Raw genomic sequence first — 57,430 nt, forward strand, 5'->3', positions numbered from 1 at the left:
CAGGTGCTAAAAATGTAGCAGCAACTGATCCTACCTGCGGGATGGCTTCGGACAGGTTAGGTAGAAAAGATTATGAATCTGTCAGAAAAAGAGTCGACTTCGGACAAGATGAGATGGAATGACAGAAAAGTTGTCCGAAGTACGATTAACTTCAGACAGGTTTGGAGGAAAAGCAAGAAAAGTTGTCCGAAGTAGGGCCAACTTCAGACAGGTTTAGACGAAAACAGTGAAAACTTGTCCGAAGTAGAAGCAACTTCAGACAAGTTTGAAGGGAAATCAGGAAAAGTTGTCCGAAGTAAAGGCCACTTCAGACAGGTTTAGAGGGGAATCAGGAAAAGTTGTCCGAAGCAGAAGCGACTTCAGACAAGTTTGAAGGGAAACCAGGAAAAGTTGTCCGAAGTAGAGTCAACTTCAGACAGCTTAAGGGGCAATCAGCGAAAAGTTGTCCGAAGTAGAGGTAACTTCAGACAGGTTAGAAGGAAAACCAGGAAAAGTTGTCCGAAGCAGAAGCGACTTCAGACAGGTTTACAGGAAAACAACGAAAAATTGTCCGAAGTAAAGGCAACTTAAGCCAGGTTTATAGGAAAACAACAAAAACCTGTCCGAACCTAGTGCAACTTTGTACAAATGTAGAAGAAAAGCACAAAATAGCTGTCCCTCCCAGCAGCATCTTCTTCCGCATGTATGCAAAAAAACTAAATAAGTCTGCCTGAATGCCTTAAGCAACCTACTTCAGCCAGCTTAAAGATCCTTATTCGCTTCTCTTCAAAAGTATTTTATATAATAAACCAACCTTAATTGTTGTAAGACATACAAGGAAACCGTATGTCAATCATAAAATATAAAACAACTAAACTTTCGAAAATATTATTCGGAAAATTGTATACAAAAAAACGCTCCTGGCAACAATAGGTGTACGGAGGTGGAGAATTTGGGTTCGCTTTTAGCTAAGAATCAAATTGGAGAGAACTGTGTGATTTGCGAACAGACGAAAAAGGCTGGCATACACCTGTATACTTCTTTTATATGTGCAGACTGTGAGAGCATCATGATCAAGACCGATACGAGTGATCCTAAATATAAATATTACGTAGAAAAGTTAAGGAAGGTAACAAAACCTGGCATTTACAGTTAAAAGCTCATTTTGAGCTTTTATTTTTTTTGCTCAAAAACAGTGTTAGAATGGATAGGTGTGAATTTATATATATAGGTGAGAATATGGAACAATCGAAAACACCCCTGTACTCTCAATTGGTGAAGCATTCATTCGGCAATCCTCTGTCGTTCCATGTACCGGGGCATAAAAATGGGGCTTTTTTTCCTGAAGAGGGACGAGCCTACTTTGAGCAAATATTAAAATTGGATGGAACTGAAATAACGGGATTGGATGATCTTCATTCACCTGAGGGAGTTATTCTTGAAGCCGAAGAACTACTGAAGGATTTATATAGAACTGATAAAAGCTTTTTTTTAATAGGTGGATCGACTGTCGGGAATCTTGCGATGATTCTTGCCGCGGTTGAAGAAGATGATGTGGTGCTTGTCCAGCGTAACTGTCATAAGTCAATCATGAATGCTTTAAAACTCGCAAAGGGAAAGCCTGTATTCATTAGCCCGGAATATAATGAAGAGTTCGGAGTGGCTGCTGGATTAAACCGGGATAGTGTTAAATCAGCAATCAGCCAGCATCCTGATGCAAAAGCACTTATTTTAACGTACCCGAATTATTATGGCTTGGCTTATGATTTAAAGGCAATTATAGATTTGGCTCATGATCATTATATTCCTGTATTGGTAGACGAGGCTCATGGGGTCCATTTTATGGCAGGGGATTATTTTCCCGCTTCAGCTGTGGAACTTGGGGCTGATCTAGTCGTCCAGTCTGCTCATAAAACCTTGCCGGCGATGACAATGGGAGCATTTCTCCATTATCAGTCGAGTTCCGTATCGCTTAGCAAGCTTAAGTTCTACTTGCAGGCTCTGCAGTCAAGCAGCCCTTCCTATCCTTTGATGGCATCGCTGGATTTGGCTAGGAGCTATCTGGGTACCTATAATCAGGAAGACTTAATATATTTGAAATCAGAACTGAAAAAATTCAAAGAAAAACTCGAGGAAATAGAACCCCTTCGAATTTTGTCTGGGGATGATCCGTTGAAGCTAACGATTCAATCCTCATCCGGCTTCGAACTGCAAACAAGACTTGAGTCAAAAGGAATCTACACGGAATTGGCTGATCCTCATAATGTGCTGCTTGTTCTTCCATTGTTGAAGAATGGCATGAAGCATCGATTGCTGGAAGCGGCAGAAATAATTGCTGAGGCAGTAAGGACCATGCCTGAGGGGAAAAATAAACCTGGGCCCAAGGTCATCAAAAAAACGATTTCTACGTTGGAAGTCAGTTTTAGTGAGATGGAGAAACAGCAGACAGAATTTGTCTTGTTGCAGGATGCTGTGGGGAGAGTCTGTGCCGAGCAAATTATTCCTTATCCGCCGGGAATTCCGCTTAGTTTCCCTGGTGAAGTCCTGACAGAAGATGATATCAATACGATTCTATTTTTAAAGGAAAAAGAAGCGAAAATCCAGGGTGGAGAACATCTGCATGCTGGTAAAATAAATGTGTTCAAGAGTTGGAGGATTTAAATTGAAAAAGGGGATTTTTATTACAATAGAAGGCCCGGATGGCTCTGGCAAGACAACGATTCTTCAGATGCTTGCTGAAAATCTCGTAAATGAAGGATATGAAGTAGTGGCCACAAGGGAGCCTGGAGGCATCGAGATTGCTGAACAAATCAGGAAAGTCATTCTTGATCCGGAAAATACAGCGATGGACCCGCGTACGGAAGCACTTTTATATGCAGCTGCGAGAAGGCAGCATCTTGCGGAAAAAGTGAAGCCTGCTCTGGAAGAAGGGAAAATTGTCTTATGTGACCGTTTTGTCGATAGTTCACTTGCCTACCAGGGATATGCGCGAGGCCTAGGCATTGATGAAGTTTACTCAATCAACGAATTTGCGATCGAAAACATGATGCCGGAAATGACTCTATACTTTGATGTCGCACCGGAGATCGGGCTGGAAAGAATCAACAAAAACAAGGGACGTGAAGTCAATCGACTGGATCTTGAGAAACTCGAATTTCATCAAAAAGTGAGGGAAGGGTATACAATCCTTGCCGATCGATTCTCAGATCGAATCTTTAAAGTGGATGCTTCAAAAGATCTCGATACAGTTTACGGACAAGCAGAAGCTCAAATAAAAAAGCTAATCAATTCGTGATGGTTGCCAAACAAGCCTTGATTTCGATCAGGCTTGTTTTTTAGTATAGTAGGAGCAAGCAAATCCAATTGGAAGCCTATGGAATTTTACGTTTATATCATGTCTTGTCACATGAATCCTGTTATAATGAAAATACAAAAGCTACGGAATGAACCTCTGCTGTTATATCAGCAAGTCTAAAAAAATATAGGGGGAAAATGAATGAAGTTAATATTAGCTGTGGTCCAGGACCAGGATAGCAACCGTCTATCCAATGCATTGGTTGACCATAATTTCCGCGCAACGAAGATGGCTAGTACGGGTGGATTCCTGAAGTCAGGAAACACCACTTTTATCATAGGAACAGAAGACATTAGGGTGGAAAAGGCATTGGAGGTCATCAGGGATAACTGTAAGTCACGTGACCAGCTTGTGGCTCCTGTTTCTCCTATGGGTGGGAATGCGGATTCGTATGTTCCTTACCCGGTGGAAGTAGAGGTTGGCGGAGCGACTGTATTCGTATTGCCTGTTGAGCAGTTTCATCAATTTTAACGGGGAATGCCCGGAGGTCTAGCAAGAGATGAAAATTAATCAAGATATGCGCCTTAACATAGATAAAGTTCGCCTGGATCAGAAACAACAGCCTGGGGGCGGAATCAGGTTCAATGAACTCGTGGAGAAACAAGAACATAAATTGCAGCTCGGACAGCTTCAGCAATTAATGAAGCAAGTTGAGTCTGCCGGTGAGAGGCTTGCCAGGTCGAGGACATTCAAGGACCTGGCCAAGTTCAAGACACTGGTTAAGCAATTTGTAAAAGAAACAGTCAACTTCGGAATGGAACTGAAGCACTCGCATAGCTGGAACCAATATGGCGAAGGCAGGTCTTTGAAGCTTGTAGAAACCATTGATGAAAAGCTCGTACAGTTGACAGAAGAGTTGATGGATAACAAAGATGAACAGATTGATATCCTTGGCAGAGTAGGGGAATCAAAGGCTTGTTGATCAATTTATATACGTAAGTGAGTGATACCTTTGGCAAAGACGTGGGACGAGCTGGAGAGACTTCAGCCCAATGTTTTGAAGATGATTAAAAACAGCATCCAGAAAAATCGAATCGCCCATGCCTATTTATTTGAAGGAATGAGGGGCACTGGCAAAAAGGAGATTAGTATTCTCCTTGCTAAGAGCATCAATTGCCAGGCGCCGGTTGATGGCTATAAACCTTGTGAAAGCTGCTTGAACTGCAAAAGGATCAATCATGGCAACCATCCTGATATCCATCTTGTCGAACCTGATGGCCTGTCGATCAAAAAGGGCCAGATCCAGCAGCTGCAGGAGGAGTTTTCAAAAACAGGTGTAGAGTCAAAAAATAAGCTTTACACGATTGTCCATGCTGATCGAATGACGACAAACGCTGCGAATAGCTTGCTGAAGTTCCTTGAGGAACCGCATGCGGGTACTGTTGCGGTGTTGATCACCGAGCAGTCACAGCAGATGCTGCCGACGATTTTATCTAGATGCCAGCTAATCAATTTTACGCCATTATCTCCGAAAAATATGGCTGAACAACTAATCGCCAATGGGATACTACCACAAATGGCACCGCTTCTGGCACAGCTAACCAATAATTTGGAAGAAGCTTTAGAGATAAGTCATGATGATTGGTTTGCACAAGCACAAAAAATAGTGTTAAAATTATATGAAGTGCTGAAGAAGAATCCGCTTGAAGCTATGGTCGCGCTTCAGGAGAACTGGTTCATGCACTTTAAAGAGAAAGAACAAATCGATCGAGGTTTGGATTTATTACTTCTTATTTTTAAGGATTTACTATACATTCAGCTTGGCAAGAAAGACCAGGTTGTATATCTAAACGAAAGCTCACGTTTAGAACAGTTTGCACTACAGACATCCGGACGGCGTCTTACCGAACAAATGGCAGCCATTCTGGAGGCGAAGAGGAAGCTGCATGCCAATATGAATCCCCAGCTGCTCATGGAAGAGCTGGTGTTAAAATTGCAGGAGGGATCTACACTTGTATGATGTAGTAGGTGTCCGCTTCAAGAAAGCGGGAAAGATTTATTATTTTGATCCCGGCGATCTCTCAATTCAAAAGGACGAATTCGTCATTGTCGAAACTGTAAGGGGCGTTGAGTACGGCAGAGTGGTGACTCCCCGTAAACAAGTTGGCGAGAAGGATGTTGTCCTGCCTCTGAAAAAGGTAGTCAGAATTGCAGATCAGAAGGATCGTCTCATTGTCGAAGAGAACAAAACGGCTGCAAAAGAAGCATATGATGTTTGCAGTGAAAAAGTGAATGAACATCAGCTGGATATGAAGCTGGTTGATGTTGAATATACATTTGACCGCAATAAAGTCATTTTCTACTTCACGGCTGATGGCCGCGTTGATTTCCGGGAACTGGTCAAGGACTTGGCCTCTATTTTCCGGACAAGGATCGAACTGCGTCAGATTGGCGTGAGGGATGAAGCAAAAATGCTTGGCGGGATAGGACCATGCGGCAGAATGCTTTGCTGTTCAACGTTCCTCGGGGACTTTGATCCAGTTTCAATCAAGATGGCCAAGGATCAAAACCTCTCCCTTAATCCAACGAAGATTTCCGGTCTTTGCGGCAGGCTCATGTGCTGTTTGAAATATGAGAACGACGAATATGAAACAGCGAAAGAACAGCTGCCTGACCTGGGTGAAACGATTGTGACGCCTGAAGGACCTGGAAAGGTTGTCGGGCTGAACATCCTGGAACGAGTGATGCAAGTCAATATACCTGGACAGGAACGCGTGCTGGAATATACACTTGAGGAAATACAGGAAGCAGGAGCTGTATCGTTGCAATCATCCACAGATTAATGAGGTGGAACAGGTGGATAAAAAAGATATCTTTGACTCAGTAAGTAATATGGAATCGCAGATCGGTGATTTATACCGTCAGCTTGGTGAGTTAAAACAGCATTTAGCAGAGGTTCTGGAAGAGAATAATGCATTAAAGCTGGAAAATGAGCATATAAGACGCCGTCTGGATCAAACTATCGGTAAAAAAGATCCAACCATTAAGAATAGAGGTAAGGGAAACAGCAATCAGCCCCAGGGCGATAAAAACGTGGTTGATATCGGTGAAGGCTACGATAATCTTGCCCGTCTGTACCAGGAAGGCTTCCATATCTGCAACCTGCATTTCGGAAGCCCGCGCAAAGAGGATTGTCTGTTCTGCCTATCCTTTCTTAATAAAAAATAATTGGCAGCCTTCCTTAATAGGGAAGGCTATTTTTATAAGATGAAAAAGCCACAGGGGCAGTGAACATATAGGCATGGAGGAACGATTTAGAATGGTTAACTTACGGGAAGATGAACGATTGGATTACTTATTGGCAGAGGATTTAAGGATCATCCAAAGCCCGAATGTGTTTTCATTTTCGCTGGATGCTGTATTGCTGGCTAGATTTGTCTGGGTGCCGATCCAAAAAGGAAAGATTGTCGATCTTTGCAGCGGAAACGGGGTCATTCCGCTATTTTTAAGTGCGAGGACAAAGGGGACAATCACGGGAGTGGAAATCCAGGAGCGGCTGTATGATATGGCTGTCCGGAGTATTGAATATAATGATTTACAAGAACGATTACATATGATTCATGGCGATCTTAAGGATGCACCGAAAGAGCTTGGCTACGAGAAGTATGATGTCGTCACCTGCAATCCCCCTTATTTTCCTACACCATCAAATGAAGAAATAAATGCGAATGAACACCTGGCGATTGCGCGTCATGAAATCCTCTGCACACTAGAGGATGCCATCAAGTCATCGAGCCAGCTAGTCAAGCAGGGCGGGAAGGTTGCATTTGTCCACCGGCCAGGAAGGCTGATCGATATCATTGAAATCATGAGGAAATACCGGCTTGAGCCTAAGCGGATCCAGTTTGTTTATCCTAAGGCTGGAAAGGAAGCAAATACACTATTGGTAGAGGCGATCAAAGACGGAAGTCCTGATCTTAAAATTCTAGAGCCATTGACGGTTTATGATGAAAATAATGAGTATACCCCAGTGATTAAAGAGATGTTATATGGAAGCAAATAAGCACAGAGAAACGGGTGATTTACATGCAACAACAGAAAAGCTTTGAACGGGAACATGAAAAGGGAATTCTTTATCTTGTCCCAACGCCAATCGGGAACCTCGAGGATATGACATTCAGGGCAATCAGAATTATGAAGGAAGCGGATTTGATCGCGGCGGAAGATACGAGGAACACGAAAAAGCTATGTAATTATTTTGAGATTGAAACGCCCGTAACGAGTTATCATGAACATAATAAGGAAAGCAGCGGATATAAATTGATTGAAAAAATCAGGGATGGCGCTAAAGTAGCGCTTGTCAGCGATGCGGGTATGCCGACTATTTCTGATCCTGGAACAGAGCTTGTGGCTGAAGCAATCACCGAGGGACTGACTGTCGTTCCGCTTCCAGGAGCAAATGCAGCTTTGACCGCTTTGATTGCTTCAGGGATTCTTCCTCAGCCTTTTTACTATTATGGATTTCTCCAAAGGGGAAAAAAGGATAAGAAAAGGGAACTTGAATTGCTGGCAAGGCAAACTGCAACGGTTGTTCTCTATGAGTCTCCTCACCGTCTGAAAGAAACACTATCGTTAATGCTTGACGGTCTCGGGGACCGGAAAATCGTCCTTTGTCGTGAGCTGACGAAAAAATATGAGGAGTTCCTAAGAGGAACGATCTCTGAGGCATTGGCATGGGCAGAGGCAGAAGAAGTCCGCGGGGAATTTGTATTGGTCATCGAAGGAGCTTCTCATGATGCGATTGCTGAAGAAGAGAATCAATGGTGGGAAAAATTAAGCATTGAGGAACATGTCGAACATTATATTTCCAAGGAACAAATGAATTCCAAAGATGCAATCAAGCAAGCAGCGAAGGATAGAGGCGTGCAAAAGCGGGAAGTATATCAGGCCTATCATATTAATGAATAAGTGAAATTAAAAAAGGCCGTGGATTCTCCACGGCCTTGAGTATTTATATTAAGCTTTTACAGGTTCGAAGCTTCCCTGGATTTCTTTAAGAAGCTGTTCAGCACCTTCACGGCTAAGGATCAGCTTGCCGCCTGCCAATGTGATGTTGTTGTCAGAAACTTCACCAGTGATGTGGCAAGTCATGTTCGGCTTGTATTTCTTTAGGATGATGCGGTCATCATCAACATAAATTTCCAAAGCATCCTTTTCTGCGATGCCAAGAGTCCTTCTAAGTTCGATTGGAATTACCACACGGCCTAGCTCATCAACTTTACGTACAATACCAGTAGATTTCATAATAAACAAATCTCCTCTCATTTTCCCATCTATTTAGTTCGTCATTATTCGACATTTTTCTCTTATTGGTTTTATAATACCAGCGATTCCAATAACCGTCAATTATTTTATTTTTCTATTGTTAACAAATTTTAGCATAAGGAGAAAACCTTTTCATATCAAGCTTTATGGACGAAAAAAACAAGGGAGGATATGTAGTGTTGCGTTTTTTACTAAAAGAAGAAACGAGAAAATCATTATTGGAGAATAGTAAACTGCACATAATTCGACAAATTTCTACATTTTCATTCGACAAAATGTCACAAATTCGACAAATTCAAGACAGCTGCCCATTATTTTGTGAAGAGGTATATTCTATCGATAAGTTTGGTTATCATTTTATTAAGTAGATTTTAAAACTTTCCCACATAAATCGCCGCTCCTGCCAAAACCTAAGGCAGGGCTTTTTTGATAAGGTTCCTTCGTAGCTGCCCATATTAAAATTCTGTTAGGACATAAGCCAATTAAATTCCCTACTGACAAAATACGTAAACTTTATAGGGAGAATGTCCGTAGTTGGGGATATTTTTTAAGAGAATTCTTATTTCATTGCTTTTAAAATGAATGATGTTAAAAGACAAAGGCCAAAACCATCTATAAGCGTCGTTAAAGTGTTATGAAACAAAGGGCATTAGCTGGTATAATAACTACTATTAGTATGAACTAGCAGTATTAGTTAAGGAGGATCTTCATGGAAGAGAAATTGAAAACCTTTTATCTTACAACCCCGATTTATTATCCGAGCGGCAATTTACATATCGGCCATGCTTATACGACAGTAGCTGGCGATGCGATGGCACGCTATAAGAGACTGCGCGGCTATGATGTCATGTATCTGACAGGTACGGATGAGCATGGTCAAAAAATCCAACGCAATGCTGAGGCAAAGGGCATCACTCCGCAGCAATATGTAGATGAAATCGTTGATGGCATTCAGGAGCTATGGGGCAAGCTGGATATTTCCTACAATGATTTTATCCGTACGACCCAGGATCGCCATAAGCAAATTGTCGAAAAGATCTTCGCTCAGCTTTTGGAGCAGGGGGATATCTATCTTGATCAATATGAAGGCTGGTACTGTACTCCATGTGAATCCTTCTACACAGACAGGCAGCTTGAAGATGGCAATTGCCCTGACTGTGGCCGTCCTGTCGAAAAAGTGAAGGAAGAGTCCTATTTCTTTAAAATGAGCAAATACGCAGACAGGCTGCTGAAGTATTATGAAGAGAATCCGGAATTTATCCAGCCGGAATCCAGAAAAAACGAAATGATCAATAACTTCATCAAGCCTGGCCTTGAGGACCTGGCTGTATCACGGACAACGTTTGACTGGGGTGTGAAGGTCCCTGGTGACCCGAAGCATGTCATTTATGTATGGATTGATGCGCTATCCAACTATATTACAGCGCTTGGATATGGAACGGATGATGATTCCAAGTACTTGAATTATTGGCCGGCTGATGTCCATCTTGTTGGAAAAGAAATCGTCCGATTCCATACTATTTATTGGCCAATCATGCTGATGGCTCTTGACCTTCCGCTTCCAAAAAAGGTATTCGCCCATGGCTGGCTTTTAATGAAGGATGGAAAGATGTCGAAATCCAAAGGGAATGTAGTTGACCCAGTTACGCTGATTGACCGCTATGGTCTTGACGCTCTTCGCTATTACCTGCTTCGTGAAGTTCCATTTGGTTCTGATGGTGTATTCACGCCTGAAGGGTTTGTCGAAAGGATCAATTTTGACCTTGCGAATGACCTTGGAAACTTGCTGAACAGAACGGTTGCGATGATTAACAAGTATTTTGGTGGCGAAATTCCTGCTTACAATGGCTCTGAAGGTGAATTTGAGAAGCAGTTGCTCGAAATGAACAAAGAGACGGTCCAGAAGTACGAAGACGCAATGGAGAAGATGGAGTTTTCCGTGGCGCTTACGTCTGTATGGCAGCTGATCAGCCGCTGCAATAAGTTCATCGATGAGACACAGCCTTGGGTGCTGGCGAAGGATGAAGAAAAGAAAGCGGTTTTGGCAGATGTTATGGTTCACCTTGCTGAATCATTGAGAAGAGTGGCTGTCCTTCTGAAGCCATTTTTAACTAGAACACCAGATAAAATCTTTGCTCAGCTGAATGTCACTTCTGAAGCACTGCAAACATGGGAAAGCCTAGAAGAATTCGGCCAGATTCCAGCCGGAACGAAGGTCGTTCAGGGAGAACCGATCTTCCCGCGCCTTGAATTGAAGGATGAAGTAGAGTTCATCAAGGAAAAAATGCAAGGAACGGCTCCAGCCGCTGCACCTGTGGAAGAAGCAAAACCAGAAGTCCAGGATGAGATTACGATTGACGACTTCATGAAAGTTGATTTGCGAGTAGCACAAGTTGTACACGCGGAGCCGGTCAAAAAGGCTGATAAGCTGCTGAAGCTTCAATTGGATCTTGGTTATGAAAAGCGTCAGGTCGTTTCCGGGATTGCGAAATATTATAAACCGGAAGACCTTGTCGGCAAAAAGGTGATTTGCGTGACGAATTTGAAGCCTGTCAAACTTCGCGGAGAGCTTTCCGAGGGAATGATTCTTGCAGGTGAAAAGGATGGCGTCATGTCATTGGCAACAGTTGATGATTCACTTTCAATCGGAGCAAAAGTAAAATAATACAAATAAGAACCTGGAAATGTTTCATGTGTAACATTTTCAGGTTTTTTGTGTTAAAAAAGCAATTTTTTTAAAAGAGTGATTTATGATAGGAAAGAGAGTCAGTTAGCAAGAAAAGCGTAAGCGCCTTGCTCAGCCCCGACAAGCGCTGGAGGGCCAGGCAGTGAAGTCGTTATTTGACTTCATTGGCAGGACCGAAGCGTCTCGAGGGGGTAGGCGCTGGAGCTGGACACTTATTTAGCACTCCCGACACTTGACGGGTTTTCGTGAAACCGAATTCAAAAATTTGACCTGGACATTGAAAAAAAGTTATGATATCGACACAACTTTATCGCAATAATAAGAACATCGCAGTGGATCTATTCAAATCATTGATATGGAGGAATAGAATGAAACTGCAGGCACCAGCAAAGGAGTTTTGAAATGCTTTTTGATACACATGTACACTTAAATGCAGAACAATTCAATGAAGATCTCCAGGAGGTCATTGACCGGGCGCTTGCTGAGGGTGTGACGAATATGGTCGTTGTCGGATTCGATGAGGGAACGATCAAAAAAGCGATTGAACTCGCTGAAGGCTATGATTTTATCTATGCAAGCGTAGGGTGGCATCCAGTCGATGCGATTGATATGACAGAGGAGCATCTGGAATGGCTGAGGGAACTGGCAGGTCATCCGAAGGTAGTGGCACTCGGCGAAATGGGCCTTGATTACTACTGGGACAAGTCACCGAAGGAAATCCAGAAAGAAGTCTTCCGCAAGCAAATCAAACTGGCAAAAGAAGTACATCTTCCTATCATCATACATAATCGAGAGGCAACCGCAGACATAGTAGCAATTTTAAAAGAGGAAAATGCCAGTGAAGTAGGCGGCATCATGCATTGCTATAGCGGAAGTGTGGAAACCGCGCTTGAATGCATCGATATGAACTTCTATATTTCGCTTGGCGGACCGGTTACCTTCAAAAATGCAAAAAAACCGAAGGAAGTGGCAGAGTCGATTCCGATGGAAAAGCTGTTGGTAGAAACAGATTGCCCTTATCTGACACCGCATCCTTATCGCGGTAAGAGAAATGAACCAGCTTATGTAAAATTGGTGGCCGAACAGATTGCAGAACTGAAAGGGTTAACACTCGAAGAAGTTGCAGGCGAAACAGCCAAAAATGCAAAAAAATTATTCGGCATAAAGTGATAAAGAATGTTGTCGATTTTTCAGCAAGGTTGTCCAAACTTTTTATGTTTCTAAAAAGTTCTACATGTCTCTCTAGCGACATAGGATAACCGTGTCGATAACTCTTGCTTTTCTTTTTATGGAGCATCTTGCATAATAGGGACTACGTTTGGCAAGGGTGTCTGGGTTGACAAGTCGGCAACAATATCTTTATAATCACTCCGAGAAGAGGAGGCGTTTTTCATCGTGATTAATAGTATGAAAAACCTGTTTTCCAAGACTTTGAGTAAGAAGAAACTGGTGATTTTTTCTGCTAGTTTCCTAGTTTTTGCCGCTGCTCTTGGGTTCTTCATGTATGAAGGGACCAAAAAGACAGTCGCATTGACGCTGGATGGCGAAGAAAGAGTCATTAAAACGCATGCAAATACAATCCAAGATATATTTAATGATCTCAAAATTTCATTGCGCTCAGAGGATTATTTATCGCTGGCGGTAGACACAGAGGTGAAGAACAACCTATCAATCGTGTGGAAGCCGGCAAAACAGGTAGAATTGATACAAGATCAGGAAAAGAAAACGTATTGGACAGCAGCCGATACGGTAGAGGAGTTCCTGAAAGAACAGAATATCGTTATAAATGAACACGACAAATTAAACCCAAACCCAGACGCTAAATTAAAGCAAGATTTGAAGATTGCCATTCAAAGAGCTTTCCCGCTTAAGCTTGTAGTAGGCGGAAAAGAGCAAGATGTATGGTCGACTTCGACTACGGTCGCTGACTTTTTATCACAGCAAGGAATCACACTGAACGAATTGGACCGTGTTGAGCCTGAGTTAAAGCAGACAGTCACAAAAGATGCCATGATTAATGTCATTCGCGTTGAAAAAGTCACCGATGTAGTGGAAGAACCAATTAGCTATGCAGTCGTTACGAAAAATGACAGCAAACTGGAAAAAGGGAAACAGAAAGTCGTAACAGAAGGTCAGGAAGGCTTGCTATCCAAGGAGTATGAAGTGGTCCTTGAAAACGGCAAGGAAGTCTCTAGAAAACTGATCTCTGAAAAGAAATTGAAAGAAAAACAGGATAAAGTCGTGGCAATGGGAACGAAGGTCATCGTAGCTCAAGTTTCCCGTGGCTCAAGTGAACCGGCAGGCAAGGAATTCTATGTTTCATCCACAGCCTACACCGCTAACTGCAACGGCTGCTCCGGTTATACGGCAACAGGCATCAATCTAAGAGCGAATCCTAACATAAAGGTCATCGCAGTGGATCCAAGTGTTATTCCTCTTGGAACAAAAGTGTATGTCGAAGGATACGGCTATGCAATTGCTGCCGATAAAGGTTCAGCTATCAGAGGCAATAAGATCGATGTCTTTTTCGCATCTAAATCGGATGCCTATCGATGGGGCCGTAAACGCGTTAAAATCAAAATCCTGAATTAATTTATGAATGCAGGGGAACCTTCCTCTGCATTTTTGTTTTTTCATTTTACGTTTAAGGTATAATAAGAAAGCATAATCGCTAAAAAAGTTTACACCTATATAGACGATTATATTTCAAAAATGTTTCATTTATTTCAAAGAAAATTTATTTCTTTTTTTAAATTTTGTCTCTGTTAATGCTAAATGTTGATTTTTGCATCCTGTTGATTGTAGTGGAAGGCGCGTAGACTCCTCCGAAAATGCTAACGCATTTTCATCGTGCGTGGGCGGGTTCGGGGAAGCTAACTCAAAGTCCTGCGGGATGTGAAAGTCATGGGGAGACCCCGCAGGCGCACAAAGCGCCGAGGAGGCTCCCCGACTTCCCGCGGAAAGCGAAGCGCCTGGAACGAAAATCAACAGCCGTGTTTAACAGAGCTTAGATTTTAAAGAAAATCATATCCATTTGAATCTGAATGAGTTCAAGTACGGAGGAAACATGAAACTAAAGGAAATCATTGTAGTTGAGGGTAAGGATGATACGACGGCGATTAGGCGTGCCGTTGATGCGGATACAATTGAAACGAATGGGTCGGCGATCAATGCCGAAACCATCGAGAAAATCAGGAATGCTCATGAAAAGCGGGGGGTCATTATTTTTACCGATCCCGATTTTCCCGGAGAAAAAATTCGCAAAACGATTTCAGAGCAGATTGCTGGCTGCAAGCACGCTTTTATCCCAAAGGAAATGGCCAAGCCTAAATCCGGCAGGGGTCTTGGCGTTGAGCATGCATCTCCTGAGGTGATCCGTGAAGCGCTGAAGGATGCCCAGGTAATGGATGCAGAGGCGGTCGAGGAGATTACCCAGGAGGACTTGCTTGTTGCAGGGCTCATTGGCGGTCCCGGATCGAAGGAAAGACGGGAAAAGCTTGGAAGGCTGCTGAAGATCGGATACACAAATGGCAAGCAGCTGCACAAGCGCCTGATGATGTTTCAGGTGAAAAGACAGGATTTTGCAGCGGCTCTGGCAGAAATCCTTAAGGAGGAACAAAATGCATAAAGATATCGCGACCCCAGTGAGAACGAAGGAAATACTTGAAAAATACGGCTTTTCTTTTAAAAAGAGCCTCGGACAGAACTTCTTGATCGATACCAATATCCTGAATCGCATCGTCGACCATGCGGAACTGACCGACCATAGTGGTGCCATCGAAATCGGGCCTGGAATCGGTGCGTTGACAGAGCAGCTTGCGAAGAGAGCGGAAAAGGTTGTTGCCTTTGAAATTGACCAGCGTTTGCTGCCGATATTGCAGGATACACTGTCCCCCTACACAAATGTTAATGTCATCCATAGTGATGTGTTAAAAGCAGATGTACAAGCAGTTATGAAAGAGGAGTTTGGCGAACAAGAGGACGTCATGGTCGTGGCCAACCTGCCCTATTACGTCACAACACCTATCTTGATGAAGCTGCTTGAGGAAAGGCTGCCAATCAGAGGGATTGTCTGTATGCTTCAAAAGGAAGTTGGCGACAGGATTTCGGCCAAGCCGGGAACAAAGGAATATGGTTCATTGTCGATCGCGGTCCAGTATTATACGAAAGCGGAAACCGTGATGATTGTTCCGAAAACAGTGTTCATGCCACAGCCAAATGTGGACTCAGCTGTCATTCGGTTGACATTGCATGATGAGCCGCCAGTAAAAGTGACGGATGAGAAGTTCTTCTTCCAAGTGACCAGATCAAGTTTTGCCCAGCGCAGGAAGACGATACTGAATAACCTGACCAGCCAGCTGCCGGATGGAAAGCAAAAGAAAGAAAGTATACAAGCAGCACTTCTACAGGCAGGAGTGGAGGAATCGCGCAGGGGAGAAACTCTGACGATTGAGGAATTCGCGCAATTGAGCAATGCGCTGTATCCGTATTTTCATTAAAGAACGCTCATTTTCATGAATAAGCAACGATTTCATACAAACACAGCTGTCATTAAAGTCCGGAAGATCCCGGGCTTTTTTTGATGTTCTAGAATAAAATCATTATTAATGACTATCAAATTGATTTTCAGGCAAAAGCTCTCAGGTTCAGGAATAGAGAATTTAAGCAATCTATCGGCACAAATCAGGAATATCCTTGGTTATTGAATCCTCCATAGTTCAAAAAAGCACATGTCTATGGGTATCTGCATATTTTATGTAAGAATACCATTCAGCGCAGCCTGTGTGCGGGGCAATTGGAGTGAGGATGATGAATATTAACCTCATGGATATCGTCGGCAGGGTTTCGCATCAATGCGATATAATGTTCCGGGTTATCGATATCAGAGAGAAACATGGCAAAAAAATTGCGATATTATATGGTGAGGATTTCCGATTGATTGCGGATGCGCCCTATGAAGATTTAATCAAAATCGATCCGGGTATGCGCATGAGGCTGACACAGGAATTCCGATCACTTGAAGAACAGTCATATAAGCTTTTCAGGCAGGATGTTGATTTATTGCAGCAAAAACAGGAATATGAAGCGACTGAAGGGTACAGCAAGTCGTATAACTACTTTCAGATGCCTGGAAAGGTACTCCATATTGATGGAGATCCGAATTATTTGAAAAAATGCTTGACCCTATATGAGAAAGTCGGGGTCCCGGTGTATGGATTCCATTGCAATGAAAAGGAAATGCCAGACAAAGTCGGGATGCTGCTTGATTATTACCGGCCTGATATTTTAGTGATCACCGGGCACGATGCTTACTCGAAGTCAAAAGGGACTATGGATGATATCAACGCATATCGACACTCCAAGCATTTCGTCCAGACAGTGAGGGAAGCTCGAAAGAAAGTTCCTCATCTGGACCAGCTGGTCATTTTTGCCGGAGCCTGCCAATCCCATTTTGAGTCATTGATCCATGCGGGGGCGAACTTCGCAAGCTCCCCTTCAAGGGTGAATATCCATGCACTAGATCCGGTCTATATCGTCGCTAAAATCAGCTTTACGCCTTTCATGGAACGGATAAACGTGTGGGATGTACTTCGCAATACATTGACTGGGGATAAGGGGCTTGGCGGCATAGAAACAAAAGGTGTATTAAGGACAGGAATGCCATATAATAAAAATTCGTCAGACTGAATAAAATACGGTCTGGCGTTTTTTTATTATTTTGGTACATATTTTAACGCATTAAAGGCTACTCTAAAATTGTTGAAATTTAGAGGAAAAAGAAGACCGAAATATATTGACTTTTAAATTTAAGTACTGTTATAATTTATGTTTTTGTTTGACTAAATAGTGTCAGCGTGTTATACTTTACACAGTGAGGTGGACCGAATGCCAAAAACATTATCGGATATCAAAAAAGCGCTTGATTCAAACTTAGGAAAAAGACTCATGCTAAAGGCCAACGGAGGACGGAGAAAGACGATTGAACGTTCTGGCGTGTTAGCGGAAACTTATCCTTCAGTTTTCGTCATCGAGCTTGACCAGGATGAAAATGCTTTTGAACGTGTTTCGTACAGCTACGCAGATGTTTTAACTGAAACAGTGGAAATTACCTTCTTTGAAGATACAACAGGATCAATAGCTTTGAGCTAATTTTTGGCTCAATGAAGTACAGGCAGTGAACTCTCGGGTTAGCTGCTTTTTATTTTGCCTTTTTTTAAAATTACAGGATAAATAAGGTGCACATGAAAATGTCTTTTTACAAAAATACTAAGGTAACCGCGATGGTGAAAGGAGATGGTAGTAATGGGCAGAAGAAGAGGGATTATGTCTGAACGGTTGAAGGAAGAGCTTGCGAAAGAACTTGGATTCTATGATGTCGTCCAGAATGAGGGATGGGGCGGCATAAAGGCCAAGGATGCAGGTAATATGGTTAAGCGAGCGATTGAGCTGGCTGAACAGCAGCTTGCGAACCAGAACCGCTGACCCAGATAAGAATTCTTTAGAGACTGCCACACAGCTGTTTTCACACAGTTGCCAATAAAATTCAGATCCATCGCGGTGCCGGGGCTAATGCTCCGGCTTTTTTAATGGCCGAAAATGGAGAGCAGCTTTCAAGTAGCTCCTTGCATTTCTAATTCTTTGTGAAATCACTGTATTCGCTAATAGGCAAATGATAAAATAAAGGAATGTTTAGCAGGGAGGCCTTGCTTATTTTACACGGAAGAATGGTTGGATTACGGCAATTGTCCAACTCAAGTGTCAAGCCCCTTGAATCGCTTTTAGGGGCTGACCAAGGCGCTTGCGCTTTTCTTTGTCCAGCTCCAGCGCCTAGCCCCTCGACCGCTTCGGTCCGCCCAATGAAGTCAAAGATCGACTTCAATGGTCGGCCCTCCAGCGCTTTTCGGGGCTGACCAAGGCGCTTGCGCTTTTCTTTTCTTTTTGTGGTAAAATAGGACAAAATGTGGAATTCGTTAAAGTAGGTGGAAGTTGTGAAGGTTTTAGTGAAGGCGCCGGCAAAGATCAATTTGTCATTGGATGTTTTGCACAAACGTCCGGACGGTTACCATGAGGTGGAAATGGTCATGACGACGATTGATTTGGCTGATCGCATTGAACTTAGTTTATTAGAAGAAGACAGGATTGTCATCCATTCCCATAATCGTTTTGTTCCGGATGATCAGCGGAACCTTGCTTACCAGGCAGCGCATCTGTTGAAGGAAAGGTACCAGGTGAAGCAAGGTGTTCTTATTGGCATCGAGAAGACCATTCCGGTGGCAGCAGGTCTTGCAGGCGGCAGCAGTGATGCAGCGGCTACATTAAGAGGCTTGAATAAGCTTTGGAACCTCGGTCTGTCATTGGACGAGCTGGCAGTGCTTGGCGCGGAAATTGGCTCGGATGTTTCTTTCTGTGTGTACGGAGGAACAGCGCTTGCTACAGGCAGAGGAGAAATAATCGAGCAGCTGCCCGCACCGCCGACATGCTGGGTTGTATTAGCGAAACCGTTTATTGGTGTATCGACTGCGGAGGTATATCGCCGCCTTAATGTAGAAAAGGTTCAGCATCCGCCTACAAAGCAAATGATTTCCGCTATTGAAAATGGAGATTTCAATGAAGTCTGCAATAGTGTCGGAAACGTTTTGGAAGATGTAACGCTTTCGCTATATCCTGAAGTAGCGCAAATAAAGGACCAAATGAAGAGATTCGGTGCCGATGCTGTCTTGATGAGCGGAAGCGGCCCGACCGTATTCAGCCTTGTGGCACATGATTCACGAATGCATCGCATTTATAACGGTCTTCGAGGATTTTGTGACCAGGTATTTGCAGTAAGGATGCTTGGAGAGCGACATACCCTTGATTAAATCCGTATAATGGTGGTATATTAACCTTAAATATTCGGATTTTGGAGGTTCTTGAATGAAATTTCGACGCAGCGAGCGTTTGATCGATATGACGACTTATTTACTTGAACATCCGCGCCAATTGGTACCGTTAACCTATTTTGCCGAGAAGTATGGTTCAGCTAAGTCCTCGATCAGTGAAGATCTCGGAATCATCAAAGAAACATTTGAACAGCGGGGAATCGGTGTTTTGCAGACTGTGCCAGGCGCGGCGGGCGGAGTCAAGTTCCACGTTCATGTCAGTGAGGAAAAAGCACGGAAGGCAATCGATGAACTTTGTACCATCATGGCAAGTCCTGACCGATTGCTGCCAGGCGGCTACCTTTTCATGAACGATATCCTCGGCAATCCTGCAATTGTGCAGGAAGTAGGCAGGCTGCTTTCTTCTGCTTTTGCTGAAAAGGATATTGAGGTGGTCATGACCGTGGCAACTAAGGGAATACCAATTGCGTATGCAGTCGCAAGCCAATTGAATGTACCTGTAGTCATTGTCAGAAGAGATAGCAAAGTGACTGAAGGATCGACTGTTAGCATAAACTACGTTTCAGGTTCATCAAAAAGAATCCAGACAATGGTGCTATCAAAGCGCAGCCTTGCAGAGGGGTCGAAGGTACTGATTGTCGATGACTTCATGAAAGCGGGCGGTACCGTGAATGGCATGATCAACTTGCTAGAGGAGTTCAATGCAGAGTTAGCGGGGATCGCGGTACTGGTTGAATCGGAGAACATTGAAGAAAGACTTGTCGATGAGTATCTCTCACTTGTACGCCTTTCAGATGTCGACGTAAAAGAACGTAAGATTACCGTGAGTGAAGGAAATTACTTCGCTCGCAGAGAATAGTTGTTCATATAAACAATAGATGGGGTGACAATATGAATATTGTACAGACTTCAAACGCGCCAGCCGCAATCGGTCCATATTCACAAGGTGTGGTTGTGAACAATCTTTTCTACAGTTCTGGCCAGATTCCTCTGACTCCAGAGGGTGCAATGGTAGAGGGAGATATCCAGGCCCAGACACATCAGGTATTCCAAAACTTGAAAGCAGTACTAGAGGCTGCAGGTGCATCACTTGAAACAGTCGTAAAAGCAACAGTCTTCATCAAAAACATGGATGAATTCGCTCAATTGAATGAAGTATATGCAGAGTACTTCAATGTGCATAAGCCAGCTCGCTCAACTGTAGAAGTGGCAAGGCTGCCAAAGGATGCATTGGTGGAAATCGAAGTAGTAGCGCTCGTTAAATAACGGGCGTTTTTTTTTTATGTTCACGAAGTGAGAAGAAATAAGGATTGGGATTACGGTCGCAGCAGAGAGGTTTCTCCGCCCGAACAAGAGGGGGGACCTGGGTTTCGTCGCAGCAGAGAGAAATCTTCCACCTATAAAGCAGAAGAACTGCGATTCTGCTCAAAACACATTGGCCCAAATCTATCAATCCGCAAATAGGCTTGGACAATAAAAATATTTAAATACAAAAACATTTACCATATAGAGTATTTGGTGAAAAGATAAAAAATGGTTTTTTCAGAGGAGGTTTAATCACTCGTCAATAGCCAAAAAAGCCTATTTTAGAGGCTTTTTTAAAAAAAGAAAAGGCTTTCATTATAATGAAGTTCACAATTTTGCCCTACTTTTTTAAAAAAATTTTCTTGTAAAAGAAGGAGATTTGATTTCAACGTGGAATTATTTAACTAGAATTTTATCTATTTGTAAAGGTGGTGAACAGAATGGAAGTAACTGACGTAAGATTACGCCGCGTTAATACAGATGGACGGATGAGAGCGATCGCTTCCATCACGCTTGACAACGAGTTTGTTGTCCATGATATCAGGGTGATTGATGGAAACAACGGCCTATTTGTTGCAATGCCAAGTAAACGCACTCCTGATGGCGAGTTCCGTGATATTGCGCACCCGATCAATTCGGGCACACGCGGAAAAATTCAGGACGCCGTATTGGCAGAATACCACCGTTTAGGTGAATTAGAAGTTGAATTCGAAGAAGCTGGCGCTTCCTAGGATATATAATTGCATAACATCAAGAGCCTGCTGCAAAAGTTAGGCTCTTTTTTATTTCCCCAGTTTGTCTGCTGGTTAAACCTATTTCCAAGAAAAATTCTCCATTTTTTAAAAAATACTCTCCCCCCTAAACTGACAAATAATTGTACTTCTTCTTCTATTCTTGAAATGGACGGCTATTTGAGATATATTCGTAATGGATAAAAAGGTAAATTGGAGGCCTGCTAATGTCTAATCGTTATGCAATCATTTTAGCAGCCGGTCAGGGAACAAGAATGAAGTCCAAATTGTATAAAGTTCTTCACCCTGTATGCGGCAAGCCAATGGTACAGCATGTAATTGACCAGGTGAAAAGTCTTGATATAAACGAAATCGTGACCATTGTTGGTCATGGAGCAGAAAAAGTGAAAGAGCAGCTTGGTGAGGTGAGCCAGTATGCGCTGCAGGCGGAACAGCTGGGAACAGCTCATGCTGTGCAGCAGGCAGGAGACATGCTTGCTGATAAAGAAGGTGTCACAATCGTCGTCTGCGGTGATACTCCATTAATCAAGGGTGAAACAATGGAAGCCCTTTTCAAGCATCATGAAGAGACAAGCGCCAAAGCGACCATCCTTACTGCTAGAGCTGAAGACCCGACGGGCTACGGCCGTATCGTGCGGAACTCAGAAGGCTTTGTTGAGAAAATCGTCGAACATAAGGATGCAAATGAGCAGGAAAGAAACATTAATGAAATCAATACAGGTACATATTGCTTCGACAATAAAATGTTATTCGAGGCGATCCAGAATGTGTCGAACGATAATGTTCAGGGAGAATACTATCTTCCGGACGTCATCGAAATCCTGAAAAATCAGGGCGAGATCGTATCTGCCTATGTGACAGATAACTTTGCAGAGACACTTGGTGTCAATGACCGGGTTGCTCTTGCACAAGCAGAACGCACGATGAAAAATCGGATCAATGAGTATCATATGCGCAATGGCGTATCAATCATTGACCCTGATAACACGTATATTGGACCAGACGTGAAGGTTGGACAGGATACGGTTATTTTCCCGGGAACAACTCTTTCTGGCATTACTGTCATCGGTTCAGATTGCCAGATTGGACCTAATACTGAAATCAGTAACTGCGAGATTGGCAATAATACAGTTATCCGCCAATCAGCGGCTTTTGACAGCAAGATTGGCTCCGAAGTCAATATTGGGCCTTTCGCGCATATCAGGCCTGATTCTGATATTCATGATGAAGTAAAGATCGGCAATTTTGTCGAGATTAAGAAAGCGGTATTTGGCAAAGGAAGCAAGGCTTCCCACCTTAGCTATATCGGTGATGCAGAAGTCGGTGCTGATGTGAATATCGGCTGCGGTTCGATCACAGTGAATTATGATGGCAAAAACAAGTTCCTGACCAAGATTGAAGACGGCGTATTCATTGGCTGTAACTCCAATCTTGTTGCACCTGTGACGATTGGAAAAGGCGCGTATGTAGCAGCCGGTTCCACGATCACTGAAGATGTTCCAGGTGAGGCACTCGCGCTTGCACGTGCTCGTCAAGTCAACAAAGAAGATTATGTAGGGAAAATGAACGTAAAGAAATAAGAGTCTTGGAGGTCCGAAATGTCAAACCAGTATCTTGATCCAAATTTAAAGGTTTTTTCACTTAACTCAAACGTTGAACTTGCCCAGGAAATCGCGAAGGTAATCGGTGTCGAGTTAGGGAAATGCTCTGTATCCCAGTTCAGTGACGGAGAAATCCAGATTAACATTGAAGAAAGCATCCGTGGCTGTGATGTGTATGTCATCCAGTCGACTAGCTCTCCAGTTAATGAAAACATCATGGAATTGCTGATCATGATCGATGCATTGAAGCGCGCATCTGCTAAAACAATCAATATTGTTATGCCTTATTACGGCTATGCAAGACAGGACCGCAAAGCACGCGCTCGTGAGCCTATCACTGCCAAGCTTGTGGCAAACCTGCTTGAGACTGCAGGCGCTACCCGCGTGATCACGCTTGACCTTCACGCTCCGCAAATTCAAGGATTCTTTGATATTCCGATCGACCACTTGATGGGTGTGCCAATTCTTGCTGACCACTTCAAGAGCAAGGAACTGAACGGAGATGTTGTCATTGTATCTCCTGACCATGGCGGTGTTACTCGTGCAAGGAAGATGGCGGAAAGATTGAAAGCGCCAATCGCGATCATCGATAAGCGCCGTCCGAAGCCAAATGTAGCTGAAGTCATGAATATCGTTGGTAATATTGAAGGCAAGGTTGCCATTTTGATTGACGATATTATTGATACTGCAGGAACGATTACATTGGCTGCCAATGCATTGGTAGAAAATGGCGCACTAGAAGTGTACGCTTGCTGTACGCACCCTGTATTGTCAGGTCCTGCTATCGAGCGTATTGAAAACTCCAAGATTAAAGAACTGGTTGTGACAAATTCAATCGCGCTTGCTGAAGAAAAGCGCGTTGAAAAAATCCACCAGCTGTCAGTTGCTCCACTGATTGGGGAAGCGATCATTCGCGTCCATGAAGAGCAATCTGTCAGCACTCTATTTGATTGATTTTATAAGGAATAACAGGCTTGCCATGCGGCAAGCCTACTCTTGTTTCTGTTTGCTTTAATTTTTGCAGCATGAAGTGACCAATGCGCTTTCGTTTTTCATGCTTTTGAGGAGAATAGTCCAAAGCTGTCAAGAAAAGCACGTTATTGTGACAGCTTTTAAGGAAAAGATGCCAGGGCTGTCAAGAAAAGCCCTTTATTGTGACAGCTTTTGAGGATACAGGTTCAAAGCTGTCAAGAAGCCGCAGCAATTCATACACTTAGGTATCAGAAAAAAGTAAAACGTTTAGACCTTCCTATTTTGGGGCATTTTTTATATAGACAAGAACTTACGAAATAGGAAGGGGACAAAACCATGAGTGCAACATTGAAAGCAAATGAGCGAACAGGTACTCAACGTTCTACCTTGAGGAAATTACGCCAGGAGGGCAATATTCCGGCAGTGGTCTACGGAAGGAAGACTGACAGCAAGTCCATCTATGTGGACAGCATTGAGTTTGTGAAGACCATCCGTGAAAATGGACGTAATGGAATCATTTCTCTTGATGTTGGCGGCAGCCAGCATAGTGTCATGCTGACAGATTATCAGGCAGACCATATCAAGAATGAAATTCTTCATGCTGATTTCCTTGTTGTTGATAAAAGCTCCAAAGTACATGCTAGCGTTCGGTTGAACATTGTTGGCGAGGCAGCGGGTGTCAAGGATGGCGGCGTCCTACAGCAGCCGATCCACGAAGTGAACATTACAGCGACTCCAGGAAACATCCCTGAGGGCATTGATGTGGATGTGACGAACCTGCAAGTTAATGAAAACCTGACACTTGCTGATATCAAAACAGGAAATTACGAAATAAATGATGATGAAAACACGGTAGTCGTTTCAATCCTTCCTCCTAAAGTGGAAGAAGAAATCAACTCCGGTGAAGAACAAGAACCAGGAGAGCCCGAAAATGAAGAAGGAAGAGAAACGGAAGCAAGTGAAGATTAAAGCGGTAATGGACGTAGCCTGAAAAAGGTTACGTCTTTTGCGGTTTTCATGTACATTAGAAATAGATGTTCTTTCTGGGTCCCGACAAGGGAGGAAACCTATGGAAAGAAATGATATGTGTTTGGTTAGGGGTGTGGAAAGTGAAGTTATTTGTTGGACTAGGGAATCCAGGGAGACAATATGACAAAACAAGGCATAACATCGGCTTTGAAGTCATTGATGAGTTATCAAAACGCTGGAATATCCCCTTGGATCAGGCAAAGCATAAAGGCTTATATGGGAAGGGTTTTGTTGGCGGTGAAAAGGTCATCTTGCTCAAACCTTTAACGTATATGAACCTTTCTGGTGAATCAATCAGGGCTGTTATGGATTTCTATGATATCGATCTCAAGGATTTGGTTGTGATCTATGACGATCTTGATATGCCTGCCGGCAGGATCAGATTGCGCCAAAAAGGCAGTGCAGGCGGCCATAATGGAATTAAGTCGACGATTGCCCATACTGGAACACAGGAATTCAAGCGAATCAGGGTAGGAATCAGCCGGCCGACAAATGGAATGGCAATCACCGATTGGGTACTTGGCCGTTTTACAACCGAAGAAAATGAACAGATGGGCGAGGCAGTCATGAAATCTGCCGATGCTTGTGAAGAATGGATGAAAAAGCCTTTCTTAGAAGTGATGAATACATTCAATCAATAATGTAATTTAGAAAGAACATGCCAATCTCTTGATCAAGTAATATAATGTAAAAGATGAATCATACAATAGGCTAAGTGCATAAGTTCCTGCCAAAGGGTCAATAATGAATAATGACTTAATTTGGGAGGGACGGGCATGGCTATACATTATCAATGCCGTCATTGCGGCACGAATATCGGCTCATTGGACAGATTGTCTGTCCACAGTGAAAGTTTAGGGCTGCATAAGCTGACCGAGGAAGAGCGCCAGGAGATGGTATCTTACGCAGGGAACGGTGACATCCATATAAAATCGATCTGTGAAGACTGTCAGGAAGCCCTGGAACGCAACCCGGACTTCCACCAGCATGACTACCTGATTCACTGAAAAGCTTTGGATTTCATATCCAAAGCGTTTTTCTGTTTGTATATTGGCCGTATTTTTAAAAAAGTAAAGATTAGCATTTTTTTATAGAGAGGGAGAGGTTTGGATGCAGGGGCTGAAAGCTCTATTTAGTCATCAGGATGATGTCCAATCTGTTATTTCCGGATTAGATGAGGGGCTCAGGGAACAGCTCGTCGCAGGTTTGTCTGGTTCAGCAAGGACGGTCTTCTTGGCCGCCATTTACGAACAGACGAAGCGCCCCGTCCTGATCGTGACACACAATTTATTGCAAGCGCAAAAACAATATGATGATCTTGTTAATTTAATAGGGGAAAATGATGTCTATCTATACCCGGCCAATGAGTTGATTGCCGCTGAAATAAGTATTTCAAGTCCAGAGCTTAAGGCACAGAGGATAGAAGCCCTGAATCATTGGAGTAAAAAGAATTCGGGCATCGTGATTGTCCCGATGGCCGGCTTAAGGAAGCTGCTTCCGCCGAAGGAGCTTTGGTCAAAATTTCAGTTGACATTCAAGCTCGGCGAAGAAATCGATCTCGACTCGGTCCTCAACCGTTTTGTCAGCATGGGATATGACAGGGCAGGGATGGTATCGGCCCCTGGTGAGTTCAGCGTGCGCGGCGGAATTATTGATATCTACCCGCTGACATCCGCAGATCCAATCAGGATTGAGCTTTTTGATGCGGAGGTTGATTCCATCAGGACATTCTCGCTTGAGGATCAGCGTTCGAAGGAAAAAATGAAGACGGTCGCAATTGGGCCGGCGACAGAAAACCCCATCGAGAGTGAGCAGCTGGACCGTTTGGTCACGGGCCTGGAAAGTGGGCTCTCAAGCAGTTTAAAGAAGCTTAAGGATGATAAAGCAAAAACCTTGTTGTCACAGAATATTGGCTATGAATTGGAACAGCTCCGCAATGGGCAAGTACCTGATCAACTTTTCAAGTACTTATCTATAGCCTACGAAAAGCCTCAAAGTTTAATAGATTACTTGCCGTCAAAGGGTTTCCTGTTCATTGATGAAATAAGCAGGGTACAGGAAATGAATGAGTCGCTCGGCAAGGAAGAAGCGGAATGGTATACGAGTCTCCTTGGTGAAGGCCAGATCATCCATGACCTGAAAATTTCACACCAGCTTCCTGACTTGATGAGTAAGGCTGGAAAGCCAATTGTGTATCTATCATTATTTTTAAGGCATGTTCCTAACACGAGCCCGCAAAATATCATCAATATATCCTGTAAACAGATGCAGAACTTCCACGGGCAGATGCATGTCCTAAAAGGGGAAGTCGATCGCTGGCGAAAAGGGAACTATGCAGTCGTATTTCTTGGGCCGGATGCTGAAAGAGTCAAAAAGCTTGAGCGGGTTCTGGAAGACTATGAAATTGATGCAGTCAAAATGAGCGGCAAGCAGGAGCTGCTTCCAGGGAAAGTCCAAATCATCCAGGGCACCCTGAATACGGGCTTTGAATTCCCGATCCAGAAGATAGCTGTGATCACGGAAGAAGAACTTTTTAATAAAAAAACGAAAAAAACTGCAAGAAGGCAAAAGCTTTCGAATGCAGAGAGGATCAAGAGTTATTCTGAACTTAAGATCGGGGATTATGTTGTTCATGTAAACCATGGTATCGGTAAATACCTGGGCATTGAAACGCTCGTGATCAATGGTATCCATAAGGATTATCTCCATATCCGCTACCAGGGTACAGATAAGCTTTACGTCCCTGTCGAGCAGATTGACCTTGTCCAGAAATACGTCGGCTCGGAAGGCAAAGAGCCTAAGGTCTATAAGCTCGGCGGAAGCGATTGGAAGCGTGTCAAGAGCAAGGTCCAATCCTCTGTCCAGGATATTGCGGACGATTTAATCAAGCTTTACGCAGAGCGTGAGGCAAGCGTCGGCCATGCTTTCTCTCCGGATGGCGAGATGCAGCGCGATTTTGAATCTTCCTTCCCATATCAGGAAACAGAAGACCAGGAGAGATCCATCCATGAAATCAAGCGTGATATGGAACGGGAGCGCCCGATGGACCGCCTGCTGTGCGGAGATGTTGGCTATGGGAAAACAGAGGTCGCAATCAGGGCGGCTTTCAAAGCGATTGCCGATGGTAAACAAGTAGCTTTCCTTGTGCCAACCACCATCCTTGCGCAGCAGCATTATGAGACACTCAGGGAAAGGTTCCAGGACTTCCCGATCAACATCGGCTTGTTGAGCAGATTCCGTACCCGTAAGCAGCAAACGGAGACGATCAAGGGGCTTAAAGCGGGAAGTGTGGATATTGTCGTCGGTACCCACAGGCTGTTATCAAAGGAAATCACCTATAGAGACCTTGGCCTGCTGATCATAGATGAAGAGCAGCGTTTTGGGGTTACCCATAAGGAAAAAATCAAGAAACTGAAAACAAATGTAGATGTCCTGACATTGACAGCGACACCGATTCCAAGAACACTGCATATGTCGATGCTCGGTGTCCGGGATCTATCCGTCATCGAGACACCTCCTGAGAACCGCTTCCCTGTCCAGACATATGTCATGGAATACAATGGCGGGCTTGTCCGCGAGGCGATTGAACGAGAACTTGCCAGGGACGGACAAGTATATTTCCTTTATAACCGTGTGGAGGATATTGAGCGGAAGGCAGAAGAAATTTCGATGCTTGTGCCGGATGCGCGTGTCACTTTTGCCCATGGCCGCATGACCGAAAATGAATTGGAATCGGTGATGCTTGGATTCCTTGAAGGAGAGTATGATGTCCTTGTCAGCACCACAATCATTGAAACCGGTGTGGATATTCCAAACGTCAATACATTGATTGTTTATGATGCCGATAAAATGGGTCTTTCCCAGCTCTACCAGCTTAGAGGGAGGGTAGGTCGTTCCAACAGGGTTGCGTATGCTTATTTTACTTACCGGAAAGATAAAGTGCTCACTGAGGTTGCTGAAAAACGTCTCCAGGCCATCAAGGAATTCACGGAGCTGGGATCAGGATTCAAGATTGCCATGCGTGACCTATCGATTCGCGGTGCCGGTAACCTGTTAGGCGCCCAGCAGCATGGATTTATAGATTCTGTCGGTTTCGATCTGTATTCGCAGATGCTGAAGGAAGCGATTGAAGAGCGGAAGCCGGAAAAAGACCAAGTCCGCAAACCTTCGATTGAAATCGATCTGGAACTTGATGCTTATATCCCTGATAGTTATATCTCTGATGGACATCAGAAAATCGAGATGTATAAACGCTTCCGCGGTATCGAGTCACTGAGGGATGTTGACGAACTAAAAGAAGAAATCATCGACAGGTTCGGAGATTATCCAGTAGAAGTCGAAACATTATTTAAAGTGGCGGAACTCAAAGTATTTGCCATCACCGCAGGCGTCGAATCGATAAAAATGGCTAAGCAGGATGTGACGATTCTTTTAACAGAGGATGGAAGCAGCCGGATTGACGGACAAAAGGTATTCAAGCTGAGCAGTCAGTACAGGAATGCGGTAGGACTTGGCATGGAAGGCAATAAGCTTAAAATGGTCGTCCATACTAGAGGAATGAAAAATGACCGCTGGTTCGAGATTACTTTCGAGATGATTAAGGGTCTTCACGACTCCCGAAAAGAACAGGAAAATACCGTATCGTAATCATGTGGAAATATTTTGTAATCTAAATGTAAAACGAGAAGGTGTTTCAAAAAAGATAGACAAGGGTAATTTTTGTGTGTACGCAATTATTAGCTGGAAGGTTTATCCGTTTTTGGCACCTTTATCACTTCAATGAAAAAAATAATGAGAAGTGTATAGAACTTTCCATATGAAAGATACTAAGTTCAAATCTTGGTAAGGTTGATTAATTAAGGCATTATTTTTACCGCATGCTCTTTTCGTAAACTTTCGATCAATTATATAGTCAGAACTTATACGAATAGCAGCAATTATTGAAACAACCTTATCTAAAAAAATAATCATCAGATGAAAGTGAGGCAACGTTGGATGAAAGCAACTGGTATTGTTCGTCGAATCGATGATTTAGGTCGTGTCGTAATTCCTAAGGAAATAAGAAGAACACTTCGTATTCGTGAAGGGGATCCACTTGAGATTTTTGTGGACCGTGATGGTGAGGTTATTTTAAAGAAATATTCCCCTATCAGTGAGCTGAGCGATTTTGCGAAGGAGTATGCAGAAGCGCTATATGATAGCTTAGGCAACCCGGTATTGATTTGCGATAGAGATACGTATATCGCAGTTGCTGGTGGTTCCAAAAAGGACTACTTGAATAAAAACATCAGTGAACTTGTTGAGAAGACGATGGAGGATCGTACTTCATCCCTTGTGAACCAGCAGACTAACATCTCGCTAGTTGAAGGAAATGAAGAGCCAGCTTCTTCTTATACAATTGGGCCAATCATTGCAAACGGTGACCCGATTGGAGCAGTCATCATCTTCTCTAAAGAAGGATCTTTAGGAGATGTCGAACAAAAAGCTGTAGAAACAGCTGCAGGCTTCCTGGCAAGACAGATGGAGCAATAATTAACTTCACCAAATTATGATCTTACCTGAAAGGGCAGCTGACGAGGCTGCCTCTTTTCGTGTTTTTGTCCAAATTATCGTGTCCAGCTCAAGACATGTACCAAGGAGCTTGTGCTTTTCTTTTTGTCCAGCTCCAGCGCTTGCGCTTTTCTTTGTTACAGGGAGCTAACAAATTCATGTTGCCTGTTACGCTTGCGGCCGCCGCTTAGGCCCTTGTGATATAATACGTTTGAAACTGAAATTGGAAGGAGATGGGCGATGAAGCCCGTTGCAGATTCAAAGGAATTGATGAAGGGAGCCATGATTCTTACCCTGGCCGCCCTTGTGACGAAAATTTTAAGCGCTGTTTACCGTGTCCCATTTCAGAATATCGTTGGGGACATTGGTTTTTACATATATCAGCAGGTATATCCCTTTTTTGGGATTGTCATGGTCTTATCTACATACGGATTTCCGGTTGTCATATCGAAGCTTTATACGGAGCAGCAGGCTGCCGGGAATAGGGGCAGGGCTGATCGTCTTTTGGCCATTTCACTCGTTTTTCTCGGTATGGTTGGCTTGCTTCTTTTTTTATTCTTCTTTATCGGCTCTGGATGGATTGCTGATAAAATCGGGGATCCGGAACTAAAGCCTTTATTTAAGGTTGTGTCCGTGCCATTCCTGCTCTTCCCGTTCACCTCTGTGTTCAGGGGATATTTTCAGGGAAAGGGCAACATGGTACCGACAGCTATTTCACAGGTTTCAGAACAGTTCATCCGCGTCGCGACCATTCTCGTTTTGTCGGCCGTACTTGTGCAACAGGGATTCTCTCTTTATGTCACCGGAGCGGGAGCTGTTTTCGGATCGATCACAGGTGGGGTTATATCCGTTTTAATACTGGGATTCTTTTATCTGAAAAATGGAGGGCACAATCCCTTCACCTATTTTCAAATAAAGGATTTATTCCAGGATGCCGCCTGGGTCGTAAAAGCGCTGATCATTCAAGGATTTGCGATCAGCATCAGTGGCATGCTGTTAATATTGCTGCAGCTGGCAGATTCCTTAAATATGTACGTTTCATTGCTGGCGATGGGATTGTCAGCGGAAGAAGCAAAATCGGCGAAAGGCATCTTTGACAGAGGCCAGCCGCTGATCCAGCTTGGGACAGTTGTCGCCACTTCCATGTCATTAAGCCTTGTACCGGCAATATCAGGTGACAAATCGAGTAATCGCCACGAGAAAATCCTGCCCAAAGTGAGGCTCGCACTTCAGACAAGCCTGATTTTTGGCGCTGCTGCTGCGGTTGGCCTATACAGCATCATCGTTCCAGTTAATATCATGCTGTTTGAGAATGCTGACGGATCTAATGTGCTGGGAGTGCTCAGCCTGATGATTTTATTTGGCTCAATCATCCTGACGATCATGAGCATCTTGCAGGGTCTTGATAAGTCCATTTTTCCGGCAGCAGTCATACTTGGCGGATTTGGCTTGAAATACATATTGAACCTGATGCTGATCCCGAATAACGGAACAATGGGGGCCGCTTATGCCACATTGGCTGCGATGCTGGTGGTCATGTTCATCCTTATTTTAAAGTTAAGACGTGAGCTCGGCCATCCCGTTCTATCGCTTTTCTTCATTGGTAAAATCCTGTTTTCATCAGTAGTGATGGCTATTTCTTTACGAATCTTTATATATATAACGGATTTCGGTTATGGCTATATTGAACCAGACAGACTCGGTGCTGTCTTCCAGGCATTAAGCGCGGTGGCACTTGGAGCACTTGTATATTTTTTAATATTGATCAAAACAAGGGCATTAACGGAAGAGGAACTGGCGACATTGCCATTCGGCAGCAGGATTGTCCAGCTATTCTCCAGGTAATCCCTGATAAAAAGATGTTTAACAGAAGGAGGAAGCAGGCTATGACAAATAAGATATTGATTATCGGGCTTGGTGCGGGTGACCTGGACCAGCTGCCGCTTGGTGTATATAAAAAATTGAAGCAGGAGAAAAACCTGTTTTTGCGGACGAAAGAGCATCCGGTCGTGACGGATCTTGAGAAGGAAGGATTGCAGTTTCAATCCTTCGATGAAGTGTATGAGAAGCATGACCAGTTTGAGGATGTTTATGAGGAAATCACAGAGTTTCTGCTCACTGAAGCAGCTAAGGCTCCCGTCACCTATGCCGTTCCAGGCCATCCTTTGATTGCAGAACGAACTGTCCAGCTTTTGCTTGACCAAGGACCAAAGCGGGATACGGAAATTGAAATCGGCGGCGGCCAGAGTTTTCTGGACGCGATGTTCCAGTCCCTGGCGATCGATCCAATTGACGGTTTCCAGCTGCTTGATGGCACAGCGCTGTCAAAGGAAGATCTGCTGTTGAAGAGCCACACCATCATTGGACAGGTTTATGATGCTTTTGTTGCTTCTGACGTTAAGCTGACGCTGATGGAAAAACTTCCAGATGATTATGAAGTTTTCATTGTGACAGCAGCGGGAAGCAGCGATGAAGTCATCAAAAAGGTCCCTTTATTCGAGTTAGACAGAGAGATGGAGCTTAGCAATCTGACATCTGTTTATGTACCGCCTGTTATAGATGAGAAAATTTTATACAAGGATTTCTTGAAGCTGCGTGGAATTATATCAGAACTGCGCGGTCCCAATGGCTGCCCTTGGGATAAAAAGCAGACCCACCAGTCGCTCAAGAAATATTTGATCGAAGAGTCATATGAATTGCTGGAGGCAATCGACAATGAAGATATCGATCATATGATTGAAGAGCTGGGTGATGTGCTGCTTCAAGTCATGCTCCATGCCCAGATCGGTGAGGACGAGGGTTATTTCACGATTGATGATGTCATCGAAGGTATCTCGGCAAAAATGGTCCGCAGGCATCCACATGTGTTCGGGGACGTAACGGCAGAAAATGAAGAAGATGTGCTGAAAAACTGGCAGGAGATCAAGGAGCAGGAAAAAGGCGGTGCCAAAAAGTCTTTGCTGGAGGGCGCGGGAAAAGGACTGCCGAATCTGCTTAAGGCTTATGAGCTGCAAAAGGAAGCCGCTAAAGTTGGATTTGACTGGAAGACAGCAGCACCCATCCTTGATAAAGTAAAAGAAGAAATCGACGAGCTCTCAGAAGAAATCACCGAAAAAGGCATCCAGGAAGATATCGAGTTGGAGTACGGAGACCTTTTATTTGCACTTGTGAATTTCGCAAGGCATTACGATATCAACCCGGAAGAGGCACTGAACAAGACGAACCGGAAGTTCATGCGCCGCTTTGCCTATATTGAACAAAAAGCAGCCGAAAATGGCCAAGCTGTTGAAGAGTACACGCTGGATGAATTGGATGCTTTCTGGGAGGAAGCGAAGACGCAAGGTTTATAGCTCAATGCTGTTTTTTCAGAAGCAATAATTTTACGAAAAGTGCGCAGGTAAAAGAAACCAATAATGAAAAAGGGGTTTAAATACGATGAGGCTGGATAAATTTTTAAAAGTATCAAGATTGATCAAAAGAAGAACATTGGCGAAGGAAGTTTCCGATCAAGGAAGAATCTCCATCAATGGTGTGCCGGCGAAAGCGAGTACGAATGTAAAAGTGGGCGATGAATTGGCGATCCGCTTCGGACAAAAAGTCGTTTCAGCAAAAATTGAGCGAATCCAGGAAACATCCCGCAAGGATGAAGCGGCGGGAATGTATACCCTTCTTGGGGAAGAGCGGATTCCTGGGGATGATGAAGAGTAAGACGAGCTTCGTGTGAAGGCTTGTTCTATTCTCCCTTCTTCAATCATAAACATGTACAAAAGTGCATTATGATTGTGAGGGGTATTAATGAGCCAATATTACGAAACGAATCAAGCGAAGAGCAATTTGCCAGACCACGATTTAGTGATGAGAGGCCGACGGACACTGGAGATCACAGGAGTAAAGCAGGTTGAAAGCTTCGATAATGAAGAGTTTTTGTTAGAGACGGTCATGGGATTCCTGGCAATCAAGGGCCAGAACCTCCAGATGAAGAATCTGGACGTCGACAAAGGAATTGTATCAATCAAAGGGAAAATCTTTGACCTGGTCTATCTGGATGACCAGCATGGGGAGAAGGCTAAAGGCTTCTTTAGCAAGTTATTCCGATGACGCTTTCGACTCAATTTTTGACGATGCTCGCCATGATATGGATGGGCACTCTATTCGGAGCTTCACTAGATACACATAATCGATTTCTGAAAAGATCCAAACGAAAATCCTGGATTGTCTTTATCAATGACGTCCTGTTCTGGGTATTCCAAGGTCTGTCGATTTTCTATGTTTTGTTTTCAGTGAATATGGGAGAATTGCGTTTTTATATCTTCCTTGCCTTAGTATGCGGCTTTGCGGCCTATCAGAGCCTTTTCAAGAAGCTCTATCTTAAGGTGCTGGAGCGGGCTATCACCTATACAATCAATGTATATGTATTCATAGTGAAGGCTGTCAGAATGCTGATTGTCAGGCCTCTTCAGTTTTTGGCCGCAACTGCTCTGTCACTATTGATTTTGACGGGAAGGGGCCTTTATTCTCTTTTAAAATGGCTTCTTGCCGTTTTGTTATGGTTGCTTAATCATTTAATCTGGAAGCCGATTAAGTTAATATTCCTACTTTTTTGGAAACTTTTGCCGAAAACAGTTAAAAAAAGCGTCGAGAAGTTATATAATAAATTGGCAGGATTTCTAATAATAGTAAAGAATTATTCTATTAAGCCGATAAAATGGATAAAGAAATCCAAAAAGTAGGCTGTATAAACGCAAATAATAAATGGAAATAAACAGCAAATAAAATATAAGGAGGACTGCGGGGAATGAGTGCCATCAGGAAAAAGAACATAGCCAAGATTGAAAATCAATATGTACAGCAGCGTGAAAAAGCAGGAATAGCAGAAAGCAGGAAGCGAAAGCTGCTTTTCAGGCGCCTCGCAGTCTTTGCCCTATTCGCATCGGTCATTTCTTATTTGATGATCTCAACCTATATCTCTCAGACTTCAGCCCTCGAAAAGAAGCAAGAAGATAAGGAACAGCTAGAACAAAAGTTAGCAAACCTTCAAAAAGAGCAGGAAATTCTGGATGAGGAAATCGTCAAATTGAACGATGATGAGTACATAGCAAAGCTTGCCCGCAAGGAATACTTCCTGTCCGAAAAAAATGAAATCATCTTCAACCTTCCTAAAGAGAAAAAGGACTCCCAAGATTCGCCTTATTGACACTCTTTTTTCATATTCTGTATAATATAATGTAAGTTTGATTTTTTATATCTTTAAGGAGGCAAAACTTTTTTATGTCAATCGAAGTAGGCAGCAAGTTACAGGGAAAGGTAACAGGTATTACAAATTTCGGGGCGTTCGTCGAGCTGCCGGGTGGCTCAACAGGACTTGTTCACATCAGTGAGGTTGCAGATAACTATGTCAAGGATATCAATGACCACCTGAAAGTTGGCGACCAGGTTGAAGTAAAGGTTATCAATGTTGAGAAAGACGGTAAAATCGGTTTATCTATCAAGAAGGCAGTTGACCGACCAGAACGACCAGCTAGACCAGAAAGAACTGAAAGACCTTACTCACAGCGTCCACGCGGCGGCGGGGGCGGCAGAGGGAACGACAACCGCAATGCCCGTCCTGAAAATTTCGAATCAAAAATGGCGAAATTCTTGAAGGACAGTGAAGACCGCCTGTCTACTCTAAAACGTGCTACTGAATCCAAGCGCGGAGGAAGAGGAGCTAGAAGAGGGTAACTTGCTGCTAAGTGAATATATATAATAGCAGGAATCATGCTATACCAAGACAAGTCTTTAATCGGGCTTGTCTTTTTGTTTTTTCAGGCCTGCATTGGCCTAAAAGTAGTGTGAGTGTGAATTTTGGTAAAAGGAGAAGCGCTGGATTGCCCGAAAAGTGCTGTCGAAGTGAGTTTGGGTAAAAGGAGAGGTGCTGGATTGCCCGAAAACCATTGCAGAATCGATCTTCGGTAAAAGCAAATCGTCCATGTAAACAAAAAACCTCGCTCCTTAAAGGAACGAGGTTTTCGCACAATGATGACCCCTACGGGATTCGAACCCGTGTTACCGCCGTGAAAGGGCGGTGTCTTAACCGCTTGACCAAGGGGCCATTATAGAAATATTGTCTAGCTTCAGCGCCTAGCCCCTCGAGACGTTTCGGTCCGTCCGATGAAGTCAAAGAACGACTTCACCGGTCGGCCCTCCAACGCTTGTCGGGGCTGACCAAGGCGCTTAAGCTTTTCTAAGTAGCGGCGGAGGGGATCGAACCCCCGACCTTACGGGTATGAACCGTACGCTCTAGCCAGCTGAGCTACACCGCCATATTGAAAATGTGTTTTGAGGCACAAGAAATATAATACATAGATATTAAAATAGTGTCAATGTATTTTTAAAAGAAAAGCGAAAAATATTCATAGGTAAAATTTAGCGGTGTTTGGCATGAAGATGAAAATAATCCGTGGTATTTCGAGGAATTGCATTATTTACGGGGAAATGCGTCGAACGAAACTTTGGTGCTTGTCCTTATTTTTGACAAACTTCTGGATTGCTCCCTTTTATAATAATCAGCAACGATAAAAAAACGGGGAGTGTATTAAATGCAAAAGGTAGAAAGGAACATGATGGAACCGATCGGTGAAGTTCATCTCGAGGAATCACGATTCAGGTTTGTAAAAGGCATGTCGAAGCTGCAATCCAAAATTGAAAACCTTTTCTTGAAAAAAGGCAATATCTTCTTGATTATTGGATTCTTGCTTGGCCGTGCCTTGATACTGGCAAAGTTAACCCCTTTTAGCCTTCCATTTTTTGCGGCTGTGTATTTGATCCGGAAAGACCGTGCGCCTATTGCGCTGTTTGGTCTGGTTGCCGGGGCTGCAACCTTGTCTTTTACTGACGCCGTCTTCACCTTCGCTTCTGTCTTCCTATTTTTACTGTTATTCAAGCTGACGGGAAAATGGATCCAGAACTCGATGAAAGTCCTTCCGGTTTATATATTTTTTACTATTTTAATAGGCAAAATGTTAAAAGCGCTAATTTTGTCAGGAAATATCACGATGTATGAAGGAATGATGACTGGAGTCGAAGCTGGGTTAGGTCTTGTGTTGACATTCATCTTCGTGCAAAGCATTCCTTTGTTGACAGCCGGCAAGCGGAAGCAGTCATTGAAAACGGAGGAAATTGTCTGTTTGATCATCATGCTTGCATCTGTGATGACGGGAACTATTGGGTGGACAGTCTATGATTTGTCGGTAGAGCACATCATGTCCCGGTATCTGGTTCTCATTTTTTCATTTGTCGCTGGTGCTACAGTAGGCTCCACGGTTGGGGTCGTCACTGGATTGATTTTCAGTCTCGCGAATGTGTCGAGTTTTTACCATATGAGCCTGCTGGCTTTCTCCGGATTGCTTGGCGGCTTGCTAAAAGAAGGAAGGAAGCCAGGGGTGGCACTCGGTCTTTTCATTGCCACACTGTTGATTGGCATGTATGGCGAGGGAGGCGGTGCGCTGAGCCAGACGCTGACTGAATCGGCTGCAGCTGTCCTGTTGTTCTTTCTGACCCCGCAATCGCTTACGTCAAAAATCGCCAAACATATTCCTGGTACAGCGGAGTATTCAGCAGAACAGCAACAATATATGAGAAAAATGAGAGATGTGACTGCGCAGCGTGTTGTCCAGTTCTCGAATGTATTTGAAGCTCTGTCTAAAAGCTTTACTACCCTGCAGGTGCAGGATGAAACACTGGAAAGTGACCGCGATATGGATTATTTCTTAAGCAATGTCACAGAAAAGACCTGCCAGACATGCTTTAAGAAAGACCATTGCTGGACAAGGAACTTTAATACAACCTATGACTATATGAGTGAGATTATGCAAGAGATGGATCAAAATTCTGGTTCTGTACCGCAAAAACTTTCACGTGAGTGGGACAAGCATTGCACCAGATCGAAAAAGGTCATGGAAATCATGCAGCAGCAGCTGACCTATTATCAGGCAAATAAAAAGCTAAAGAAACAGGTTCAAGAAAGCAGGCGTCTCGTGGCAGACCAATTGCTTGGTGTATCAGAAGTCATGGGAGATTTCGCTAAGGAAATCCAGCGTGAGCGTGAAAATCACTCAAAGCAAGAGGAACAAATTCTGGAGGCGCTCCAGGACTTTGGTATTCATATCGAGCATGTGGAGATTTACAGCCTGGAGCAAGGCAATGTAGATATCGATATGACCATTCCATATTGCCAGGGACATGGTGAATGCGAAAAGCTGATCGCACCGATGCTTTCGGATATCCTGCAAGAAAATATCGTAGTCAACTCTGAGGAATGTTCTACATTCCCGAATGGCTTTTGCCATGTGACATTCCGTTCCGCCAAGGCCTTTGCTGTAGCGACAGGAGTGGCACATGCTGCAAAGGATGGAGACCTCATTTCGGGTGACAGTTATTCCACTATTGAGCTGAGCGGCGGGAAGTACGCCATTGCCATCAGTGATGGAATGGGCAATGGCGAGAGGGCACATTCCGAAAGCCGGGATACTTTATTGCTGCTCCAGCAAATCCTGCAATCTGGCATTGAGGAAAAAGTTGCGATTAAGTCAGTGAATTCAATTTTATCATTAAGGACTACTGATGAAATTTTCTCCACCCTGGATTTGGTCATGATCGATCTGCAAAACGCATCTGCCCGTTTCTTGAAAATCGGTTCGACGCCGAGCTTCATCAAGCGTGGCGGAAAGGTGATGAAGGTCCAGGCGAGCAACTTGCCGATGGGCATCCTTCAAGAATTTGAGGTGGATGTCGTGAGCGAACAGCTTAAGGCAGGCGACCTGCTGGTGATGATGAGTGATGGCGTATTCGAAGGGCCTAAGCATGTCGAGAATTATGATTTATGGATGAAAAGGAAAATCACGGAGCTTCAGACAGAAGATCCGCAGGCAATCGCCGACTTGATCATGGAGGAGGTCATCCGTTCACGGGACGGATCTATCGAAGATGACATGACCGTGGTCGTCGCGAAAATCGATCACAATATCCCGAAATGGGCTTCTATCCCGGTCACCAATTATCAAAAGAGAGCTTAACGGTTTATTTTGAGCAATATACTCTTCCTTTATGTATATTTCCCCTCAGCTTCGTCGAAAATGGTAACAAATTTATTATAGGCTTCTACCTTTTACTAGATTGTAAAATTAGAGCCTGGAAGTGAGGGGATTGCATGAAAACAGGTACAATCAGGCAAATATTGCTCATTACGGATGGCTGTTCGAACCAGGGTGAAGATCCAATTGCGATGGCGGCACTGGCCAAGGAGCAGGGGATAACAGTCAATGTCATTGGTGTGATGGAACAGGATGTTATAGATGAACAAGGCATGACAGAAATCGAGGGAATCGCTATGTCAGGCGGCGGTGTCAGCCAGATTGTGTATGCGCAGCAATTATCGCAGACTGTCCAGATGGTGACGAGAAAGGCGATGACCCAGACACTTCAAGGTGTTGTGAACAAGGAACTCCAGCAAATCCTTGGGGGTGGCCGGACAGTGGAAGATCTTCCGCCTGAGCAGCGCGGTGAGGTAATGGAAGTTGTGGACGAGCTTGGGGAAACAGTCGAGCTGGATGTGTTGATTCTTGTCGATACAAGCGCGAGTATGAAGCACAAGCTTCCAACAGTGAAGGAAGCCTTGCTGGACTTGAGTTTAAGCTTGAATGCAAGGTCAGGAGACAACCGCTTTTCGGTGTTTGTATTTCCCGGGAAACGAAAAGATGTCGAAAAACTGCTGGATTGGACGCCGAAACTTGAGTCACTCACCAGTATTTTTGCCAAGCTGACAACCGGAGGAATTACGCCGACAGGTCCTGCCATTCGCGAGGCACTTTCCCATTTTAATAAAAAACGATCTTTAAGGAGCCTATTGTCCGGTGATGATGAATCCTTCTTTGAAGAATCTGTGTAAAGTCATTCCTGGTACGATCATTGAAGGGAAATGGCATCACAATCGATATACAATCATAAAAGAGCTTGGCTTTGGAGCGAATGGGATTGTTTATCTGGCAAGACACAATAACAGACAAGTCGCGTTGAAGATGAGTGATAATGGAATGTCAATCACTTCAGAGGTCAATGTGCTGAAATCTTTTGCCAAGGTCCAGGGATCTGCCCTCGGACCTTCTTTGCTGGATGTGGATGACTGGGAACGTCCTGGAAAAAAGGTGAGCTTTTATGCAATGGAATTCATTAAGGGACCTGATTTCCTGGCTTTCCTGCAGCAAAAAGGCCCTGACTGGACCGGTGTGATGATCCTTCAGCTGCTTGCCGATTTGCAGCTGCTTCATGAAAATGGCTGGGTATTTGGCGATCTGAAGCCGGATAATCTAATTGTGACTGGGCCGCCTGCAAGGATTCGCTGCATAGATGTCGGCGGTACGACAATGCAAGGGCGGTCGATAAAAGAGTTCACTGAATTCTTTGACCGAGGCTATTGGGGTCTAGGAAGCCGGAAAGCAGAACCAAGCTACGATTTATTTGCTGTCGGCATGATCATGGTCAACACCGCGTATCCGAAAAGATTTACCAAAAAGTCTGGCGGATTAAATGAAATCATGGAAAAAGTAAAACAAAGCCGAGATTTGAGGATCTATGAAAAGGTCATCTACAAGTCACTTGCAGGTAAATATCAATCCGCCATGGAGATGAGGTCCGAGCTGCTGCAAGTCCATCAGCCAGCTTTGGAGCCGAAAAGAAACACTCGGCATCAAATGACTGCACCGCCTAAACAAACTCAATCACATACAAAGGCAAATCCAGCGGGGACCAATTCAAACGCAGCCACCCGGCAAACAAGGAAGGGATACAACAAGAATAAGAAGAAATCTACTGCGCTTGAAACAGTCACCATCATTTTGATTATCTCTTTATTATATTTTTTCTATATTTATAGCCAGATTACCTGATTTTTTGAAACCTTTTGCCCTCTCGTTCGTACATAAGGGATTAAAGCTCTGTTCTTTGAAAAAAGAGACCTGAAAGTGTTAAGCTGAAAAATAATAAACTTGTTTTATTAGAAGATTAATGGGTTGCCGGCATGGGTATAGTCTTAAACCGGCAACCCTAGTAAGGAAGAACAAGATGATTGAGACAAAGGTAAATGCCTTTCTTGAAAAGCATGATTTTCAGCTGAATAATAAGTCAATTGCAGTTGGGGTTTCGGGAGGCCCTGACTCGCTCGCACTGCTCCACTTTTTATCTGAGCAGCGGGTAAGGAACTCACTCAAGGTTGTAGCAGTCCACGTGGACCATATGTTCCGCGGTGATGAGTCCTATCAGGATGCGCTATTTGTCAAAGCTTTTTGTGAAGAGCGCAATATTCCCTTTGAAATGAAAAGGGTGGATGTACCGGCTTATATGCGCGAGACAGGGTTAAGCTCCCAGCAGGCTGCCCGTGCATGCCGATACGACTTTTTTCAGCAAGTAATGGAGCAGCATCAACTTCAATACCTTGCATTGGGGCATCATGGTGATGACCAGGTCGAAACGGTACTGATGAGGCTCACCAGAGGAAGTTCCGGGAAAGCAAGGGCAGGGATTCCTTTTTCCAGGGAATTCGGTTCATTCATGATTTTCAGGCCTTTTTTATGCGTAACAAAAGAAGACTTGGAAATGTACTGCTCCATTCATTCCTTGGAGCCAAGAATCGACCCCAGCAATGAAAAGGAATACTATAGCAGGAATCGTTTCAGGAAAAATGTTCTCCCTTTTTTAAAAGAAGAGAATCCTGCGGTCCATGAACACTTCCAGCGTTTCAGCGAGGAACTGCAGATGGATGAGGAGTATCTTATTGAATTAACTTGCGAAGAATTGAATAAAGTAATGAAGAAAGAGGACAAAAGGATAAGTATTAGGATCTGTTCTTTTCAGGAAATGCCAATGCCTTTACAAAGAAGAGGGATTAAACTAATATTAAATTATCTTTACAATGATCGACCTGCTTCTCTTTCCGCTATACATATTGAAAAGATTTTTTCAATAATTCGCAATCCCCATCCATCAGGTACTCTTGATTTCCCCGGCGGTTTAAGAATTATACGATCGTATGGAAATTGCCACTTTGAATTGAATCCGCCAAAAAGGCAAAGCTATCGTTTTGAATTATCAGGACCAGATCAGCTGATTTTGCCGAATGGTGATGTCATCGAGGCTCAATTGCTCAATGATTCTCATGAACGTGAACTTTCCAATGATTGCTTTATCGTTGACCTGGAACATGCAGGGACTCCGCTGATTATCCGGACAAGGCAAAATGGCGACCGGATGTCATTAAAGGGGATGGAAGGTACAAGAAAGGTGAAGGATATTTTCATCGATATGAAAATTCCACTGGACAAAAGAGATGAATGGCCGATTGTGACAGACAGTGAAGACAGGATCCTATGGCTTCCGAGCCTGAAAAAATCGAACAGTGAAGCAACAAAAGGAAACAGGTTATTACTATTAACTTATATAAAGTATTGATATCTTCCAGGGGGCACAAGGATCATGATGAAAAATGATATTGAAAAGGTATTATTTACAGAAGAGGAAATTCAGGAAAAGACAAGGCAGCTAGCGGCTCAATTAACAGATGAATACAAGGACCGTTTTCCGCTGGCAATTGGTGTTTTAAAAGGTGCGATGCCATTTATGGGCGACCTGCTCAAGCGTGTGGATGCGTACCTTGAAATGGACTTCATGGATGTTTCCAGCTATGGGAATGCCATGGTTTCTTCCGGAGAGGTGAAAATCCTTAAAGACCTTGATACCTCTGTAGAAGGAAGAGATATCCTGATCATCGAGGACATCATCGACAGCGGTTTGACACTCAGCTATTTGGTTGAGCTTTTCAGATACCGCAAGGCAAAATCAATCAAGATTGTCACACTGCTCGATAAACCTACAGGAAGAAAGGCAGATATTACTGCTGATTATGTAGGATTCATCGTACCTGATGAGTTCGTTGTCGGATATGGTCTTGATTATGCGGAAAAATACCGCAACCTGCCATATATCGGAGTTTTGAAGCCAGAAGTGTACACAAAATAAAACGGTTACGATTTAGTGAATGAAATTCTACATTTTGATTAAGAAGCAAATATTCTGAATGTTAATTTCTTGTATTAGCATAATTTGCTATGATACTATTTAGTATAGTTTGTCTACCGTGGGAGGAGGTAAGGGATGAATCGGATCTTCCGTAATACCATCTTTTATTTATTGATATTTTTAGTCATTATCGGAGTTGTGAGTTTCTTTAATGGCAATAACCAGCCAACTGAACCAATCTCTTACGATAAATTCATGCAGGAACTTGAGGCAGGCAATGTTGATGGTGATTTGACACTGCAGCCTGAACGTGGTGTGTATGAAGTAAGAGGCCAGATGAAAGGCCAGGAGGAAGGCAAAGGCTTCATCACATATGTCTGGAGCAATCCAGATACCTTAAACAGGATTGAACAGGCAGCACAAGCTGCAGATGTTGAAATTTTACCTGCTAAGGAAACGAGTGGATGGGTGACGTTCTTTACGTCGATCATTCCATTTATCATCATTTTCATTCTCTTCTTCTTCTTGCTGAATCAGGCTCAGGGCGGCGGAAGCCGTGTCATGAACTTCGGCAAGAGCAAAGCGAAGCTTTATAACGAAGAAAAGAAGAAAGTCCGCTTCAAGGATGTAGCGGGTGCGGATGAAGAAAAGCAAGAACTTGTCGAGGTTGTCGAGTTCCTGAAAGACCCTCGCAAATTTGCTGACCTTGGGGCTCGCATTCCAAAGGGAATTCTTTTGGTAGGACCTCCGGGTACCGGTAAGACCTTGCTAGCCCGTGCTGTTGCCGGGGAAGCTGGAGTGCCATTCTTCTCCATCAGTGGTTCCGACTTCGTAGAAATGTTTGTCGGTGTCGGTGCATCTCGTGTGCGTGACTTATTTGAAACAGCTAAAAAGAATGCTCCATGTATCATTTTCATTGATGAAATCGATGCAGTCGGCCGCCAGCGTGGCGCGGGACTCGGCGGAGGGCATGACGAGCGTGAACAAACGCTTAACCAGTTGCTTGTAGAAATGGATGGATTCGGAGCCAACGAAGGGATCATCATCGTTGCAGCGACGAACAGACCTGATATTCTTGATCCGGCATTGCTGCGTCCAGGACGTTTTGACCGCCAGATCACTGTTGACCGTCCAGATGTAACAGGACGTGAAGCGGTATTGAAGGTACACGCTAGAAATAAGCCTCTGGATGAGTCAGTTAACTTGAAAAGTATCGCGGCCCGCACTCCAGGCTTCTCTGGAGCGGACCTTGAAAACCTACTGAACGAAGCTGCGCTTGTTGCAGCCAGAAGAAATAAGAAGAAGATTGACATGCTGGACTTGGATGAAGCAACAGACCGCGTTATTGCCGGTCCTGCCAAGAAGACCCGTGTCATCTCGAAGAAAGAAAGAAATATTGTTGCATTCCATGAAGCTGGCCACACGGTCATTGGGGTTGTTCTCGATGAAGCGGAAATGGTCCATAAGGTAACGATTGTTCCTCGCGGGCAGGCAGGCGGTTATGCTGTTATGCTTCCAAAAGAAGACCGTTACTTCATGACTAAGCCAGAGCTTCTTGATAAAATCACTGGCCTCCTTGGCGGCCGTGTAGCTGAAGAAATCGTCTTTGGCGAAGTAAGCACAGGTGCACACAATGACTTCCAGCGTGCTACTGGCATTGCGAGAAGAATGGTTACTGAATTCGGTATGAGTGATAAGCTCGGACCATTGCAATTCGGCCAGGCACAGGGCCAGGTATTCTTAGGCCGTGACCTGAACAATGAACAAAACTATTCTGACAAGATCGCATATGAAATCGATGTGGAAATCCAGACAATCATCAAGGATTGCTATGCGAGAGCGAAAAACCTGTTAACAGAGCATCGTGATAAGCTTGATATCATTGCGAACACATTGTTAGAGGTAGAAACTCTTGACGCAGACCAAATCAAGCATTTGATCGACCATGGCCGTCTTCCTGACCGCAAAGTCAGTGTTGATAACGACGACATGAAAGTAACGATCAACAAGAAAAAAGATGAGATGCCTGCAATCGAAGAAACTGACAAGAAAATCGATTCAGTTATCGAAGATCCAAAGGCCATCGATGAAAATCCTAAAGAATAGAAATTATCAAGCAGGTGCTCTTAACGGGGCACCTGCTTGTTTTCTTTCCCGATAGTGCTTAACAAAGAGTCCTTGCCAGAATTGAGCAGCTTATGTCGCTTTCGCATTCTTGGCGACTTTTTTTAGTGAATTCCCAGCGATTATGATATGATATTTTCAGTATTGATTCAGAAAACTATTATAAGTTGGTGAATAGCTTGATTTTTGTTTTTGACGTCGGGAATACAAATATCGTGTTAGGTGTTTATGATCAGGAAGAGTTGAAGCACCATTGGAGAATAGAAACGAACCGCCATAGAACGGAAGATGAATTTGGGATGATCGTCAAAAACCTATTTGACCATGTCGATCTTTCTTTTTCAGATATAGATGGAATCATTATCTCGTCTGTTGTGCCGCCGATTATGTTCTCGCTTGAGCGAATGTGCCAGAAGTACTTCCACATCAAACCGTTGGTCGTGGGACCTGGCATCAAGACAGGACTGGACATTAAATATGAAAATCCAAGAGAAGTCGGAGCGGACCGGATCGTCAATGCGGTCGCGGCCATCCATGAGTATGGCAGCCCTCTGGTCATTGTCGATTTCGGGACGGCGACAACCTATTGCTATATCAATGAGCATAATCAATATATGGGCGGAGCGATTGCGCCGGGAATCGGCATCTCCACTGAGGCCCTTTATTCAAGGGCAGCCAAGCTTCCTCGGATAGAAATCAGCAGACCAGATGATGTGGTTGGAAAGAACACAGTTTCGGCCATGCAAGCTGGCATTCTGTATGGATATGTTGGACAAGTAGAGGGAATAGTTAAACGGATGAAAGATAAGAGTAAAGTCCCTCCAAGAGTCATCGCAACTGGAGGCCTGGCAAACTTGATTGCCCAGGAATCGAATATCATCGATGCCGTCGATCCATTTTTGACATTAAAGGGACTGCAGCTTATCTATAAGCGTAATATGGAGAAAAACAATTAAAGCTTCCTTGCAAAAGGGATGCATACAACTTTACAGCACGAAGGGAGTAGAAAAATGAGCGACTATTTAGTAAAGGCACTTGCTTTTGACGGACAGGTCAGGGCATATGCAGCAAAAACAACCGAAACCGTTGGGGAGGCACAGCGCCGCCATTATACATGGCCTGTAGCATCTGCCGCACTTGGCCGGACCATGACAGCTGGCTTAATGATGGGCGCGATGCTCAAGGGCGATGATAAATTGACGATTAAAATTGAAGGCGGTGGACCACTAGGACTCATTCTTGTGGACAGCAATGCCAAGGGACAGGTAAGGGGCTATGTATCGAATCCCCATGTCCACTTCGACTTGAACGAGAATGGCAAGCTTGATGTAAGACAAGGCGTCGGTACAGAAGGAACGCTTACAGTCGTGAAGGATTTGGGGCTGCGCGACTATTTCACAGGACAGGTGCCGATTGTATCAGGTGAGCTTGGTGAAGACTTCACTTATTATTTCGCAACATCTGAACAGGTCAATTCTTCAGTTGGTGTAGGTGTACTGGTTAACCCTGATAACTCCATCAAGGCTGCGGGAGGATTCATCATCCAGTTGATGCCTGGGACTACAGAAGAAACGATTACGGCGATTGAACAACGATTGCAATCGATTCCGCCAGTATCAAAGTTGATTGAAAAAGGGTTATCTCCGGAAGAGCTGCTGGAAGAGTTGCTTGGTAAAGAGAATGTGAAAGTCCTTGATACAATGCCAGTGAATTTTGAATGCAACTGCTCGAAGGATCGATTCAGCAATGCCTTGGTCAGCCTTGGTGCAGAGGAGATTCGCGATATGATCGAGACAGAGGGTCAGGCAGAAGCACACTGCCATTTCTGCAATGAGAAATATATGTTCACTAAAGAAGAACTGGAAGAGATAGAGAGAGAAGCAAAATAAGCGATATCTGGGGGATGAGAAGTGGAAAAGAAGCAGCTTTGGTATATTATTGCCGGGTTAGCCATATTGAACGCAATAACTCTTGTGATGCTGCTAGCCAAGCCTGCGATCCTTGAAGGGAACAAGGAATCCGTTGCGAAGATTGGCAAGGAGTCAATCTCCCGCCAGGAATGGCTCACTGAGCTTGAAGAACGGTACGGCCAAGAAACATTAAGGGACTTGATTGACCAGGAAGTGGTCAAACAGATGGCTGATCAATATGATATCAAGCTGTCCGATCAAGCAGTCGAACGAGAATTGACTATTTATAAGGCCTTGTATTCCACAGCAGGCAACGAGCCGAAAACAGAGGATAAATGGAAGGAGCAGATTAAATACAGTCTGCTGCTCGAAGAAATTTTAACAAAGGATGTTAAAGTATCGAAAGAGGATATGAAGTCCTTTTACGAACAGAATAATAGTCTTTTTGATATTCCTGCCTCTTATCATCTGTCCCAAATCGTTGTCGAAACGAAAGAAGAAGCAGATTCAGCTGTGAAGGAGCTGAAGAATGGCTCCAGTTTCGCTGCTCTAGCGATGGAGCGGTCGCTCGATGAATTTTCAGCGAATGCAGGTGGAGACATCGGCTTTGTTACGGAAGAAGATGAGCTTGTTTCTCCTGAGGTCATAGATGCAGCGAAAACGCTGAAATCCGGAGAGTGGACAGGACCTGTAAAAGTAGAAAATGGTTATGCGGTCGTCTATCTTCATGAGAAACTTGAAGGAAAAAAATATGCCTACAAAGAAGTCGAGAATCAGATTCGCAGGCAAATTGCCCTTGAACAAATGGATATCCCCGTATCTGCTCGGGCATTCTGGAATGATGCAGATGTCAACTGGTTTTATGGAGACAACGGGAAGAAATAATGGAGAAGCACGGGTTGGCGTCGACCGGTGCTTTTTTGTTTAGAGAGATTCAAAATAGGTTAGTTTAAAAGGGACAGAGCTCTTTGCGATCGTGATGTTATAACGAGTAGGATAATATTATGTAAAAAGAGTCTAGGCTAAAGACTGATTTCAGTTTTTGTCGAAGCATACTGATTGACATAGACTTAAAGTACTGGTAAATTTTAATAAAACCAATTAAAATAGTCGGATTAAGGGGTGGGTAATTTGGTACGTATTGCAAATTCAATTACAGAGTTGATCGGCCAGACACCAATTGTGAAGCTGAACGGACTTGGTGATGACCAAAGTGCGGATGTTTATTTAAAGCTTGAATACATGAACCCTGGAAGCAGCGTCAAGGATCGTATCGCATTGGCGATGATCGAGGATGCAGAAGCAAACGGAGTCCTGAAACAAGGCGATACAATCATCGAGCCAACGAGCGGTAATACAGGAATTGGCCTTGCAATGGTGGCGGCAGCCAAAGGGTACAAGGCGATCCTCGTCATGCCTGAAACGATGAGCATGGAGCGCAGGAATCTTTTGCGTGCCTATGGTGCCGAACTCGTATTGACTCCTGGACCAGAAGGAATGGGCGGTGCCATCCGCAAAGCATCGGAACTGGCAAAGGAAAAGGGATACTTCATGCCTCAACAATTCGAGAATGAAGCAAACCCAAGCGTCCACGAAAGAACGACAGGTCCGGAAATCGTCGAGCAGATGGGTGACCAGCTTGATGCCTTCATCTCTGGCATCGGCACTGGCGGTACGATTACAGGGGCAGGAAAAGTCCTTCGTGAAAAATATAAGAATATCAAGATTATTGCAGTAGAGCCGACAGACTCCCCGGTATTATCTGGTGGAAAACCTGGACCGCACAAGATCCAGGGAATCGGCGCCGGATTCGTACCAGGCGTACTTGATACAAATGTATATGATGATATTATCAAGGTTGAGAATGAGCAGGCATTCGAATATGCTCGCCGTGCAGCAAAAGAAGCAGGCATCCTTGGCGGAATCTCATCAGGTGCAGCCATCTATGCAGCACTGGAAACAGCGAAAAAGCTGGGCAAAGGCAAAAAGGTTCTGGCAGTCATTCCTAGTAACGGCGAACGATACCTGAGCACCCCGCTTTACCAATTTGAAGAATAGATTTAGGAAGAGGCAGGCTTGAAAAAGCTTGTCTCTTTTTTATATGCCGGGAAAAACTAAAATCGACAATTTCTCTAAAAACCATCATTTTAAAAATGAAAGCGCGCCCTTCATCATGTATGATGAATAAAGAGAAAAAAATTGAGGTGAAAAACTTGCCGAACTACAGCATTCAATCAAAGTCAGTACCATATACAGCTTCACGTTTTTTTCATCAATATGATCATATAGCACAACAATATAAAGAACATGTCGTCCTCGAAAGCGGGAGAGGCGGGCGTTACAGTATCGCGGCTTTTAATCCCTGGATCGTTTTTTCGGGAAAAAATAATCAGCTGACAATCACTCAGGACGGGTCCTCAAATATCCTTGAGGGAAATCCTCTAGAGGTAATGAAGAATCAAATGGAAAAGTATCAGGTGCCTGAAGTGGAAGGCTTGCCTGATTTCCAGGGTGGTGCAATCGGCTACCTGAGCTATGATTATGCTCGCTATATCGAAAAGCTTCCGGCGCTGGCAAAGGATGATTCGGGAATTCCGGAGGTCTACTTCCAGCTATTCAAAGAGTGGTTTGTCTTTGACCACCAAACAGAGAGGCTTTGGCTGATGGCTCTGACGGAAAAGGGCCAGGAAAAGCAGTCAGAGGACAAGCTTGCTGGCTGGTTAAAGCAGTGGGAGGCTGATGTACCTGCAGTTGAAGCTGAACACAAGCCTGCAACCGATGAACTGCAAGTCTCCATGGATGAAGCTGAATTCATCGAAGCAGTAAAGAAGGTGCAGCAATACATTGCCCAGGGGGACGTCTTCCAAGTGAATCTGTCTGTCAGGCAGTCCAAACCAATTGTGACAGAAGCACTTGAGGTGTATCGCCAGCTGCGTAAGCTTAATCCATCTCCTTATATGGGGTATCTGCATACGGAAGATTTCCAGCTCGTAAGCGGTTCGCCTGAACTTTTAGCGAAAGTGAAAGGGTCAGAGGTCAGCACAAGGCCAATTGCAGGCACAAGATCGAGGGGCAGGACAGATGAAGAAGATTTACAGCTTGCCAATGAACTGATCAACAATGAAAAAGAGCGTGCCGAGCATGTCATGCTTGTCGACCTTGAAAGGAATGATCTCGGAAGGGTCTGCAAGTACGGTAGTGTCGAAGTCAATGAATTCATGGTCATTGAAAAGTATTCGCATGTCATGCATATTGTCTCCAATGTCAGAGGAGAATTGGCAGAGGGAGAAACATGGTTCGATGTCGTCAATGCGACCTTCCCAGGCGGAACGATTACTGGTGCCCCGAAGGTGAGGACAATGGAAATCATCGAAGAACTTGAGCCGGTGAGGCGCGGACCATACACTGGATCGCTCGGCTGGTTCGGTTTTAACGGCAATATGGAACTGAACATCATCATCCGGACGATGCTCATTAAGGATGGGATGGCTCATGTCCAGGCAGGAGCAGGTGTAGTCATCGATTCCATCCCTGCCAATGAATACAAAGAATCCTTAAAGAAGGCAATTGCTCTTTGGAAGGCGAAAGAGCTTGCGGAGGGTAAAGCATGATTTTGATGATTGATAATTATGATTCATTCACATATAACCTTGTTCAATATTTAGGTGAAATGGGCGAAGAGCTTAAAGTCATCCGCAATGACCAGACGTCCATCAAGGGAATCGCGGAGCTTGACCCGCAGTTCCTGATGATCTCACCGGGACCATGCAGCCCGAATGAAGCGGGCATCAGCCTGGAGGCAATCAAGAGTTTTTCAGGAAAGACGCCTATTTTTGGTGTGTGTCTCGGCCATCAGTCCATCGCCCAGGTATTTGGCGGCGATGTGGTTCGTGCGGAGCGGCTCATGCATGGAAAAACATCCATGGTCTATCATGACGGCAAGACGATTTTCGAAGGGTTGGAGAATCCATTCCCCGCGGCACGCTACCATTCGCTCATTGTAAAAAAAGAAACCCTCCCTGACTGCCTGGAGGTTTCTGCGTGGACAGAAGAAGGCGAAATCATGGCAATCCGCCATAAAACGCTGCCGGTTGAAGGTGTTCAATTCCATCCGGAATCGATTTTAACGACGCCAGGAAAGCAACTGCTTCGCAATTTCATTGCCCATTACAAGGCTGCAAGGGAAGTAAGTTTATAATGTATGTATATATGAATGGAAGATTCACGAAAAAGGAAGAGGTCAGCATCTCTCCTTTTGACCATGGATTCCTCTATGGTTTAGGTGTCTTTGAAACGTTCAGAATCTATAATGGCCATCCTTTTTTGCTGGATGATCACCTGGAGCGGCTGAATGCCAGCCTGCGTGTTATGAACATCGAAGCCGATTTCACCAGGGAGCAAAGTGTTAAGATTCTCGATGGGTTATTAGCAAAAAATAACCTTCGGGATGCTTATATTCGTTTCAATGTTTCAGCGGGGAATGGCGAAATCGGTTTGCAGACGGACAGATACCTGGAGCCGAATATAATTGTTTTTGCAAAACCTCTGCCACAAGCTGGAGAAATGAGTGAGAAAAAAGCCATGCTGCTCGGTTTGAGGAGAAACACACCCGAGGGAACAGAGCGGCTCAAGTCACATCATTATCTCAACAATGTACTAGCCAAGCGTGAGGCAGGCCCTGCAATGGATACGGAAGGTGTTTTCCTGACTAATGACGGCTTTTTGGCTGAAGGAATTGTCTCGAATATTTTCTGGTACAAGGAAGGCATTCTTTTTACGCCTGCAGTCGAGACAGGAATTCTAAATGGAATCACCCGCAGGTTTGTCATTGCACTTGCCCGCAAAGCAGGCATCGAGGTTCGTGAGGGCTTTTACAAAAAGGAAGAAGCGGAAGCCGCAGATGAAATATTCCTGACAAACTCGATTCAGGAAGTCGTTCCGGTTTCTGAGTTCGAGGGGAGAAGGTTTCCCGGGAAATCAGGAGAGCTGGCGAATCTTCTTTTTGGTGAATATGAAGCTTACCGGGAGACATTATGGAGCAGAACAACATTGGATGGAGGAGCTCGAATATGAATACCGTGATAAAGGCTGGTCCATATACACTGGACTTTACTGATAAAACATTGATCATGGGAATTTTGAATGTCACACCTGATTCTTTTTCAGACGGCGGAAAATACAACCACCTAGAAAATGCCGCTGCGCATGCTAAGCAAATGATCGCAGACGGAGCGGATATCCTGGACATCGGCGGTGAATCAACAAGGCCGGGGCATGAAAGGATTTCTGACGAAGAGGAAATCAGCAGGGTTGTGCCAGCGATAGAAGCCGTTTCGAGGGAGATTCGTGTTCCTATTTCGATTGATACCTATAAATCCAAGGTGGCCAAAAGTGCCGTCGATGCTGGTGCGGCCATTATCAATGATATCTGGGGAGCGAAGGAAGATCCGGAAATCGCTGATGTCGCAGCGGAAACTGGGGTTCCGATCATCCTGATGCACAATCGGAATGACCGCAATTATTCGAACTTCATCCGTGACGTATTGAATGATTTGTATGAAAGTATCTCGATCGCGAAAAAAGCAGGGGTAAGCGACGAGCAAATCATCCTTGACCCGGGGATCGGGTTTGCGAAAGACCTTAAGGAAAACCTAGAGATGATGCGTCACCTTGATACACTTGTATCATTAGGATATCCCGTTCTCCTTGGCACGTCGAAAAAGTCGATGATCGGCGGGGTCCTGGATCTTCCGGTGTCGGAACGTACAGAAGGTACTGGAGCGACCGTGTGTTATGGAATCCAGAAAGGCTGCCAGATCGTCAGGATCCATGATGTAAAAGAAATGTCGCGCATGGCAAAAATGATGGACGCGATGATAGGAAAGGGTGAATATCGTGGATAAAATACATGTTAACCAAATGGAGTTTTACGGGTACCATGGTGTTTTTCCTGAAGAAACAAGACTGGGTCAGCGCTTTGCAGTCAATCTGACGGTGGAACTGGACCTTTCGAAAGCGGGAAAAAGTGATGAACTGGAGCATTCCATCAACTATGCGGAGTTGTATCAAGTCTGCAAGGACATTGTGGAAGGAAAACCGTTAAAGCTTGTGGAAGCTATTGCTGAAAAAATTGCCGCAACCATTCTGGAAAGTTTTTCGCTCGTCGAAATCTGCCATGTAAAGGTCATTAAGCCTGATCCGCCGATTCCTGGGCATTATAAATCGGTCGCAGTCGAAATCACAAGGAGTAGATGACAGTGGAAAACAAAGCATATATTGCGCTAGGCTCCAATATGGGTGACCGATTCGGATATTTGACACAGGCCATCATCCTCCTGGAAAGCCATGAGAAGATTTCAGTGGTAAATACTTCTTCTGTCTATGAGACAGACCCGGTAGGATATACTGACCAGGATCAGTTTTTAAATATGGTCATTCAGGTAGAGACAAGCCTTTCCTCTTTCGAACTGCTAGATACATGCCTGGAGATTGAGTTGAAACTTGGGAGGAAAAGGGAAATAAAATGGGGTCCCAGAACTTTGGACCTTGACATTTTGCTGTTCAATCACGAGAATATTGAAACAGAGAAGCTTACAATTCCGCACCCTCGGATGGCACAACGTGCATTTGTAATCCTTCCATTGATAGAAATGGAACCGAATCTCATGCTCCCGACCATGAAGGAGCCGCTGAAAGATTGTTTACGAAGTATACCGGATAGAGAAGGAGTACGAATATGGAAGCAGAAAAATGGGGAAGACGTATTCGCGCTTATCGAAAGCTGAAGGGTTTTACACAGGAACGCTTCGCTAAAGAGCTAGGTGTATCGGTTTCCATCCTTGGAGAAATCGAACGTGGCAACAGGATGCCTGATGAAAGAATGATTGTCAAAATTGCAGAATTCCTGGGTGTCGAAATAGATGAACTAACCCCGCAGTAGGGTGTAAAGATAGATTAATTCAAAGGAGGCAGACATGCTTAAGATTGGCGATATTGAAATGAAGAACCAGGTTGTCCTTGCGCCAATGGCCGGCATCTGTAACTCAGCGTTCCGCCTGACCGTCAAAGAATTCGGCGCAGGACTTGTATGTGCTGAAATGGTCAGTGACAAAGGCATTGTTTCTCAAAACAATCGAACACTCGACATGTTATATATAGATGAACGGGAAAAGCCGCTCAGCCTGCAGATTTTTGGCAGTGAAAAAGAAATGCTTGTCCAGGCGGCGCAATACGTAGACAAAAATACGAATGCCGATATCATTGATATCAATATGGGATGTCCAGTACCGAAGATCACAAAATGTGACGCAGGTGCGAAATGGTTGCTTGACCCCAACAAAATCTATGAAATGGTAGCAGCAGTCGTAGATGCAGTTGATAAGCCAGTTACGGTAAAAATGCGCATGGGCTGGGATGACGAACATATTTTCGCCATCGAGAATGCCCGAGCTGTAGAACGTGCAGGAGGAAGTGCAGTAGCCCTTCACGGCCGTACACGTATACAGATGTATGAAGGAACAGCGAACTGGGATATCATTCGGGATGTGAAGCAGGCAATCAATATTCCTGTGATTGGGAATGGGGATGTACAGACTCCTCAGGATGCCAGGAGAATGCTTGATGAAACAGGTGCGGATGGAGTCATGATCGGACGAGCTGCACTCGGTAATCCATGGATGATCTACCGTACGGTAAACTACCTGGAAACAGGTGAATTAATGGGTGAACCAAGCGCACGCGAAAAAATCGATGTCAGCATCCTGCACCTTGACCGCTTAATTGCTTTGAAGAATGAACACATTGCCGTCCGCGAAATGCGCAAGCATGCTGCGTGGTACCTGAAGGGAATCCGCGGCAACGCAACTGTCCGTAACGGCATCAATGAATGCTCTACAAGAGACGAATTAGTCAGCTTGCTGAAAAACTTTGCGGATGAAGTGGAAGCAAAAGAGCAATTAGCCAACCAGGTTGGATAAAAATTGACATTAATCGTCACTTTTCCTATAATACCTTTAACCTTAAATGTAACTGCCAGTGGTCAAACTGGCAGTTTTTTATCTATTTGACGATTAAAAAGAGATTTTTAATGTCTGAATACGATAGTTTGTGTAAAATAATAAAAGTATCCATCAACATACTCAGGATTACATAAGAAATTTATTTTATATATTGGAGTGAAAGCGACATGAGTCATGAAGAATTGAATGACCAGCTCAGAGTCAGAAGGGACAAGATGAATTCATTGCGTGAAAAAGGCATGGATCCATTCGGAAAACGTTTTGATCGTACTCATCTGACAGAAGAACTAATTAGTGAATATGGCGAACTGGAAAAGGAAGAAATCGAAGCGAAGAGCGTTTCGGTGAAGATAGCTGGACGGATCATGACGAAGCGTGGAAAAGGAAAAGCAGGATTCGCGCATATCCAAGACCTTGCTGGCCAGATCCAGATTTATGTACGCCAGGATGCAGTCGGTGAAGAACAATACGAAGTATTTGATTCTGCTGACCTCGGTGACATTATCGGTGTCGAAGGAACGCTATTCAAAACGAAGGTTGGCGAGCTTTCAATCAAAGCTCAAGAATTTGTGTTCTTAACAAAGGCACTGCGCCCGCTTCCTGAAAAGTTCCACGGACTGAAGGATGTCGAGCAGCGCTATCGCCAGCGTTACCTTGACCTGATTACAAGCAACGACAGCAAGACGACTTTCATCAACCGTAGCCGCATCATCCAATCAATGCGCCGCTATCTTGATGGGCAGGGTTATCTTGAAGTTGAAACGCCATTGATGCACTCCATCGCTGGCGGAGCTTCTGCACGTCCGTTCATCACGCATCATAACGCGCTTGATATGCAGCTATACATGCGAATCGCAATCGAACTTCACTTAAAGCGCCTGATTGTAGGCGGTCTAGAAAAAGTATATGAGATCGGCCGTGTATTCCGTAATGAAGGTGTATCGACAAGACACAATCCGGAATTCACCATGCTTGAGCTTTATGAGGCATATGCTGACTGGAGAGACATCATGTCCCTTACTGAGAACATGGTTGCGTACATCGCTCAGGATGTTCTCGGAACAACAACAATCCAGTATGGCGAGTATGAAATTGATCTTAAGCCAGAGTGGAAGAGAGTCCATATGGTAGATGCGATCAAGGAATATACAGGAGTGGACTTCTGGCCGCAAATGAGCACTGAAGAAGCTCGTGCGCTTGCGATGGAACACGGAGTGGAAATCACCGAGCATATGCAATATGGCCACATCGTCAATGAATTCTTCGAGCAAAAGGTAGAAGAACATCTAATCCAGCCAACATTCATCTACGGCCATCCGGTTGATATTTCTCCTTTGGCTAAAAAGAATGATGATGATTCTCGCTTCACTGATCGTTTCGAATTGTTCATCGTAGCAAGGGAGCATGCAAATGCATTTACCGAGCTGAACGATCCAATCGACCAGAGAGAACGTTTTGAAGCACAGTTAAAAGAAAAAGAACAAGGAAACGATGAAGCACACGAAATGGACGATGATTTCATTGAAGCTTTAGAATATGGTATGCCACCAACAGGCGGACTGGGAATCGGGATCGACCGACTGGTTATGCTCCTGACTAATTCACCATCCATCAGGGACGTGCTATTATTCCCGTTGATGCGTCACCGTTAATAGATAGAAGTAAAGGCAAAACGGCTGAAGTCGTTTTGCCTTTTTTTATGTAGCTATTGAGATCATTCTTAAACAAGAGTAAATTCTCTTACAGAAAGATTTGGCCACAGAAATATGAATTATCTTTCTTTTAATTATGAGAATAAAAATAGCAAAAAGATATTGCTATTGCAGAATAAAGGTGCTATATTTATATCTGTTGCTACGAGCTACTTAGTTAGCAGCAAAGAAAATAAAAAAACTTATTGACATCGGGTTTTCAACCTGATAATATATAAGAGTTGCTTCTAACGGAGCAACAAAGC

The 57,430-nt window shown here is 44.1% G+C and carries 57 protein-coding genes and 2 tRNA genes; 55 read left to right on the forward strand and 4 right to left on the reverse strand.

Annotation, left to right across the window (positions count from 1 at the left end):
* Window positions 1-922: 922 nt before the first annotated feature.
* The 10 genes from AB5I83_RS22235 to rsmI all read left to right on the forward strand — a co-directional run bounded on the left by AB5I83_RS22235 (window position 923) and on the right by rsmI (window position 8,242).
* Complete coding sequence (locus AB5I83_RS22235) at window positions 923-1,135, forward strand: sigma factor G inhibitor Gin (RefSeq protein ID WP_448978577.1); 213 nt, start codon at window positions 923-925, stop codon at window positions 1,133-1,135.
* An 83-nt stretch (window positions 1,136-1,218) separates the two neighbouring features.
* The gene (locus tag AB5I83_RS22240) at window positions 1,219-2,640 is read left to right on the forward strand and encodes an aminotransferase class I/II-fold pyridoxal phosphate-dependent enzyme (protein WP_448978578.1); all 1,422 of its coding nucleotides are present in this window, start codon (window positions 1,219-1,221) and stop codon (window positions 2,638-2,640) included.
* Window position 2,641: 1 nt separating this feature from the next.
* Window positions 2,642-3,274 carry a dTMP kinase gene (gene tmk, locus AB5I83_RS22245; protein ID WP_448978580.1) on the forward strand — a complete coding sequence of 211 codons (633 nt, stop codon included), beginning with the start codon at window positions 2,642-2,644 and terminating at the stop codon, window positions 3,272-3,274.
* A 201-nt stretch (window positions 3,275-3,475) separates the two neighbouring features.
* Window positions 3,476-3,805: a cyclic-di-AMP receptor gene (locus tag AB5I83_RS22250; protein WP_023613337.1), complete on the forward strand. Its 330-nt coding sequence runs from the start codon at window positions 3,476-3,478 to the stop codon at window positions 3,803-3,805.
* A gap of 28 nt (window positions 3,806-3,833) precedes the next feature.
* Entirely contained in the window at window positions 3,834-4,256 is a 423-nt protein-coding gene (locus AB5I83_RS22255) for a YaaR family protein (RefSeq protein WP_448978582.1), read from the forward strand.
* A 30-nt stretch (window positions 4,257-4,286) separates the two neighbouring features.
* A complete protein-coding gene (holB, locus tag AB5I83_RS22260) occupies window positions 4,287-5,294 on the forward strand; it encodes a DNA polymerase III subunit delta' (protein ID WP_448978584.1) in 1,008 nt (335 codons plus the stop codon).
* Entirely contained in the window at window positions 5,287-6,117 is an 831-nt protein-coding gene (locus AB5I83_RS22265) for a PSP1 domain-containing protein (protein ID WP_167834208.1), read from the forward strand. The genes holB and AB5I83_RS22265 overlap by 8 nt, the downstream gene beginning before the upstream one ends.
* Before the next feature lie 13 nt (window positions 6,118-6,130).
* Window positions 6,131-6,502 carry a DNA replication initiation control protein YabA gene (gene yabA / locus AB5I83_RS22270; RefSeq protein WP_167834209.1) on the forward strand — a complete coding sequence of 124 codons (372 nt, stop codon included), beginning with the start codon at window positions 6,131-6,133 and terminating at the stop codon, window positions 6,500-6,502.
* A 91-nt stretch (window positions 6,503-6,593) separates the two neighbouring features.
* A complete protein-coding gene (locus AB5I83_RS22275; protein WP_448978586.1) occupies window positions 6,594-7,337 on the forward strand; it encodes a tRNA1(Val) (adenine(37)-N6)-methyltransferase in 744 nt (247 codons plus the stop codon).
* 23 nt (window positions 7,338-7,360) lie between these two features.
* Window positions 7,361-8,242 carry a 16S rRNA (cytidine(1402)-2'-O)-methyltransferase gene (gene rsmI, locus AB5I83_RS22280; protein ID WP_448978588.1) on the forward strand — a complete coding sequence of 294 codons (882 nt, stop codon included), beginning with the start codon at window positions 7,361-7,363 and terminating at the stop codon, window positions 8,240-8,242.
* A 48-nt stretch (window positions 8,243-8,290) separates the two neighbouring features.
* Here rsmI and AB5I83_RS22285 read toward each other — a convergent pair whose 3' ends face one another.
* Window positions 8,291-8,578: an AbrB/MazE/SpoVT family DNA-binding domain-containing protein gene (locus AB5I83_RS22285; protein WP_079504177.1), complete on the reverse strand. Its 288-nt coding sequence runs from the start codon at window positions 8,576-8,578 to the stop codon at window positions 8,291-8,293.
* A 730-nt stretch (window positions 8,579-9,308) separates the two neighbouring features.
* Here AB5I83_RS22285 and metG point away from each other — a divergent pair.
* The 8 genes from metG to AB5I83_RS22325 all read left to right on the forward strand — a co-directional run bounded on the left by metG (window position 9,309) and on the right by AB5I83_RS22325 (window position 17,768).
* Window positions 9,309-11,264, forward strand: a complete 1,956-nt coding sequence (metG, locus tag AB5I83_RS22290) for a methionine--tRNA ligase (RefSeq protein WP_448978590.1) — start codon at window positions 9,309-9,311, stop codon at window positions 11,262-11,264.
* A 423-nt stretch (window positions 11,265-11,687) separates the two neighbouring features.
* Window positions 11,688-12,455 (forward strand): TatD family hydrolase, encoded by a 768-nt coding sequence (locus tag AB5I83_RS22295; protein WP_448978591.1) that lies wholly within the window; start codon window positions 11,688-11,690, stop codon window positions 12,453-12,455.
* A 237-nt stretch (window positions 12,456-12,692) separates the two neighbouring features.
* Window positions 12,693-13,877, forward strand: coding sequence for a ubiquitin-like domain-containing protein (locus AB5I83_RS22300; RefSeq protein ID WP_448978649.1), 1,185 nt, complete (start codon window positions 12,693-12,695; stop codon window positions 13,875-13,877).
* Window positions 13,878-14,352: 475 nt separating this feature from the next.
* Window positions 14,353-14,913: a ribonuclease M5 gene (gene rnmV, locus AB5I83_RS22305; protein ID WP_448978593.1), complete on the forward strand. Its 561-nt coding sequence runs from the start codon at window positions 14,353-14,355 to the stop codon at window positions 14,911-14,913.
* Entirely contained in the window at window positions 14,906-15,784 is an 879-nt protein-coding gene (rsmA, locus tag AB5I83_RS22310) for a 16S rRNA (adenine(1518)-N(6)/adenine(1519)-N(6))-dimethyltransferase RsmA (RefSeq protein WP_448978595.1), read from the forward strand. The genes rnmV and rsmA overlap by 8 nt, the downstream gene beginning before the upstream one ends.
* A 310-nt stretch (window positions 15,785-16,094) precedes the next feature.
* Window positions 16,095-16,973 carry a sporulation peptidase YabG gene (yabG, locus tag AB5I83_RS22315; RefSeq protein WP_448978651.1) on the forward strand — a complete coding sequence of 293 codons (879 nt, stop codon included), beginning with the start codon at window positions 16,095-16,097 and terminating at the stop codon, window positions 16,971-16,973.
* Between the two features lie 198 nt (window positions 16,974-17,171).
* Window positions 17,172-17,435, forward strand: coding sequence for a biofilm formation stimulator Veg (gene veg, locus AB5I83_RS22320; RefSeq protein WP_023613322.1), 264 nt, complete (start codon window positions 17,172-17,174; stop codon window positions 17,433-17,435).
* A gap of 153 nt (window positions 17,436-17,588) precedes the next feature.
* Window positions 17,589-17,768: a small, acid-soluble spore protein, alpha/beta type gene (locus AB5I83_RS22325; RefSeq protein ID WP_041967995.1), complete on the forward strand. Its 180-nt coding sequence runs from the start codon at window positions 17,589-17,591 to the stop codon at window positions 17,766-17,768.
* A gap of 148 nt (window positions 17,769-17,916) precedes the next feature.
* Here the strand turns inward: AB5I83_RS22325 and AB5I83_RS22330 are convergent, their stop codons facing one another.
* Window positions 17,917-18,165: a hypothetical protein gene (locus AB5I83_RS22330; protein ID WP_448978598.1), complete on the reverse strand. Its 249-nt coding sequence runs from the start codon at window positions 18,163-18,165 to the stop codon at window positions 17,917-17,919.
* A 100-nt stretch (window positions 18,166-18,265) separates the two neighbouring features.
* Between AB5I83_RS22330 and ispE the strand changes: the two genes are divergently transcribed.
* The 18 genes from ispE to AB5I83_RS22420 all read left to right on the forward strand — a co-directional run bounded on the left by ispE (window position 18,266) and on the right by AB5I83_RS22420 (window position 36,095).
* Window positions 18,266-19,144 (forward strand): 4-(cytidine 5'-diphospho)-2-C-methyl-D-erythritol kinase, encoded by an 879-nt coding sequence (gene ispE / locus AB5I83_RS22335; protein ID WP_448978599.1) that lies wholly within the window; start codon window positions 18,266-18,268, stop codon window positions 19,142-19,144.
* 55 nt (window positions 19,145-19,199) lie between these two features.
* The gene (gene purR, locus AB5I83_RS22340; protein ID WP_448978601.1) at window positions 19,200-20,024 is read left to right on the forward strand and encodes a pur operon repressor; all 825 of its coding nucleotides are present in this window, start codon (window positions 19,200-19,202) and stop codon (window positions 20,022-20,024) included.
* A gap of 32 nt (window positions 20,025-20,056) precedes the next feature.
* Window positions 20,057-20,431: a RidA family protein gene (locus tag AB5I83_RS22345; protein ID WP_448978603.1), complete on the forward strand. Its 375-nt coding sequence runs from the start codon at window positions 20,057-20,059 to the stop codon at window positions 20,429-20,431.
* Window positions 20,432-20,910: 479 nt separating this feature from the next.
* Window positions 20,911-21,201, forward strand: a complete 291-nt coding sequence (gene spoVG, locus AB5I83_RS22350; protein ID WP_023613316.1) for a septation regulator SpoVG — start codon at window positions 20,911-20,913, stop codon at window positions 21,199-21,201.
* 227 nt (window positions 21,202-21,428) lie between these two features.
* Window positions 21,429-22,802 carry a bifunctional UDP-N-acetylglucosamine diphosphorylase/glucosamine-1-phosphate N-acetyltransferase GlmU gene (glmU, locus tag AB5I83_RS22355; protein ID WP_448978605.1) on the forward strand — a complete coding sequence of 458 codons (1,374 nt, stop codon included), beginning with the start codon at window positions 21,429-21,431 and terminating at the stop codon, window positions 22,800-22,802.
* 18 nt (window positions 22,803-22,820) lie between these two features.
* A complete protein-coding gene (locus AB5I83_RS22360; RefSeq protein WP_102264801.1) occupies window positions 22,821-23,777 on the forward strand; it encodes a ribose-phosphate diphosphokinase in 957 nt (318 codons plus the stop codon).
* Between the two features lie 354 nt (window positions 23,778-24,131).
* Window positions 24,132-24,764, forward strand: coding sequence for a 50S ribosomal protein L25/general stress protein Ctc (locus tag AB5I83_RS22365; protein ID WP_448978606.1), 633 nt, complete (start codon window positions 24,132-24,134; stop codon window positions 24,762-24,764).
* Between the two features lie 140 nt (window positions 24,765-24,904).
* Entirely contained in the window at window positions 24,905-25,465 is a 561-nt protein-coding gene (gene pth, locus AB5I83_RS22370; RefSeq protein ID WP_448978608.1) for an aminoacyl-tRNA hydrolase, read from the forward strand.
* Between the two features lie 135 nt (window positions 25,466-25,600).
* Window positions 25,601-25,831 carry an anti-sigma-F factor Fin family protein gene (locus AB5I83_RS22375; protein WP_167834220.1) on the forward strand — a complete coding sequence of 77 codons (231 nt, stop codon included), beginning with the start codon at window positions 25,601-25,603 and terminating at the stop codon, window positions 25,829-25,831.
* A gap of 103 nt (window positions 25,832-25,934) precedes the next feature.
* A complete protein-coding gene (gene mfd / locus AB5I83_RS22380) occupies window positions 25,935-29,471 on the forward strand; it encodes a transcription-repair coupling factor (protein ID WP_448978610.1) in 3,537 nt (1,178 codons plus the stop codon).
* Between the two features lie 348 nt (window positions 29,472-29,819).
* Window positions 29,820-30,356, forward strand: a complete 537-nt coding sequence (gene spoVT, locus AB5I83_RS22385) for a stage V sporulation protein T (protein ID WP_167834222.1) — start codon at window positions 29,820-29,822, stop codon at window positions 30,354-30,356.
* A 258-nt stretch (window positions 30,357-30,614) separates the two neighbouring features.
* Window positions 30,615-32,219, forward strand: a complete 1,605-nt coding sequence (locus AB5I83_RS22390; protein WP_448978612.1) for a putative polysaccharide biosynthesis protein — start codon at window positions 30,615-30,617, stop codon at window positions 32,217-32,219.
* Window positions 32,220-32,260: 41 nt separating this feature from the next.
* On the forward strand, window positions 32,261-33,724 hold the full coding sequence (yabN, locus tag AB5I83_RS22395) for a bifunctional methyltransferase/pyrophosphohydrolase YabN (protein ID WP_448978614.1): 1,464 nt from the start codon (window positions 32,261-32,263) through the stop codon (window positions 33,722-33,724).
* Between the two features lie 85 nt (window positions 33,725-33,809).
* On the forward strand, window positions 33,810-34,082 hold the full coding sequence (locus AB5I83_RS22400) for an RNA-binding S4 domain-containing protein (RefSeq protein WP_167834225.1): 273 nt from the start codon (window positions 33,810-33,812) through the stop codon (window positions 34,080-34,082).
* 87 nt (window positions 34,083-34,169) lie between these two features.
* A complete protein-coding gene (gene yabP, locus AB5I83_RS22405; protein WP_167834226.1) occupies window positions 34,170-34,472 on the forward strand; it encodes a sporulation protein YabP in 303 nt (100 codons plus the stop codon).
* Window positions 34,469-35,104: a spore cortex biosynthesis protein YabQ gene (yabQ, locus tag AB5I83_RS22410; RefSeq protein WP_448978616.1), complete on the forward strand. Its 636-nt coding sequence runs from the start codon at window positions 34,469-34,471 to the stop codon at window positions 35,102-35,104. The genes yabP and yabQ overlap by 4 nt, the downstream gene beginning before the upstream one ends.
* Before the next feature lie 65 nt (window positions 35,105-35,169).
* A complete protein-coding gene (locus tag AB5I83_RS22415; protein ID WP_167834228.1) occupies window positions 35,170-35,568 on the forward strand; it encodes an FtsB family cell division protein in 399 nt (132 codons plus the stop codon).
* Between the two features lie 74 nt (window positions 35,569-35,642).
* Window positions 35,643-36,095, forward strand: coding sequence for a S1 domain-containing RNA-binding protein (locus tag AB5I83_RS22420; protein WP_448978618.1), 453 nt, complete (start codon window positions 35,643-35,645; stop codon window positions 36,093-36,095).
* Between the two features lie 298 nt (window positions 36,096-36,393).
* On the opposite strand, the gene AB5I83_RS22425 is transcribed toward AB5I83_RS22420, so the two are convergent.
* Both AB5I83_RS22425 and AB5I83_RS22430 read right to left on the reverse strand, forming a co-directional pair.
* Window positions 36,394-36,465 (reverse strand) — tRNA-Glu (locus tag AB5I83_RS22425).
* A gap of 137 nt (window positions 36,466-36,602) precedes the next feature.
* Window positions 36,603-36,676, reverse strand: a tRNA-Met gene (locus AB5I83_RS22430).
* Between the two features lie 276 nt (window positions 36,677-36,952).
* Here AB5I83_RS22430 and spoIIE point away from each other — a divergent pair.
* The 19 genes from spoIIE to lysS all read left to right on the forward strand — a co-directional run bounded on the left by spoIIE (window position 36,953) and on the right by lysS (window position 57,125).
* The gene (gene spoIIE, locus AB5I83_RS22435; protein ID WP_448978620.1) at window positions 36,953-39,427 is read left to right on the forward strand and encodes a stage II sporulation protein E; all 2,475 of its coding nucleotides are present in this window, start codon (window positions 36,953-36,955) and stop codon (window positions 39,425-39,427) included.
* 134 nt (window positions 39,428-39,561) lie between these two features.
* Window positions 39,562-40,299, forward strand: coding sequence for a vWA domain-containing protein (locus AB5I83_RS22440; protein ID WP_167834231.1), 738 nt, complete (start codon window positions 39,562-39,564; stop codon window positions 40,297-40,299).
* The gene (locus AB5I83_RS22445; RefSeq protein WP_448978622.1) at window positions 40,268-41,296 is read left to right on the forward strand and encodes a protein kinase domain-containing protein; all 1,029 of its coding nucleotides are present in this window, start codon (window positions 40,268-40,270) and stop codon (window positions 41,294-41,296) included. The genes AB5I83_RS22440 and AB5I83_RS22445 overlap by 32 nt, the downstream gene beginning before the upstream one ends.
* A gap of 175 nt (window positions 41,297-41,471) precedes the next feature.
* Window positions 41,472-42,854 carry a tRNA lysidine(34) synthetase TilS gene (gene tilS, locus AB5I83_RS22450; protein WP_448978624.1) on the forward strand — a complete coding sequence of 461 codons (1,383 nt, stop codon included), beginning with the start codon at window positions 41,472-41,474 and terminating at the stop codon, window positions 42,852-42,854.
* Window positions 42,855-42,881: 27 nt separating this feature from the next.
* Window positions 42,882-43,421 (forward strand): hypoxanthine phosphoribosyltransferase, encoded by a 540-nt coding sequence (gene hpt, locus AB5I83_RS22455; RefSeq protein ID WP_209438078.1) that lies wholly within the window; start codon window positions 42,882-42,884, stop codon window positions 43,419-43,421.
* Window positions 43,422-43,556: 135 nt separating this feature from the next.
* Entirely contained in the window at window positions 43,557-45,527 is a 1,971-nt protein-coding gene (gene ftsH, locus AB5I83_RS22460) for an ATP-dependent zinc metalloprotease FtsH (protein ID WP_167834234.1), read from the forward strand.
* 197 nt (window positions 45,528-45,724) lie between these two features.
* Window positions 45,725-46,501, forward strand: coding sequence for a type III pantothenate kinase (locus tag AB5I83_RS22465; protein WP_448978626.1), 777 nt, complete (start codon window positions 45,725-45,727; stop codon window positions 46,499-46,501).
* A gap of 54 nt (window positions 46,502-46,555) precedes the next feature.
* The gene (gene hslO / locus AB5I83_RS22470; protein ID WP_448978628.1) at window positions 46,556-47,434 is read left to right on the forward strand and encodes an Hsp33 family molecular chaperone HslO; all 879 of its coding nucleotides are present in this window, start codon (window positions 46,556-46,558) and stop codon (window positions 47,432-47,434) included.
* Window positions 47,435-47,455: 21 nt separating this feature from the next.
* The gene (locus AB5I83_RS22475) at window positions 47,456-48,340 is read left to right on the forward strand and encodes a peptidyl-prolyl cis-trans isomerase (protein WP_448978629.1); all 885 of its coding nucleotides are present in this window, start codon (window positions 47,456-47,458) and stop codon (window positions 48,338-48,340) included.
* 246 nt (window positions 48,341-48,586) lie between these two features.
* Complete coding sequence (gene cysK, locus AB5I83_RS22480; protein WP_448978631.1) at window positions 48,587-49,513, forward strand: cysteine synthase A; 927 nt, start codon at window positions 48,587-48,589, stop codon at window positions 49,511-49,513.
* Window positions 49,514-49,668: 155 nt separating this feature from the next.
* Window positions 49,669-51,066 carry an aminodeoxychorismate synthase, component I gene (gene pabB / locus AB5I83_RS22485; RefSeq protein ID WP_448978633.1) on the forward strand — a complete coding sequence of 466 codons (1,398 nt, stop codon included), beginning with the start codon at window positions 49,669-49,671 and terminating at the stop codon, window positions 51,064-51,066.
* On the forward strand, window positions 51,063-51,653 hold the full coding sequence (pabA, locus tag AB5I83_RS22490; RefSeq protein ID WP_448978635.1) for an aminodeoxychorismate/anthranilate synthase component II: 591 nt from the start codon (window positions 51,063-51,065) through the stop codon (window positions 51,651-51,653). The genes pabB and pabA overlap by 4 nt, the downstream gene beginning before the upstream one ends.
* Window positions 51,653-52,528, forward strand: coding sequence for an aminodeoxychorismate lyase (gene pabC, locus AB5I83_RS22495; RefSeq protein ID WP_448978637.1), 876 nt, complete (start codon window positions 51,653-51,655; stop codon window positions 52,526-52,528). The genes pabA and pabC overlap by 1 nt, the downstream gene beginning before the upstream one ends.
* Window positions 52,525-53,358 (forward strand): dihydropteroate synthase, encoded by an 834-nt coding sequence (gene folP, locus AB5I83_RS22500; protein WP_448978638.1) that lies wholly within the window; start codon window positions 52,525-52,527, stop codon window positions 53,356-53,358. Before pabC ends, folP begins: the two co-directional genes overlap by 4 nt.
* Window positions 53,351-53,710 (forward strand): dihydroneopterin aldolase, encoded by a 360-nt coding sequence (gene folB / locus AB5I83_RS22505; protein WP_448978640.1) that lies wholly within the window; start codon window positions 53,351-53,353, stop codon window positions 53,708-53,710. The genes folP and folB overlap by 8 nt, the downstream gene beginning before the upstream one ends.
* A gap of 2 nt (window positions 53,711-53,712) precedes the next feature.
* A complete protein-coding gene (folK, locus tag AB5I83_RS22510) occupies window positions 53,713-54,240 on the forward strand; it encodes a 2-amino-4-hydroxy-6-hydroxymethyldihydropteridine diphosphokinase (protein WP_448978642.1) in 528 nt (175 codons plus the stop codon).
* A complete protein-coding gene (locus AB5I83_RS22515; protein WP_448978644.1) occupies window positions 54,192-54,395 on the forward strand; it encodes a helix-turn-helix domain-containing protein in 204 nt (67 codons plus the stop codon). The genes folK and AB5I83_RS22515 overlap by 49 nt, the downstream gene beginning before the upstream one ends.
* 34 nt (window positions 54,396-54,429) lie before the next feature.
* Complete coding sequence (gene dusB, locus AB5I83_RS22520) at window positions 54,430-55,431, forward strand: tRNA dihydrouridine synthase DusB (protein ID WP_448978645.1); 1,002 nt, start codon at window positions 54,430-54,432, stop codon at window positions 55,429-55,431.
* A 209-nt stretch (window positions 55,432-55,640) separates the two neighbouring features.
* On the forward strand, window positions 55,641-57,125 hold the full coding sequence (gene lysS / locus AB5I83_RS22525; protein WP_448978647.1) for a lysine--tRNA ligase: 1,485 nt from the start codon (window positions 55,641-55,643) through the stop codon (window positions 57,123-57,125).
* Window positions 57,126-57,430: the final 305 nt, after the last annotated feature.

It is taken from the genome of Mesobacillus sp. LC4 (assembly GCF_053543455.1).

Excerpts from the sequence above, each read along its gene's own strand:
- AB5I83_RS22240 (WP_448978578.1), top strand. The coding sequence starts at position 1,219 with ATGGAACAATCGAAAACACCCCTGTACTCTCAATTGGTGAAGCATTCA.
- AB5I83_RS22250 (WP_023613337.1), top strand. The coding sequence starts at position 3,476 with ATGAAGTTAATATTAGCTGTGGTCCAGGACCAGGATAGCAACCGTCTA.
- AB5I83_RS22255 (WP_448978582.1), top strand. The coding sequence starts at position 3,834 with ATGAAAATTAATCAAGATATGCGCCTTAACATAGATAAAGTTCGCCTG.
- AB5I83_RS22275 (WP_448978586.1), top strand. The coding sequence starts at position 6,594 with ATGGTTAACTTACGGGAAGATGAACGATTGGATTACTTATTGGCAGAG.
- rsmI (WP_448978588.1), top strand. The coding sequence starts at position 7,361 with ATGCAACAACAGAAAAGCTTTGAACGGGAACATGAAAAGGGAATTCTT.
- AB5I83_RS22285 (WP_079504177.1), bottom strand. The coding sequence starts at position 8,578 with ATGAAATCTACTGGTATTGTACGTAAAGTTGATGAGCTAGGCCGTGTG.
- metG (WP_448978590.1), top strand. The coding sequence starts at position 9,309 with ATGGAAGAGAAATTGAAAACCTTTTATCTTACAACCCCGATTTATTAT.
- AB5I83_RS22295 (WP_448978591.1), top strand. The coding sequence starts at position 11,688 with ATGCTTTTTGATACACATGTACACTTAAATGCAGAACAATTCAATGAA.
- AB5I83_RS22300 (WP_448978649.1), top strand. The coding sequence starts at position 12,693 with ATGAAAAACCTGTTTTCCAAGACTTTGAGTAAGAAGAAACTGGTGATT.
- rnmV (WP_448978593.1), top strand. The coding sequence starts at position 14,353 with ATGAAACTAAAGGAAATCATTGTAGTTGAGGGTAAGGATGATACGACG.
- rsmA (WP_448978595.1), top strand. The coding sequence starts at position 14,906 with ATGCATAAAGATATCGCGACCCCAGTGAGAACGAAGGAAATACTTGAA.
- yabG (WP_448978651.1), top strand. The coding sequence starts at position 16,095 with ATGAATATTAACCTCATGGATATCGTCGGCAGGGTTTCGCATCAATGC.
- veg (WP_023613322.1), top strand. The coding sequence starts at position 17,172 with ATGCCAAAAACATTATCGGATATCAAAAAAGCGCTTGATTCAAACTTA.
- AB5I83_RS22325 (WP_041967995.1), top strand. The coding sequence starts at position 17,589 with ATGGGCAGAAGAAGAGGGATTATGTCTGAACGGTTGAAGGAAGAGCTT.
- purR (WP_448978601.1), top strand. The coding sequence starts at position 19,200 with ATGAAATTTCGACGCAGCGAGCGTTTGATCGATATGACGACTTATTTA.
- AB5I83_RS22345 (WP_448978603.1), top strand. The coding sequence starts at position 20,057 with ATGAATATTGTACAGACTTCAAACGCGCCAGCCGCAATCGGTCCATAT.
- spoVG (WP_023613316.1), top strand. The coding sequence starts at position 20,911 with ATGGAAGTAACTGACGTAAGATTACGCCGCGTTAATACAGATGGACGG.
- glmU (WP_448978605.1), top strand. The coding sequence starts at position 21,429 with ATGTCTAATCGTTATGCAATCATTTTAGCAGCCGGTCAGGGAACAAGA.
- AB5I83_RS22360 (WP_102264801.1), top strand. The coding sequence starts at position 22,821 with ATGTCAAACCAGTATCTTGATCCAAATTTAAAGGTTTTTTCACTTAAC.
- AB5I83_RS22365 (WP_448978606.1), top strand. The coding sequence starts at position 24,132 with ATGAGTGCAACATTGAAAGCAAATGAGCGAACAGGTACTCAACGTTCT.
- AB5I83_RS22375 (WP_167834220.1), top strand. The coding sequence starts at position 25,601 with ATGGCTATACATTATCAATGCCGTCATTGCGGCACGAATATCGGCTCA.
- mfd (WP_448978610.1), top strand. The coding sequence starts at position 25,935 with ATGCAGGGGCTGAAAGCTCTATTTAGTCATCAGGATGATGTCCAATCT.
- spoVT (WP_167834222.1), top strand. The coding sequence starts at position 29,820 with ATGAAAGCAACTGGTATTGTTCGTCGAATCGATGATTTAGGTCGTGTC.
- AB5I83_RS22390 (WP_448978612.1), top strand. The coding sequence starts at position 30,615 with ATGAAGCCCGTTGCAGATTCAAAGGAATTGATGAAGGGAGCCATGATT.
- yabN (WP_448978614.1), top strand. The coding sequence starts at position 32,261 with ATGACAAATAAGATATTGATTATCGGGCTTGGTGCGGGTGACCTGGAC.
- AB5I83_RS22400 (WP_167834225.1), top strand. The coding sequence starts at position 33,810 with ATGAGGCTGGATAAATTTTTAAAAGTATCAAGATTGATCAAAAGAAGA.
- yabP (WP_167834226.1), top strand. The coding sequence starts at position 34,170 with ATGAGCCAATATTACGAAACGAATCAAGCGAAGAGCAATTTGCCAGAC.
- yabQ (WP_448978616.1), top strand. The coding sequence starts at position 34,469 with ATGACGCTTTCGACTCAATTTTTGACGATGCTCGCCATGATATGGATG.
- AB5I83_RS22415 (WP_167834228.1), top strand. The coding sequence starts at position 35,170 with ATGAGTGCCATCAGGAAAAAGAACATAGCCAAGATTGAAAATCAATAT.
- AB5I83_RS22420 (WP_448978618.1), top strand. The coding sequence starts at position 35,643 with ATGTCAATCGAAGTAGGCAGCAAGTTACAGGGAAAGGTAACAGGTATT.
- spoIIE (WP_448978620.1), top strand. The coding sequence starts at position 36,953 with ATGCAAAAGGTAGAAAGGAACATGATGGAACCGATCGGTGAAGTTCAT.
- AB5I83_RS22440 (WP_167834231.1), top strand. The coding sequence starts at position 39,562 with ATGAAAACAGGTACAATCAGGCAAATATTGCTCATTACGGATGGCTGT.
- AB5I83_RS22445 (WP_448978622.1), top strand. The coding sequence starts at position 40,268 with ATGATGAATCCTTCTTTGAAGAATCTGTGTAAAGTCATTCCTGGTACG.
- tilS (WP_448978624.1), top strand. The coding sequence starts at position 41,472 with ATGATTGAGACAAAGGTAAATGCCTTTCTTGAAAAGCATGATTTTCAG.
- hpt (WP_209438078.1), top strand. The coding sequence starts at position 42,882 with ATGAAAAATGATATTGAAAAGGTATTATTTACAGAAGAGGAAATTCAG.
- ftsH (WP_167834234.1), top strand. The coding sequence starts at position 43,557 with ATGAATCGGATCTTCCGTAATACCATCTTTTATTTATTGATATTTTTA.
- hslO (WP_448978628.1), top strand. The coding sequence starts at position 46,556 with ATGAGCGACTATTTAGTAAAGGCACTTGCTTTTGACGGACAGGTCAGG.
- pabA (WP_448978635.1), top strand. The coding sequence starts at position 51,063 with ATGATTTTGATGATTGATAATTATGATTCATTCACATATAACCTTGTT.
- pabC (WP_448978637.1), top strand. The coding sequence starts at position 51,653 with ATGTATGTATATATGAATGGAAGATTCACGAAAAAGGAAGAGGTCAGC.
- folP (WP_448978638.1), top strand. The coding sequence starts at position 52,525 with ATGAATACCGTGATAAAGGCTGGTCCATATACACTGGACTTTACTGAT.
- AB5I83_RS22515 (WP_448978644.1), top strand. The coding sequence starts at position 54,192 with ATGGAAGCAGAAAAATGGGGAAGACGTATTCGCGCTTATCGAAAGCTG.
- dusB (WP_448978645.1), top strand. The coding sequence starts at position 54,430 with ATGCTTAAGATTGGCGATATTGAAATGAAGAACCAGGTTGTCCTTGCG.
- lysS (WP_448978647.1), top strand. The coding sequence starts at position 55,641 with ATGAGTCATGAAGAATTGAATGACCAGCTCAGAGTCAGAAGGGACAAG.